The 42,855-nt window shown below is 52.3% G+C and carries 34 protein-coding genes and 4 pseudogenes; 16 read left to right on the forward strand and 22 right to left on the reverse strand.

The window, feature by feature from the left end; all coding sequences use genetic code 11:
• Positions 1-207: 207 nt before the first annotated feature.
• The 4 genes from ORL50_RS25460 to ORL50_RS25475 all read right to left on the reverse strand — a co-directional run bounded on the left by ORL50_RS25460 (position 208) and on the right by ORL50_RS25475 (position 5,481).
• The gene (locus ORL50_RS25460) at positions 208-717 is read right to left on the reverse strand and encodes a Mov34/MPN/PAD-1 family protein (protein ID WP_266019066.1); all 510 of its coding nucleotides are present in this window, start codon (positions 715-717) and stop codon (positions 208-210) included.
• Positions 705-2,321 (reverse strand): ThiF family adenylyltransferase, encoded by a 1,617-nt coding sequence (locus ORL50_RS25465; RefSeq protein ID WP_266019068.1) that lies wholly within the window; start codon positions 2,319-2,321, stop codon positions 705-707. The genes ORL50_RS25460 and ORL50_RS25465 overlap by 13 nt, the downstream gene beginning before the upstream one ends.
• A 4-nt stretch (positions 2,322-2,325) precedes the next feature.
• Positions 2,326-2,949 (reverse strand): CBASS cGAMP synthase, encoded by a 624-nt coding sequence (locus tag ORL50_RS25470; RefSeq protein WP_266019070.1) that lies wholly within the window; start codon positions 2,947-2,949, stop codon positions 2,326-2,328.
• 2,256 nt (positions 2,950-5,205) lie between these two features.
• On the reverse strand, positions 5,206-5,481 hold the full coding sequence (locus ORL50_RS25475; protein ID WP_266019072.1) for a hypothetical protein: 276 nt from the start codon (positions 5,479-5,481) through the stop codon (positions 5,206-5,208).
• A 157-nt stretch (positions 5,482-5,638) separates the two neighbouring features.
• Between ORL50_RS25475 and ORL50_RS25480 the strand changes: the two genes are divergently transcribed.
• Together ORL50_RS25480 and ORL50_RS25485 are read left to right on the forward strand one after the other, a co-directional pair.
• On the forward strand, positions 5,639-5,974 hold the full coding sequence (locus tag ORL50_RS25480) for a hypothetical protein (protein WP_266019074.1): 336 nt from the start codon (positions 5,639-5,641) through the stop codon (positions 5,972-5,974).
• A 1,305-nt stretch (positions 5,975-7,279) separates the two neighbouring features.
• Positions 7,280-7,567 (forward strand): 3'-5' exonuclease, encoded by a 288-nt coding sequence (locus tag ORL50_RS25485; protein WP_266019076.1) that lies wholly within the window; start codon positions 7,280-7,282, stop codon positions 7,565-7,567.
• A 440-nt stretch (positions 7,568-8,007) separates the two neighbouring features.
• On the opposite strand, the gene ORL50_RS25490 is transcribed toward ORL50_RS25485, so the two are convergent.
• Positions 8,008-8,619: a hypothetical protein gene (locus ORL50_RS25490; RefSeq protein ID WP_266019078.1), complete on the reverse strand. Its 612-nt coding sequence runs from the start codon at positions 8,617-8,619 to the stop codon at positions 8,008-8,010.
• Between the two features lie 601 nt (positions 8,620-9,220).
• Between ORL50_RS25490 and ORL50_RS25495 the strand changes: the two genes are divergently transcribed.
• Positions 9,221-9,862, forward strand: coding sequence for a hypothetical protein (locus tag ORL50_RS25495; protein WP_266019079.1), 642 nt, complete (start codon positions 9,221-9,223; stop codon positions 9,860-9,862).
• 32 nt (positions 9,863-9,894) lie between these two features.
• Here ORL50_RS25495 and ORL50_RS25500 read toward each other — a convergent pair whose 3' ends face one another.
• Both ORL50_RS25500 and ORL50_RS25505 read right to left on the reverse strand, forming a co-directional pair.
• The gene (locus ORL50_RS25500; protein ID WP_266019081.1) at positions 9,895-10,680 is read right to left on the reverse strand and encodes a hypothetical protein; all 786 of its coding nucleotides are present in this window, start codon (positions 10,678-10,680) and stop codon (positions 9,895-9,897) included.
• A 532-nt stretch (positions 10,681-11,212) separates the two neighbouring features.
• On the reverse strand, positions 11,213-12,157 hold the full coding sequence (locus ORL50_RS25505; RefSeq protein WP_266019083.1) for a nucleotide-binding domain-containing protein: 945 nt from the start codon (positions 12,155-12,157) through the stop codon (positions 11,213-11,215).
• A 188-nt stretch (positions 12,158-12,345) separates the two neighbouring features.
• Here ORL50_RS25505 and ORL50_RS25510 point away from each other — a divergent pair, with 188 nt between their 5' ends.
• The 4 genes from ORL50_RS25510 (at position 12,346) to ORL50_RS25525 (ending at position 17,215) form a co-directional block, all read left to right on the forward strand.
• Positions 12,346-13,482 carry a protein NO VEIN domain-containing protein gene (locus ORL50_RS25510; RefSeq protein ID WP_266019085.1) on the forward strand — a complete coding sequence of 379 codons (1,137 nt, stop codon included), beginning with the start codon at positions 12,346-12,348 and terminating at the stop codon, positions 13,480-13,482.
• Positions 13,483-14,061: 579 nt separating this feature from the next.
• Complete coding sequence (locus tag ORL50_RS25515; RefSeq protein ID WP_266019087.1) at positions 14,062-14,973, forward strand: bifunctional GNAT family N-acetyltransferase/nucleoside diphosphate kinase regulator; 912 nt, start codon at positions 14,062-14,064, stop codon at positions 14,971-14,973.
• A gap of 721 nt (positions 14,974-15,694) precedes the next feature.
• On the forward strand, positions 15,695-16,387 hold the full coding sequence (locus ORL50_RS25520) for a hypothetical protein (RefSeq protein ID WP_266019089.1): 693 nt from the start codon (positions 15,695-15,697) through the stop codon (positions 16,385-16,387).
• Positions 16,388-16,435: 48 nt separating this feature from the next.
• Positions 16,436-17,215, forward strand: a complete 780-nt coding sequence (locus ORL50_RS25525; protein ID WP_266019091.1) for a hypothetical protein — start codon at positions 16,436-16,438, stop codon at positions 17,213-17,215.
• A gap of 415 nt (positions 17,216-17,630) precedes the next feature.
• On the opposite strand, the gene ORL50_RS25530 is transcribed toward ORL50_RS25525, so the two are convergent.
• Positions 17,631-17,858: a hypothetical protein gene (locus ORL50_RS25530; protein WP_266019093.1), complete on the reverse strand. Its 228-nt coding sequence runs from the start codon at positions 17,856-17,858 to the stop codon at positions 17,631-17,633.
• Positions 17,859-18,704: 846 nt separating this feature from the next.
• Between ORL50_RS25530 and ORL50_RS29180 the strand changes: the two are divergent.
• Both ORL50_RS29180 and ORL50_RS25540 read left to right on the forward strand, forming a co-directional pair.
• Positions 18,705-19,152 (forward strand): annotated as a pseudogene (locus ORL50_RS29180) (MFS transporter); the annotation flags it as partial.
• A 417-nt stretch (positions 19,153-19,569) separates the two neighbouring features.
• Positions 19,570-20,262, forward strand: coding sequence for a DUF421 domain-containing protein (locus tag ORL50_RS25540; protein ID WP_266019096.1), 693 nt, complete (start codon positions 19,570-19,572; stop codon positions 20,260-20,262).
• An 82-nt stretch (positions 20,263-20,344) separates the two neighbouring features.
• On the opposite strand, the gene ORL50_RS25545 is transcribed toward ORL50_RS25540, so the two are convergent.
• Entirely contained in the window at positions 20,345-20,635 is a 291-nt protein-coding gene (locus ORL50_RS25545) for a hypothetical protein (RefSeq protein WP_266019098.1), read from the reverse strand.
• A 1,681-nt stretch (positions 20,636-22,316) separates the two neighbouring features.
• Here ORL50_RS25545 and ORL50_RS25550 point away from each other — a divergent pair.
• A complete protein-coding gene (locus ORL50_RS25550) occupies positions 22,317-24,623 on the forward strand; it encodes an FdhF/YdeP family oxidoreductase (RefSeq protein ID WP_266019099.1) in 2,307 nt (768 codons plus the stop codon).
• Between the two features lie 559 nt (positions 24,624-25,182).
• Here ORL50_RS25550 and ORL50_RS25555 read toward each other — a convergent pair.
• Both ORL50_RS25555 and istA read right to left on the reverse strand, forming a co-directional pair.
• Positions 25,183-26,004 (reverse strand): annotated as a pseudogene (locus ORL50_RS25555) (DUF2252 family protein); the annotation flags it as partial.
• A pseudogene (istA, locus tag ORL50_RS25560) lies at positions 26,004-27,176 on the reverse strand (IS21 family transposase); the annotation flags it as partial. The pseudogenes istA and ORL50_RS25555, both read right to left, overlap by 1 nt.
• Positions 27,177-27,565: 389 nt before the next feature.
• Here istA and ORL50_RS25565 point away from each other — a divergent pair.
• The gene (locus ORL50_RS25565; RefSeq protein ID WP_266019101.1) at positions 27,566-28,240 is read left to right on the forward strand and encodes an HAD family hydrolase; all 675 of its coding nucleotides are present in this window, start codon (positions 27,566-27,568) and stop codon (positions 28,238-28,240) included.
• Between the two features lie 231 nt (positions 28,241-28,471).
• On the opposite strand, the gene ORL50_RS25570 is transcribed toward ORL50_RS25565, so the two are convergent.
• The gene (locus ORL50_RS25570; RefSeq protein ID WP_266019125.1) at positions 28,472-29,737 is read right to left on the reverse strand and encodes an APC family permease; all 1,266 of its coding nucleotides are present in this window, start codon (positions 29,735-29,737) and stop codon (positions 28,472-28,474) included.
• Positions 29,738-30,608: 871 nt separating this feature from the next.
• Positions 30,609-31,001, reverse strand: coding sequence for a VOC family protein (locus ORL50_RS25575; protein ID WP_266019103.1), 393 nt, complete (start codon positions 30,999-31,001; stop codon positions 30,609-30,611).
• An 804-nt stretch (positions 31,002-31,805) separates the two neighbouring features.
• Between ORL50_RS25575 and ORL50_RS25580 the strand changes: the two genes are divergently transcribed.
• Both ORL50_RS25580 and ORL50_RS25585 read left to right on the forward strand, forming a co-directional pair.
• Positions 31,806-32,078 carry a hypothetical protein gene (locus tag ORL50_RS25580; RefSeq protein WP_266019104.1) on the forward strand — a complete coding sequence of 91 codons (273 nt, stop codon included), beginning with the start codon at positions 31,806-31,808 and terminating at the stop codon, positions 32,076-32,078.
• Between the two features lie 516 nt (positions 32,079-32,594).
• Positions 32,595-32,987, forward strand: coding sequence for an SH3 domain-containing protein (locus tag ORL50_RS25585; protein ID WP_266019126.1), 393 nt, complete (start codon positions 32,595-32,597; stop codon positions 32,985-32,987).
• 21 nt (positions 32,988-33,008) lie between these two features.
• Here the strand turns inward: ORL50_RS25585 and ORL50_RS25590 are convergent, their stop codons facing one another.
• The 7 genes and pseudogenes from ORL50_RS25590 to ORL50_RS25620 all read right to left on the reverse strand — a co-directional run bounded on the left by ORL50_RS25590 (position 33,009) and on the right by ORL50_RS25620 (position 39,356).
• Positions 33,009-33,251 (reverse strand): hypothetical protein, encoded by a 243-nt coding sequence (locus ORL50_RS25590; protein ID WP_266019105.1) that lies wholly within the window; start codon positions 33,249-33,251, stop codon positions 33,009-33,011.
• Positions 33,252-33,900: 649 nt separating this feature from the next.
• On the reverse strand, positions 33,901-34,125 hold the full coding sequence (locus tag ORL50_RS25595; protein ID WP_042559198.1) for a DUF2188 domain-containing protein: 225 nt from the start codon (positions 34,123-34,125) through the stop codon (positions 33,901-33,903).
• 754 nt (positions 34,126-34,879) lie between these two features.
• The gene (locus ORL50_RS25600) at positions 34,880-35,158 is read right to left on the reverse strand and encodes an alpha/beta fold hydrolase (RefSeq protein ID WP_266019106.1); all 279 of its coding nucleotides are present in this window, start codon (positions 35,156-35,158) and stop codon (positions 34,880-34,882) included.
• Between the two features lie 34 nt (positions 35,159-35,192).
• Positions 35,193-36,297 (reverse strand): annotated as a pseudogene (locus ORL50_RS25605) (catalase family protein).
• A gap of 63 nt (positions 36,298-36,360) precedes the next feature.
• Positions 36,361-37,326 carry an alpha/beta hydrolase gene (locus ORL50_RS25610; protein ID WP_266019108.1) on the reverse strand — a complete coding sequence of 322 codons (966 nt, stop codon included), beginning with the start codon at positions 37,324-37,326 and terminating at the stop codon, positions 36,361-36,363.
• Positions 37,327-37,553: 227 nt separating this feature from the next.
• A complete protein-coding gene (locus ORL50_RS25615) occupies positions 37,554-38,693 on the reverse strand; it encodes a glutathione-independent formaldehyde dehydrogenase (RefSeq protein WP_266019109.1) in 1,140 nt (379 codons plus the stop codon).
• Between the two features lie 231 nt (positions 38,694-38,924).
• On the reverse strand, positions 38,925-39,356 hold the full coding sequence (locus ORL50_RS25620; RefSeq protein ID WP_266019111.1) for an HhH-GDP family DNA glycosylase: 432 nt from the start codon (positions 39,354-39,356) through the stop codon (positions 38,925-38,927).
• Positions 39,357-39,765: 409 nt separating this feature from the next.
• Here ORL50_RS25620 and ORL50_RS25625 point away from each other — a divergent pair, with 409 nt between their 5' ends.
• The gene (locus ORL50_RS25625) at positions 39,766-39,984 is read left to right on the forward strand and encodes a hypothetical protein (protein WP_416236046.1); all 219 of its coding nucleotides are present in this window, start codon (positions 39,766-39,768) and stop codon (positions 39,982-39,984) included.
• A gap of 173 nt (positions 39,985-40,157) precedes the next feature.
• Positions 40,158-41,018, forward strand: coding sequence for an alpha/beta fold hydrolase (locus ORL50_RS25630; RefSeq protein ID WP_266019114.1), 861 nt, complete (start codon positions 40,158-40,160; stop codon positions 41,016-41,018).
• 67 nt (positions 41,019-41,085) lie between these two features.
• On the opposite strand, the gene ORL50_RS25635 is transcribed toward ORL50_RS25630, so the two are convergent.
• Together ORL50_RS25635 and ORL50_RS25640 are read right to left on the reverse strand one after the other, a co-directional pair.
• Entirely contained in the window at positions 41,086-41,301 is a 216-nt protein-coding gene (locus tag ORL50_RS25635) for a hypothetical protein (protein ID WP_371924487.1), read from the reverse strand.
• Between the two features lie 59 nt (positions 41,302-41,360).
• The gene (locus ORL50_RS25640) at positions 41,361-42,062 is read right to left on the reverse strand and encodes a glycosyltransferase family 2 protein (RefSeq protein ID WP_266019117.1); all 702 of its coding nucleotides are present in this window, start codon (positions 42,060-42,062) and stop codon (positions 41,361-41,363) included.
• Positions 42,063-42,249: 187 nt separating this feature from the next.
• Here ORL50_RS25640 and ORL50_RS25645 point away from each other — a divergent pair.
• Positions 42,250-42,855 (forward strand): alcohol dehydrogenase catalytic domain-containing protein (locus ORL50_RS25645; RefSeq protein WP_266019118.1); only part of this gene is annotated, 606 nt, incomplete at its 3' end.

The raw sequence follows: 42,855 nt of genomic DNA on the forward strand, positions 1-42,855 counted from the left end.
TGATCCTTATAAAATGATGCCCTTCGCCTTTGACAAATCGAATGCTCGCGCAATTTGAATTCTACGCCACATTGCTTTTTCGATAACCGAGCGGTGAAGCTGATACAACCCTGCTAGTCATCGGACTTGCAAATCGCGCAAGCCCATTTTGACTGGATAATCCCCTTAAGACACAATCAAATCCTAAACCAATGCAGGGGACTCGCCTCACCTAGGCAGCCCATTCTCATCAGCGTGACTAAGGTCAGCATGCTCAAGGATGCGTCGTTTACCGGTGCCGAACATGTACTCGACATGTAAATCCTGGCACCCCACGATGAGAGCCAGCAGCGGTCGACCATCGCGGCGACCAGAAGCCAGGATCTTCCACTCGTTTAGATCAATTGATGACGGCGTCGGATGATTCTGGGGGTATGTATGCCACTCCCCTATATATCTAACCAGGCCATTGCTCTCCTTCCACCGCTTCATGGCCAGCCGGTGATGAAAGTAGGGCATGCGCTCAAAGAGAAACCTGAAGCGCTTGTCCCAGAGCGAGGGCTCGGTCGCTTCGATAATCTCCAAATGCTCACCGCGAACGTGACCGAGCAATATCCCCCCTGCCTCCTTTGAGTCGAAGCCCTCTTGAATGTACCGACTGAAGACGTCTAACGGCTGCTGATGCAGATACACCAACTGCTGAGTGCCGGGCACAACCCAGGTCGTCACGAACGACATGCTGGGCATCCCGCATGAGGCAGCGGCGAGCAATCTGAGGTTGCCGGTTCGTAGCTGTGATCGGTCAGCCGAGTTGAGAGCGAGGGCCAAGTTTTGCCCGCGACCCAAGCCAGTGCGGTATCTAATGCCAAGGCCGCAGCCTGAATCGACACCGATGCAGGGAACGGCACGTACAGCCCTTCACACCCCTGCCCAGCGAAGATTGGCTGCACGCCTCCAACAATCGACAACAGGCTGCCCCGGATATTGGCCTCAGTGAGGCATCGGTAGCAACCCTGCTCAGTACGTTGCTTGATCAGCGACCGCACGGCGACGCCCGCCCCCTCAATCCAAACGTGCAAGGTTGGGCATGACGCTGCCTTGGCAAGCCAATGGCCAAACGACTCCTCACCCGTGGCATCAATGATCAAATCCAGACCGCCCAAATTCACATCCTTGGCGTCGCTAGCAAAGGCACACACCATGGCAGTTGGCATAGATGCCTTGAGCTCGTCTGCCAATGCAGCCGCCTTTTCTCGGAACAGATGGTTGAAGCCCAATCGATGTCGCCCGAGATTTTGAGGCATCAGGATATCGTTATCAATCAGCAGCAACTCTCCCCCACCAGTTCCGGCGCCGGCTTTCACGAGCATCTCGGCGAGAAAGCCGCCGATGGTGCCGCACCCGATCAATCCGATGCGCTTGCCTGATAACGTGGTCTGTCCTGGGATGTTGCGTTCGCTCAGGTATCTGTCATCCAGGCGGAGCATCTGCAGAGGCTCAACAGGACAGTCGAAGATTGGCAGGCGCTGATCAGTGGAGCGCTGGTCTTTAGGACGATTGCGCTGAAGGTCATGCACGAGAAAACCGTAGCTGTAACCCGTTTTCTCAGACTCGATAACTATGAGTATGCCGCCCGCCTCCTCGCGGTACGCCGTAATGATCTTATCGCGTATTTTGCGTTTGCAGGCGTCATCCATTTCATGTTGCCAGTCGAGGATCTGACCAACCGTTTTAGGCGGCCAGTTCTCCTGCAGTGGTCTTGGAGCTGCGCTGGAGGTGATCATCGCAACGTGCGCCGGGAACGCCTCGATTGTCCTACCCGCACGCGCAAACTTGAGTCGGCTTCGGGCGACATCATCAGTGAGCACATACATCTTGGTGTCCGATAGTTGAAGTATCTCGACCAGACCGGATGTACGCCGCTCAATGTCATGGAAGCAGTAGATGCCGTCCCAATAGACAAAGAACTCTTCCTGTAGATCTTCCTTCATTTTTCCAGCAAGAACCTGCTCAAGCACATCGGTGGCCTGAAGCAGGGACGTACGGGTTTGCCCTACGGGATCGTAGATATCGATGACCTCGGTACCGGGTGCGGCGTAACAGAGATACCCATCTGGGCTTAGGTGGGGCACGAGCCTAGGGAGCGCCTTAGGTACCCCGGTAACCCATAGTTTGAGAGGCCGCTCAAATGAGCGGTCTATCCATACTTCGCATTGGACAGTCCCCTGAGTGGCCGTCGTCAATTCTCCGGCCATCACAAGCCACCCTGCGTTCGGCTGATGATCTACCTTGGTAAATCCCCACCCGGTCATGTGGCGCAGCACTTCGGGCATGGCGTCCATGAGTTCAGCCTGCCTTCGTCCGCTTTACAGGCTCTGCGGGGCCAGCGAGAGGTGCAATTGCAGCCATGGACGCCGGCAGGCTCTCAGGATTCGACTTCATGCGATAAGGCGCATTCGGGAAACGGTCACCCAGCATGTTGTGCAGCCAGTGATAAGCCGTTTGTGCATCGGTTGCATCGATGGCGCCTTCCAAGTGATTCGCGAAGACCTGGAAAAGCTCCACGGCGTCAGCTATCGCTTCCTTGGTCATGTGAGCAGTGAGCGATGCCTCGGGATCAATGGGGCTCATGACGCCCTTGCGCAGGGCATCCGGGATTCCCTTCACTACGTTCAACAGCGCATGGTCATCGCGCTTGTCGAAGTATTCGAACAGCGGGCAGGCTGCTGCCATCAGAAGGATCGAGCTTGGCCCTTTATCTTCCCATTGCTTGTCGCGAAATGCCTTCAGGTAACGCACGACACGGATGAGTTGGTCACCCTTTTCCCGGCACTCGCGTTTGAACCAATTTTTCATCGCCATAGGGTCGGACTTACGCCAGCCTTGCTTGCGATCAGCCAGCAGAATCTTGTCCGACGGCAAGGTCTTCCAAGTGTCTCGCTCGGAATTGATCGCGCTGTCGAATACCACACAGCGCCAGAAATTATGGAGAATGCACTTAACTCGTCGAATCAGCAGTCTCCGCTGGAGACGGTACCTGAGCTGCGTCGACGTATCGTTGTAGCGCTAGCCCACCACTTTCACCTTCTCTAAACTCGACCGTTTCTCAAGACTAAAGCGGCGGCTGTCGCGACGATGATCACTCACTAGCATTTGGCTCAGCTCAGGTTGCATCCGCACTGGGTTATGTAAGCCGCTAGGAGAAGACCCTCCATTCCTGCGTTCACGCCTGAAAGTGCAGCTTGGGTGTGTAGGTCTTTCGCCGCTGCCCCAAAATGGCAACACGCCGATTACGAGCAAGAGTGAAGGAGCAAAAATAGCAATGAGGGACGCTGTAGTCCGAGCAAACCAGAAGGTTGGGCATTCATGGACGCGCCAAGAAATGCAGTGAAGGTAAAGAACGGGCCAGGGACGTCCTGTGCTCATACCCGGCAAGAAACGTCTCATTGGCTAACCATCCGTAGGTATGGTTCGCCGACTGAAGCAACGGGAGTCCAACATGCCCACCTCCGAGAATAATGACTCGGCAGGGAAAAAGGCGTTTACCACCGCTTGAGGGGGCCACACCTGAATCGGCAATGGCAGACCAGCTAATAGCCCGAAGAACACTCGACGACACCACACCGTCTTTCCCGCTCACCGGTATCGGCAAAGACTCAATAGCTTGGCATTGATCGGGTTGCAGAGCATCAGATCCTATGATGGCTCTGAAGAAGATCACGCCGATTTAACCTCACCCATGGTGCCAAACGAGTGAAGCATGCAGCAAAGACGCCGATAGTTATTCGGAGGTATCAGTGCAAAGGTTACGGCCGATCCCCCCAGACGGCCTGAGCAACGTCAGCCACCGCGACAATTTTAAGCCTGTGTAATAGACCGCTCGGCAGCGCACCTCCCCACCCGGACATGACTTGAGCAAATAATACTAAGATTGTTGCCGAAGGTAGCGTGACACCTGCCCACGCAGGGACTACTCCGGGAATTCCGGCAGGGGATAGCCCTAATCCGATGCAACCTGGCTACTGCACATTAAGCAAGGTCTAGCACGGCTTAAAATTGCATCATGAGCAGGGCTCTGCCCGAAGAAGCGGCAGCAAAGTGAGCGCTGCTTGATCCTAGATCCCTTGTCTTGACCAGTGCGTCTTGAACAGGATGTGAACAAAGCATCCATTATCTTTACCAGGCCCATCGCTCTGAACTGGGAGGCTCAGGTATTGAACAAAGTCGCAGCAGCTTAGCGTTCAAGAGCCAATATAAGGTATACGGCTGGATCAACTGCCGATGATTGCCGTCTATCTCGAAGATTGCAAGAAATTTGAAAATTTGAAACGCAATTCATATCTCAATAAGAGTGTCTGCCCACGGTAGGCAGGCTGGTCATGAGACTCCTGTTGCCCGTACTCGCGTGCGGGCTTTTTTAAGTCAGCGTTTTCATTCCGGTGACTAGATATACGGAGAACAGTAAATGAATGACGACCGAAATGAAGGGTGTTGCAGAAACACCACGAGTTCGTTTTTCCGGAAAGCGCACTATCTAGGCTCCCAATCAGACTTTTACGTGCGGGAGGTGCGGGGTACAGCGGGCCGCTACACTATGAGGCGAATTTTGAGCTTCGAAAGGCACCATCTAGTGGCTTTGCTCAACGAAGAACAGGCCTGAAAGGTACTATTTCTTCTTTCGCTTGATACGCCTCCAGTCTTGATAGGTCGCAACGCGCTGAGCATCTGCGATTTGCTTCAACTCTGAAAACCGCGCCCACGTTTCTGCCCTTTTATGCTTCCAGCGCCCGGACGCGCACATCCCTAGACTGGCGCTGCCGCAGGCGGAGCGTTGAAGGCTGCCACAACCGTCCAGCAGGTCGCTGAGAAGTCAGTAAAGGTTGGAGAACAGGCGCCCTGCCGACGTCCGCGTAACCTCGCTGACCCACACGCTCGGCCTACAGCGCGAATCTCTTAAGAAATCCGACGATGCGAACGCCAAGTCTGAACAAAGTACGGCTGGGAACACTATCGCCGATTTACGGGCTCCCGGTCGAAAGCAGTAAATCAACGGGGTGCTCGATCAAGGAGAAAATTGCGCTTCGGAGATTGCCAATGGAAGAATGGCAAGGGTCAGGCTCACGTCTGCATACCGACCTGCGCCGAAGCTCTGGCGAAATACCGGAAGATTGACAGAAGCGCGTCACCTACAGTCGAATTGGCGACTTACCCCGCCGCCCGGAAGAGTCAGTGCTCTCTGCCACGAATAGCGGAAAAGTCGGCCCCGCCGGAGTCATCGATGTCTTTCTCGACCAAGCGGAGATGGGGAGTCGCACAGCCATAAGCTTGCTCGTAACGCGCGGCCACGACGGCTGTCATTTCTTTTAGCCCGTGCGCAGCCTCTGCCAAATCCTGCAGAGCTTTCCTAAAATCCGAGACTGAGGGCGGAGGATCATTTTTGAGTTGGTCAAAGCAATTTTGCAGCAATGAATATTCGTCGGAGAGAAGATCTATATCGCGCATAAATACCTACCTGACATCCACTAAATCCAAAACCGACCATGCCTTCGGATAGGCGGGCCTCCAACGTCGAGATGTTTTTAACAATAGCAACGATTGAGATAAGTGCAAGTGTGACTTGATCAGTGGAGGCAGTTACGAGAGCATGGAGGTAATCAGAATGGGAAAGTTCACGTTTCGCGCTACTCGTCGCGGTGCCTGGATCCGACAAGCTGCTCCCGCGCGCCTGGCCCAGAAGCAGACCTACAACTTGGTGAGTGAGCGACAGGCTGCTATGACTCGCTGTACGTTAAATAAAGCATTTTTTATGATCGTATTTTTCTTCATTCAAATTAACCTCAAGCGTCACCATGGTGGTGCTCGTGATCCGCGTGGCGGTCGGCAGCATGATGGGAAGAGGCTGGTGATGGCTTGCGGTGGATGCGCGGCCTACTGCGCAGAACAACAACGATTTCGAGATAAAATATGCCCATGCCAATTAAAAGTCAGTCAATAACCACCTTCTCTCTCCGCCCCGGGAGCGCTACCAGCAACAGGCGGCGGACGCTCGCCAACCGCAGATCGCGCCTGCGGTCAGCCATGGAACGATAAGCGGCCTCATGCAACCTTGCGTGAAGAAAGGCTCGGCGCATGTCTTTTATAGCCTTTTAAAATGCGTCATGTGCGGATTGCTTCAAGCATGAAGTCAGAAGCTAGGCATCTTGGAGACCCTACTTCGTTCCATGCATCACCACAGCCTTCCTCCGCAAACGTTCCATAAGCGCCTCCATATCGCTTTTGCCAGACGTCCGTTCGTATCAAGGCTGTAGGTAAATACAATCTCTAACACTGCCCTTCAGCTAGATCCACACTCCAGCTGCATCGGGCTATCAGACCATTAAAACGTGATATCGATGAGTAGCGTAGTCATCCTAACTTAGGGGCGTTCGTGACTCCCACGAACTGATACGCACCGCTTTGCTCCTTCCACCTCTCCATTTCTCGGGTCTCGTTACGAGTCAAGGCATGGGTGACCAACAAATGGCACCGCTGCTCCAAGAAATACTGCATACCCGCTTCCGTTTTCAAGTCGTAGCCGGTGACATGTGTCTGGAAGAAAAGGTGCTTCGCGAGTATCGACTGTTGCTGAGGACAATACTAAGATTGCTCCAATTTCCTCCGTGCGTTAGCTTGAGACGAGATTGCTGTGATGGCCTGCGCTGAATAAGCCCTTGACGTTAATTTTCATTGATACTTAGCCTCAGAGTTTCCTTCGTCGATAAGACATCATAGAGACCTGGCGCCGATTGCACAGCGGTTTCGAACTCGGAAAATCCAGTGCCAAAACTCTGTTAAATCGAGTCGTGACGTCCATTCCGGCCTTACTGCCCTACTCATATCACTGTTGTGGCTGGACATCATCTTCGTATAAGAGCACCAGGTGCAGTCATGTTCGGATTGCCTTTCAACCTCGGCGCGAATAATGTTTGCGCCATGAATGTCCCGCGGTCGGGCCCAAACATCCATAAAATTAACACCTCTATCCACGGTAAGAGGTTGTCGCGCAGACGGCGAGCAATGGATATGCATGAGGGCCATCAATGCATCGTTGCCCACGGTTTGCTCATCGCTCTGTAAAATTTTTTTCTCCCGACTCCAATACTGCATCGGATACATAGCGCGGTGTAACCTAACCAGACTCGACGCAAGCTCTCCCCTGCCATGAGCATTGAAGCTAAACTCATTCAACTCCAAACCATCCAAAACCTACTCGCGCCATAGCGCTACCTCTATTGCTTATCTCGAGGCAACGTGTGATGAGGTGGACGAGTCGGAGTCATCAAGACCACTTATAGTTACCCCCGAACAGACGGAAACGATAGAGATTGGCCTGGTAGTAATCGACTTGAAATCGCTTGGGATCGTCGATGAATTCCAGCGTTTCGTTCACCCTCAGATCAATCCCATCCTCACTTACTTCTGCAAGAAGCTCACATCCATCCAACAAGCGGACGTGGACAACGCAGGAACCTTTGTGGAGGTTGGCCAAGAGCTAGGAGCATTTATTGCGCGATATCCAAACGCTGCTTTGGCGTCGGAGGGGGGGTGATTACGATTCAAGGCAGCTTGTGCGAGACGCGGGATTTGCTGCGTGCCCTTCGCTACTCGAAGGCTTTTCCCATTTTGATGTCAGGAAATGGCATGCAGCCTTATATGACAATCGACCGAAAGGACTTGAGCAAATTGTAGAGCCGTTGGGCTTAGTTTGGCTGGGTACCTATCATTGAGGTGGATAGACGATAGGAAAATGTTGATTCCATCGCTAGGGAGATTCTTGTCTGACTACATTAGCCGGGCCCAAGTGGCCCGAAGATGCGACACCAAAGGGCCCGAAGTAACCACACCGATGGACGTGCAATGAATCTCAAGTCCAACGCCAGATTTCTGGGTCTATTGGCCAAATCCAAAATTCCAAATGTCCAAATGTCCAAATGTCCAAATATCCAAATATCCAAATATCCAAATATCCAAAATCATTTGGCCAGTCAATCAATTGCCAGCATTGAACCATAAATATTTATCAAATACACGCTCCTGGAACCAGGTCGACGTAGTAACTGACACGACCTCCTCTGTACTACTCTCAAAAGCCATCGAAAAGTCCAGTACTGTCGTCAGCGCGGCACATGCTTCTTTAATTTTCTTACTATTGTCTGAAAATGCAGTGAGCCACTGCTCCCGATACCCTTCATAGTTGTTGGCCGGCACTTTGTATCCGTTCCGGCTTAACCACTTCTTGGCTCGAGAATCGAAAATCACTACCGGACTTTTGTGTCGCAGCCATAGAAATTTCGACGCAGCAGAAACCGCATTTTTCCCATATCGTCGTTCAAACTCCTTGGCAAGGTTATTTACTATTTCACACACATTATTTTCGGCTATCTTACTACTATCTGACCTAACTAAGTCCAGCGCCCCTTGCAATCGAGCCTCGGTTTTATCTATAGGAAAGTTCCGGGTAACTTTGTAATACTTAGCAGCACTATGGAACGCGCTTAAACTGTCTTCCTCGTTGGAGGCGAATATACGCTCAGAAAGAGGGCTATCCCAAAAATGCCAGTCGTTCAGATACATCAATGCAAAATATTTAAAATTATCCACTGCTTTCTCTCATCACCACATTACCTAAGTAGAAGGCCCTCGGCCCCCACCCAGTCCACATAAGGTCTTAGCAGATTTCGCTATTGTTAAATGTAAAAGCGCAATCAATTCCCCCAGAGCATCCATTTTATTCTCGATTCTGCACTTCTGGAGTCGCTGACTACGCCCCACGCGCATAGCGTTCCAATACTGGGAGGTGGCACCAAGACGCATCAAATGGCGGCCGACCGGGCTTTAGCCAAAAAGCGTGGCCCAACAACTGCCTTATGAGCACCATCAGCCCGCCTCTCATTGATCGACCGCCTCTAGGAAGGCTTATTGCAGATAAGCTAAAGGTAGCCAGGAAAAGACAAGTGCTATTTTATTTGCTTTCCAGTCCTCAAGCCAGCATTCATCTTGCCGATATACCACGCAATTCAGTGGATAAGGGTTACGTGTGAAAGCTTTTCGAAAATTAGCGCTGGTTGTCGCTAGATGGGTTGGGATAGCTTGGAGATGTTTTTCTAGCACAAGCGTGCTGGGTGTGCTTACAGTTATAGCGACAACAATGTCGGCATACGCCGCCTTTCTTTCTCTTCAAGCTACCCATAGCGCTACCAGCGTGGCCGAAGCTTCCCAAGCGTTTGCCCAGCAAATCTATAGTGATCAGATAGCGATGGGGCGCCCATCCATATCCATTCTGTCCGGAGAAACATCGGTCTCTGAAGAACTAGAGAACTCATACTCTAGTCGAACAACTAAAAAATACACTGCCTCCCTCATTTTGAAGAATTCAGGACTACGTGACACACAACGGGCTTGGGTCGCTTTGTCTAGTGCCGGCTCCAAGGTTTCAGTCGCTACCTTGCCGAAAGATACTGAATACAATGTGCCATTCGACATTAGCTGGGCATCAATCTCGGATTTAAGGCGGAGCTCGTGGTATGTCGCGATTGTGTACGAAGACAAAGTACCCGTCGAAGGCCCCGCTCCAAAATACTACTCTTCAAGTCCAGTGGTGCAGGAGCCAACACCACTTCGTGTAGTTTGCTCAGATGTAGCCGTTTTCAAGATGACATCGTGGCCCAAAGATCCAGCTCATGACCCTTCAATCAGAACCCTTTCTTCCGGATCACCTGTTGCAGTCACGCGAATGGGTACAGACAAGGAAGGTTCTAATTGGGGTTCAGAGGATGATTTAGCCAGAAAAAGTGTCGTTGCAGCTATTAAAGATGCAAGGGCGTGTTTGGATAAGGTGTTTTGAAGGCGGCAAACCGCAGCTCCTTCGTTTCTGCATCAGAGCGCTAGCGTTCTCAGCAGCAACGCAGACCATTTGATTGAGTCATAGACGAGCGCGGTGATGACCGGCTTTGTCCCGTGAACATCGCCCATATCGGATCTAAGCTTCTGCATCACATATGCAGCTTGGTTCAGCGAGCCTTCGATGTTGGCAGCAAGCGGCTTGTAGTCGGCTTCAGACCAGCCGATTTCCACTAGTTCTTGAACCAAGCGGTTCTTCACATTGAGTGCATCCACCGATCGCTTCACCCTCTCCTGGAATGAAGCTCTACCAGCATCCCCCAGGTTGTACCTGTCGTAGATGTTAGCGGTTACCGTGTCCAAGGCACCACAGGCGGCCGAAAGCGCCCCGCTTAAGTCTGCATCACGAAGTCTGCTGGATGCCTTTTGGATATCTACCCTAGCCTGTTCGGGGATTGACGCGAGCTCTGCAACGTCGAAGACCTCAACGGGAATCAAAGCTGTCCCAGAAAACTTCCATCCAACTCGGGAAAGCACGCGTCCCAGCTCTGCAACCACGTCATCCTTACGACGCATCATTTCCTCACAGCAGATTGAAACAAACGCACCACGGCGCGTTTCGTCCATCCTACCTACCTGCTTGTCGATCTCGCTCAATAGCTGAGACTTTGTCGCGCCATTTTGCTGCTTTTGCTCCAGATGCGCTAACAAGGACATGTCTATATCCCCATATCCAACGATCTGTTTGATGTCACCGAAGCTGAATTTTTCAGTGAGCGTTGAGCGAACAGGCGCCCAAGGGATCGTGCTGTTTGTTGTCATGTAAGTTCTCGACTGTTGGCTAACTTGAAGATTTCGGTGTTCAGCGATGTCGAAGTCTACGGCTATCCCTAGTAGGGCTTCGAGCGCAGACTCGAGGTCTAGGATGTCGAAGAGAGAGATTTGTCTAGCCATCTCAACTGAGGTGGTAGACAGCAGGTCGATATCGCTGGCTTCTATGTCCTCTCCCGGCAGACGGAGCCGAAAATCCTAGCGTTTACGAACCCGTAGGATGCTATGACTTTCCGGATCTCCTGTAGACGTGCTCATTGAAGCTTGGAATAGCGGACAGCCTCGTAACGCCGATGCGAAACAAAGTAGCTCCTAGACGAGCCGGGCCTTAGGCCCGAAAACGCGATAGCAACAATCCATCTCAGAAGCCGTCTGGGATGAACAGGCGAGCTCATCCATCTCGTGCCTGCGACTGCCTGCAACCTCATCTCTGTCGCATTCTTGAGCCCTGGGCCGAAGACATGAGTACTACAAAAAACATGCTCCTAGCTGTGGGTGCTCGATCATGGACGAACTCCATGACTCAGTGCTGAATCTCCACCACGAATTGGCCGCTACGGGCAGCACAGTATTCACCCTTCACGATAAAGCACTCGATGGTGTGGGTGCCCGCATAACCTGCATGCTCCTCCTTCCATAGGCTTCCCATCTCAGTTGTGGAGCGCTCAAAGCCGCCTCGAAGATCTTTCACGCTTGCAGCCTCACGCCCAGTGTTTACCACCTGCCAATACACGGTGTATGGAGGTGTCACGTCTGTGGAAGCAATGAACTCGAGAGTAGAACCTTTACGAATAGGCCGACCGCTTGACATGAGCAGGGTACGGAACCCGTTTAAGGATGACCTAGCTAAGATCGTAACCTTTCCACCGAAGATTTTCGGCCACGTGGTCGGTTTGCGGTGTGGCGCATCAGCGAGCCTTTGAATCGGGTTTTTGCGCTGGGCTATCGACCTAACCACTGCGGATCTGCTCCTGGTCTGTGCTGCGCTCTCGACCAAAGTACGACCCATGCGAGGAGCAAGAATATCCATAACCGATTCCATGTCGCTCTGTTGCACAGCCTGGGAGAAATCCGACCTTGCCATCGCTAGCCAATCATAAAATCCCTGTTTTAGTTCAGGTTCGTACGCCCAACTGTCAGCAAAGTTTTCACGAGGGTTAGATGGGTTTTCAATCCAGAACACGCCATCCTTTTCTCGAATGCACCTATCCATTGAGCTTAGGATGGATAATAGTGCTCCACTGACTGAACCTTCCTGATTGTAAGCGTGGGCAGAAAGAGTGCTGATGATGATAGAGGACGGTCGGCCTTCCTCTACTTCTGAGAAGCACATATCGCGATGGCGTTTCAGCAATTGAATGGCGGCCTGTAAAGGCGTTTTAACTCGAAATGCGGGAATGTCTTCCACATCTGCCTTCGCCTGAGCCAGCATCATCGCCCGGCGCCGTTGGTCAAAAGCCGGCTTCATCCGTGCATCGAACCAGTCAGCGTAGCCCCTTGGGTTACTAGAGGGCCAGTCAGCAGAACGGACTCGGTAGTTTTCGTGAGTGCGGTCAGTGATTGCTTTTTGCGTACAGGCTCCTAGCGCTACTAGCAAACGTAAAGGTTCAACGACATGTTGAAGCTTGGCGCGAGCTCTAACGACACTTACGCTGAATGACCGCTAACACGCTTTCAGTCGGTTTGCTAAAAGCCTTCGAAAAAAACTACGACCCAGACCGCGAGGCACGGGCCGAGCAAAGTCGTGGAGAGTTTCTTGAGTCATTCCCCATCACGCGGCTGAATCGCCTCAAGTTGGATGACTATGTGATTGGTCTCCAACGCCCAACCTTCTGTGATCGGGTCGAAGTCAAAACCCGGCCTTGGGCGGTGATTCAGGGGTCGACGGCGATCAAATTCGGTATTTATTTCGGTGCAACAAAGAGCGATACATCCAAAGAGTATCGGTTCGCTAAAAAATTCGGTGACGACTCAACCACCGCGTTCCGATCAGTCCGAGCCGCACTCGTGTCCCTCGTGCGTATGGGCAATGACCCTCAACTCGACTTCGCTGAAATCGATGCAAACCCGCTTTCACAGATGTTCAAGGCAAAAATTCTGAGCCTTTATTTTCCCGACAGATTCATCAATGCCTGCAGCGCCGAGCACCTACAGATGATAGGGGTCGCGCTCGGTTTTGACCCCGACCTTCCTGCAAGCCAATACCAACACCTCATTGTTCATGCAAAGCTAGGTAATGCCACAACCCGTCCGTGGAGCAATCCCAAGTTCACGGCCTTCCTGTATCGAACGATTGTGCGTGCTGAGTCGGTGTCAGGATCAACCATCCACAAGCCGGCGAAGAAAAACCATCGCAAGGTCAATTTCGAAGACATTCAAGATCAGCGCGATCAGATCGGTAAGGCAGCAGAAGAGTTTGCTGTGACATGGGAGCGGCAACGTCTAGAGGGCGCAGGCCTTTCAGATCTAATTGCAGCAATCGAGGATAGGCGAGATAAACCTGGCTACGGGTATGATTTCATGTCCCACACACACCATGGACGACCTCGTTACATTGAGGTGAAATCGGTGGGCAAAATCCGTGGAGACAGCTACCGATTCTTTCTTTCAGAAAATGAGCGTTCGACCTCCGAAGCAGCCGAGTACGGAGACGACTACTTCTTTTACCTGGTCTTCTTTGACGGCAAAGGAGCCCCTCAACATCTCAAATCTATTCTGGCGAGAAAGATGTATGAGCATTCCGAGATCTTGCCAGCATCCTATATCGTGCGATTTGATATCCAGCACGTCTGACAAACCAGTTACTCCATGTTCTGCCCTTTTATCAGCCTTTCTCGAATCCAAATTGATCCACCCACTAAGCACTGCGTGTCAGTTTTCCACATCCTGCAGGTGCGGTTGGCTTCGGTGTAATATCTTCTTACAGAATGCTCAACGATGATGGACAGCCACAGAGCACTGCACTCTGCTTGACTATGTGGCAACAGCCATATCGCCCATAGCCCATAGCCCATAGCCCATAGCCCATAGCCCACGAAAGAATAGTCGGCTCCATCAAGCGCACGCAATAAATTAAAGCGTTGAAGTTGCCTGCGTCGATTCCACCAAGGTCTTACCTCCTACAACTCAGCAGCAGTCATTCGCTTCGCCATTGCGGCCGGTAAATTCTGCACCGATCGGAATCCCAGCGTCTTCCGACTTGTCATGGGAGCGGTGATAGCTGGCTGTCTGAAACGTTGGCTAGACCGTTAAAGGCCAGGTAGTTGTTCGGCATTTAATCGCGTTCTGTCTTAACATGGTTGGTTGCCGAAAGAACCGTCATGGCCAAAGCCACGATGGGCTTTCATCCGTTACAAATAAATTGTGGTGAAGATGAACAAGCCTTTCATTTCGCTGTGCCCTGAAATTACTCGGGCGCACGCGCTGACGTTGATGGATTGGTTAGAGGATGAGCGCGTCACCTGCTATCTGAGCGATTCGCGTCATGTCTCGCGCTCCATCGAGCAAGCCATCGATCGGACTCAATTGCCGATCCTAACCCATCTATTCAACCAAGGCGGCCGATTCTTCATGGCCTATGACAGGCATGACGTTCCGGTAGGCTTTGTCCGTTTAATCAAAACCGGGTCAAATTGCGAGATAGTCCTAGTCATCGGAGAGAGCGACAAATGGGGCCGAAACCTTGGCGCTGGCACGATCCGCGAAGGCATGAAACTGGCGTTCCTCGACATGCGGGCCCAGAAGCTCATCGCCAAGATCCACCCGGACAACGCGCGGTCGCTGAAAGCTTTTATTCGCAGCGGCTTTCTGCTTGAGAGCGAAACGCCGTCATTGAAGTCATTTTCCATGACGGCGGGGCGCTATCTCCAGTTCTTGCGCGAAGGTGCCGTTGGCGACTCCACAAGGATCTACATCACTGAAATCGATAAGGCTAGGCTAGAAATTCTAATCGCGCTCGAGCAAGGCCCGGCCGTTGTTGAACTCGAACATGAGCTTGAGCGAGCCATTGTCGTCAATCCACATCAAGTGGCGTGCAATGTCGTCACGATGAACTCTAGGGCCCTGCTGCAGCTGGACGACGAAGAGATCGAAGTAGCCTTGGTCTACCCTGAGGACGCGGACAGCAAAGCAGGGAAACATTCCGTGTATTCCGACATCGGCGCCGCCATCCTGGGCTATCAGGAGGGAGACGCCATCGACTGGCGAATTTCTGATAAAACCCGCCGGATTGAAATCAGGAAAGTGCTTTATCAGCCGGAGGCTGCGGGCGATTTCCACCTATAACTGCGCCTTTTGCTCAGTGTTTCGTCCATCAGGCGCGAGGATCCCCCGAAGGATAGGCCTCGCTTTCCGTGCCTAATGCGAACCGTCTTCTGCAGGCCGCGCCGATCACTATCTATGGCCGGGCTAAAGCGGACGGTTAACTGCCCGTTGGATTGGCCTAAACGTTACCTGCTCAGCCCCACGCTAAGTACTAAGTGACCACTTTGAGTTTTTACCAGCGTAAGACTTACTGGATCTCAAAAGCCATTTTTTCTCCACTGCAACTGGGCGGCGAGCTACTACGCGTAGCGAGAGCCAAATCATTGATTACGAATAAGGCTCCATGAATCCGGCGCATATCAAGAGATGAGGCATGTCACAAGAATGTGCGGCCCGCAACCCTCCCCCCCGTGCGGGAGCTTTTATTCCCGAGCTTTCCGTTGATCGCGGGCTAAGTTTTTTGGGATAAGCCCGCCGCTCCTTACAGTCCCGGCCGTGCAAAATCGCACCTGGATTCATGAATTTCTGAGCACTGCCACACTTTCGGCAGCGAACAGTCATGAGATTTCAGTGTCAGCTGAATGCTTGAAACGATCGATATCGTTAGAGATTAGTTCGGGTTAAGAATGGGGAGCATCATGCAACCAAGAATTAATCATCACTGATATCATTTTTTAATCATTGACCGAATCATATTCTATCGATAGTCTGCGCTCATACCGACTGACCGAGAGCAGAAACAATGAGCACATACTGGCGTGAAAAATTCGAACACAACTTCATCCAAACTGAAAAAAAGCTCGGCCTGGACGAGATCCTTCAGGAAGCGCAGGACGCATATTGGGGATCATTAGGCGCTTCGCTGATGAAGTTTATTGGCGAAATCGAGCCGGAGAAGTTGGAGAGTCTGGATAGACTCTACGACGGCGAAATCCCTGTACGGATGGCGGCCAATGATTGCTATGACTATGCGATCAATGGGCGACTCAAGCTCGCTAAGGATGGTGCAGAGCAAACTCAGATGAATGACAACTGGGGTCGGCTAGCAACCCTGGTGCTGTCAGCCAGACCAGATATTGAAGTGTTTTCACCACGCATCGGAGGCCGCGAAATGGTTCTACCGAAAGGTCTCGAACACATCCTGTTTCATGCGTTGGTCAGAGCTCGACTCGATCTGGATACTCATCCGAAATTTGATGATAACGACGCGGTTCCCATGTTTTTGTCCGGCGAGGACAACTGCGGTTACCTCACGCTAAAAGAAATCGCTGTGTTGGGACAAATGTCAGAACGAGCCGTGCGCAATGCGGCTCAACCGACAGCAGCGGATCGACTGTACACACGCAAGGAAAAAAACCAGACCGTGGTCGACGCCGGTGAGGCGCTGCGCTGGTTGAAAGGTCGCAGGGGGTTTGTCGTCACACGGGCGGATTAACGCTCATCCTCCCAAACATACAATTGCCCATCGCCACAGGACACCATCATGAGCTTCGAACAGTTCAGCCACCTGCTTTCCTCATCCACCCACAATTTTGCCACGTTGCCAGCTGAACTTTTGCTCGCCTCAGAAGGCAACCTTCAGACCTTTTATGCCCCGTTTGATCACGTCAATTCCGGTGCCCGAATCGTATTGTGCGGCATCACGCCGGGCTTGCAGCAGGCCAGCCGTGCTTTGGATGAAGCGCGTAAACAACTGCGCCAAGGCGCCTCCATTGAGCAGGCCAAGCAAGCCGCAAAGGAAACTGCCAGTTTTGCAGGGCCCATGCGTAAAAACCTGACCAGCATGCTGGATCACATTGGGCTACATCAGCTGCTGGGCATTGAAAGCTGCGCACAACTGTTCGATACACACCGTCATCTGGTGCATTACACCTCGGCACTGAGGTACCCGGTTTTTCTTGATGGTCAGAATTACAGCGGCAGCCCCGCCATACTGAGTCGTGCCAGCCTACGCCATCAGGTAGAAACGCATCTGGCAGACGAGATCCGGGCACTAGGCCCGCAGTGCCTCTATGTCCCCTTGGGGCCAAAGGTCACTGAGGTTTTTCAGCACTTGCAAACCAAAGGCCTGTTGAAAGCCGAGCAGCTCTTGGACGGTTTGCCGCATCCCTCCGGCGCCAACGCAGAGCGGATCAGCTATTTCTTGGGCGGCAAACCTCGGGAAACGCTGTCGAGCAAAACCAATGCCTCAGTGTTGGACGCAGCCAAAGCCCGGCTCCAGGCTAAATTGACCAAGTTGCGAAGCGAAATGCGGAAGGATTGAAGATCACTAGGAGAATGTTTGCCGCTCCAGCATCGTCTCGCTAAACATCAGTTGTAGTCACCGCCTGGGGTGGGGCGGAAGTACCCCCTCTCTCGTATCGCTAGGTTCACCTAGCTTGACTGCCCGACAGTCAAAGCGGTCACTGGGATTCAGTGACCGCTTTTTTTATATAGGGCCTAATTATCTGATTTAACTTCTCGCTTGCGCGCGTGCGACTTACCCGGTGGGCTGCATTTTCCAGACGCTGCTATTAGGGTTAGTTGTTTTCCGCAGTGATCGCAGCAGATTCGGAGACGCTATGCTGCTGTAGCCGCTCAGCCCTGAGCTGATTTGCGAAACTCCTTCGGTATTCTGAGTCTCACCCAAATGCAAGATGCGAGCTTACAAATTTGCACGCCCTGAGCTCAAAAAAGTGTCAGCCCTCCTGTCCTGACAACGTGTATTGCAGTCTTTCCTGGTTAAGCTTCTGACAATCACCTTCAGCTTCAGCACGTGTCGGATAAACAGCCTTCAGACGCAGCTTTTCCTGATTGTCATAGAGATTGAAGCCTAAAGGTGCGGTCTGACAATAAAAGCGAGATCCGTTACGCATCGATCCCGTTTCGGTGGGGACTGCAGGTACCACAACAAATCTCGAAATCATCTTCGCGTCCTCTCCAAGATCCGCACACTATCAGCGGCTATTGGCCACCACGGCAAGCAGATTTCCGCAGTTTCCGATGAGAAGCACGAGCGGTCTATGGAGGTTGGACGCATCGTAAAAAGGTTAACTGATCGCTCCCGCAGCTCTACTTTCTGGACAGGCATCTATTCCTTAAAAGCCTCCTGCTACGCTGACCTCTTCCACAGCGAAATCGCGATGCCAAATTCAGACCTGCTAACGTACTTTAAGCCTCTTTGGAAAATTCGAGGTTGGGATCTTATGTCAGACCTTTTTAACGCTGCTTCCGAGATTATAGCTATACCTCCTTTTCATCAAAGGCGGGTGCCACCAAGGCTTGGCAGACTTACCAAGATGCAGCCATAAATCCCTAAAGACGAACCTTGGGACAAAGATAATCAATTTGCATTTAATATACTCTGACGTCCTGTCTACTGATTTTAAATCCGAAATCGCAGAAGGAAAGAATATTTTCTTAATAAAATTCATAAATTGCAACAACCAGTTACAAACAATAGGTTCTTTGATGCCGCCATGAATGAGATAATTATCTGTTGATTGTTCTGGAGGGTATACTATGACCACATTTCAATTCATTGCAGGCATGATATTATGTTTGATTGCGCTCGGCGTTAGAGCCTACTTACTTATTCAATATTATGGAAAAGAACAAGCGGGCCGTTCAAAAAACCAGTGAATAACGGCATGGAAGCTTGCCGTTAACAGTTGTGATTGCCTGCTTGCTACGTCACATATAAGCCCCGAAGTCGCGAGCCATCGGGGTTTTGAGTTATGGATTGGAACAAAATTAACACCGCGACTCAAACGGTAAGGCTGGCCGGTGCTGTCTTTGAAGGTCTTGGCAGTTTTCAAACCGGCTATGCTGCGGATCTGGGACTCGACTATTCGTTATTTTTCCTTTGTTTCATGGGAGTCACCATCGTCTGCCGTTTGCTGAATGCCGGGTGGGTAGTCAAATGCAATCCCTTTGGCGCTTCCAGCACTTCGAGTACTTAATGTTGTTGGCGGTGGTTCGTTTTGGCCAGTGGGTACACAATAGCCTGAGCTATGGCTTAATGGCGGCTTTGTTGGGACTCGGCTATGGCCTTAATTACTCCCGGATCAACGAACGGCCGCGCACGAAGCGCCGCCAGGGCTGACCGCACAATCGCTGTTGCTATTCAGTCTGTCCTGTTTTCTCGGGGTCTTCGGCTTTCCCTTTGTCGCCGGTAAGCTTATCGTCTATGGCGGCGTGCAAGGCAAGCTGTTCAGTGTCGGGTGATTGCGACATTGGTGTGGCTGATTGCATTGGTCGATGGCTGAGTTTGGCATTTTCAAGCGTGCGTGGGACTTAACGTATGAAGCCCCCCCCAAAAAAACTGGAACTGCACCGCAGCGAGGATAACTCCAAGAAATCTGCTGAAACATAAGGCGTGATTGATGCCATAGGAGAAGCTAACTGATCGATCGAGAGCTCTCGGCACAAAAGCTAACGTGAGTCAGCGAGCCTAATATCCCCTCTGCTCAGATCGGAAAAAGCCGTGCGGATGTAGAAAATCACAAATATACTCCCTGTCGTTACAATTTATTAGCGAAAGCTGTGGTGATGCCTGGCCCTGTACCGAACTGAGTTTTGTTGGGCGACATGGCTCAATTGATACGTTAACCAACCTTCAGATATACAGAGGTAATGATGTCGCCTTTTGATATACAGCGGATGCTAATAGACGAGTTTCCGTTTGCATTTTTGTTAGAAGTAGGTTTCCGAGCGACCTTTGCATTCCTTGCTGTATTTTTATTCCTAAAATCCAGTGGTAGGCGAGGAATCAGGCAACTTTCTCTCTTTGAACTCGTTGTTATTTTGACGCTTGGCTCCGCCGCTGGAGACGTATCCTTCTACCATGATGTCCCACTACTGCCAGTTGCCGTTGTTTTTTCCACGCTTTTGTTGCTTTACCGCGTTACAGTATTTGCCATGACAAAAAGCAAAAAATTTGAATCATGGATTGATGGCATCCCTGTTACTGTTATTAGCAATGGATTATATGAAATTAAAGCTTTCGATACGCTCAATATGTCCTATAGCGAGTTGTTGATGGAGCTTCGGCAGCAAGGTGTTGAACATTTAGGACAGGTAAGATTAGCGCTTGTAGAAACTGATGGAGACGTCAGCCTTTATTTCTATGAGGAAGAAGACTTGCGCCCAGGATTGTCAGTCCTACCTCAAGAGCATCGCTCAGAATTTAAAAAAATACCCGCGTCAGCAATTTATTGTTGCGTGAAGTGCGGTGCCGCGCAATCTATCGATAAGGAACGTGAAGCACGTTGCTTACGATGCGATCATGACGTCTGGTCGGCGGCACTGAGCACTCGACGCTGTAGATGACGATCTTGGGGACTCATTGATGTGAGCGAGGGCGCTCGGCACATTATGGCGATCACCTGCGCTAACAAGCGTGTGTACGAGTTTACGCAACATGCCTTTCGGTAGGCTTGAGAGTGATCGCGAGTCGCCTGGCACACCCAACGCCCCATGCTAAAGCGCGAGTCATCGATTCACTTGGCCTTGAATCAAACGCTTCTTCATGCAAAGCCATCCCGCTCGCTGCATAAACCCCGATGAACATTTGCGTGTTTCCTGTAGGCGACAGCCTCACTTGGACATCGATAAACCTGCCGTCTTCCAACGTCTCGTCGTGTGTCCGATGATGAAGCGTAGGATCAGCCCATTGCCAGAATACGTCTCCGCGAATTCGCATGCTCCGCCCTCCTAGACTTAGTCTCATACGCTGGAGAATTCACCATAGCGCAGTGACGCGGTGACGCAACGGGTAGGTTTAAGATAAATGCAAAATCGGATGATTGGTGCCGATTCCTGTACAAAGTTAGAAATCTGCACAGGTTCTCGAATTTTACGTCCTCGGGGTGTGAGGTTTTGATAGTTGCCAGAAGCTCCATCAGCCGTACACCACGCATACGGATTCTGATCGCCGACTGCCCGACGGCCTTGGTATCGAGCACGCGGTGGCCCATTTCTACTCGAGCAGGATTGCCAAGTCACCTAGCACCATTCTTTCGATGCCGGCTCTTGGGCAGTTACTTAATCTCTTAGATTTCCCCCTAGCTTGCGGTAGAGCGGCGTGGAAGACTGCCGATGGTGATGGCTATTCCCTTCACGAATGCATGAAATGAGTCAAATCAATTGGTTGACCAATCAAGTTGACGAAGCACCGATGCTGACATCGGATAGGGAGCCAGCATGTACCTAGTGAATCTGTGCGTGAAATGCGTCGTACGACAATAGGTTGCTTGTCCGACTTGTCCTCAATGAAGGTAAACAAACAGCCCGGGGCAACGTGCTAAATAGCGATGCTCTCCCCCGGCAGCTGGCCCCCATCTCAGTCGCGTGTCAGCCCTGTCGGGAAGTATCCGAGAGTATGACGTAATCATGCTAGCGCTCCCCAGCATCGTCGGGCAGCGCAGGCAGTTGAAGTCGGCATACGGTATTCGAAGCAGTTCAGCCTGCCCGCTCAGATGAGGCCCGATTGGGCTGACGGATACTCATAATCGGGGAGCAAACACTCACCTCACTAATGCCGCGAGTTGCGCAAATCGAATAAAGGCTACTCCGCTCTGAAAAAAGCTTCAGTAAGCAAATATTTACCAGCATATGATTTCGATCACAATGGGTAAAAGTTTCGCCCTTACTTCGGACTTTTGAAGCACTCCGCAGTACTGGAAAATAGCGTTCCAGCTTGCTGAGCGAGCTTAAGCCACTCAACGTCAGTGATGAGGCCTTCACGCTCCATGTCGTCAGCAGATTTCAACAGTCTGTGATACCTGTCCTCTGCATCGATGCGATTTTCAGGCAGAGTGAAGAGCCGTCTCCATGCTGTTATGGCCTGCTGCCTCTGCACATCTCTCATCCTGCCACCCCAGTTTGTTTGGGATAAATATCCTGGGTAATTTATCGAAAACGGAGACACTTGCAAAGCGATCTTGGGCAGATGAAGAACGGGCAAGATTCGCGTTCGCAGGGGCATGTGTAACGTTTTCCTCCAGAATTACTCGTCCCAATAAAGACGATTCGACTGGCGCAGGAAGTCAACATAAGCCATCGCATGCCGCGAAGGATGAGGATTGCAGCAAGGTAATTCTGACGCCCGATGATAATCCTACGACCCTGACAGAGAGCACTATCGACGGTGTTCTGGCTACTTAGCCGCAGTGCAGCCTGTCAAAGCTGGACGTGAGGGATTCCGAAGGCCGGCGAATACGTCCGTTTTGCGGCTCTTTGTTTGTCCGCATTGAGCCCGGGACGAATCATCCAAAACTCCAGCGTCGAATGAAGTCATCGCTTGCACATTTGCTCGAACCATTCCTTGCGCGCATCCGTCCTAGCTATATCACCTTCCTTCGATCAGCAAGTCGGAGCCGCCGATGCTCATTCATCCAAAAGTCCATTTCAAGCCCTATACAAATGCAAGTGGCGGATGGGGATCCGCGAAATCCGTGATGAAGATACTTTGGCGGGAGCAAGCGTTAGTGAAGGCTCCCAGAGCACTTTTGAAGCAGAACAAGCCGGAAGGTTTTGCTTGCGTCAGTTGTGCCTGGGCCAAACCAGGACACCCTCATGCATTGGAGTTTTGCGAGAACGGAGCCAAGGCTACTGCCTGGGAGCTGACATCGAAGAAAACCGACCCGGCATTTTTTGCCGAACAGACTCTCAGTCAACTTCGGCAATGGCCGGATTACGATCTAGAGCAACAAGGTCGGCTCACCCATCCCATGCGATACGAGCCAGTAGGTGATCGGTACCAAGAAACTACTTGGGAAGAAGCTTACCGCGATATCGGTACGAAGCTCAGAACGATGGAGCCCGACAGCGTAGTGTTTTATGCCTCTGGCCGAGCGTCACTCGAAACGTCGTTCATGTACCAGTTGTTCGCTAGGGCCTATGGCACCAATAACCTACCCGACAGCTCTAATATGTGCCACGAGAGTACATCAGTAGGCCTGCAAGAAAGCATCGGTGTGCCGGTCGGTACCGTAACGCTGGATGATTTCGAGCACACCGATTGTTTGTTTTTCTTTGGCCAGAACGTCGGGAGTAATGCTCCAAGAATGCTCCATCAGTTACAAGACGTTCGCAAACGTAACGTCCCCATAATCACCTTCAACCCCTTGCGTGAGCGTGGACTTGAACGTTTCGTCAACCCGCAGTCACCCACCGAAATGCTAACACCGGAATCGACTGTTATCAGTACCCAGTATCACCAAGTTGCAATAGGCGGTGACATCGCAGCGATGATAGGCATTGCCAAGGCTTTGCTTGAGCTTGACGATCAAGCGCAACGCATTGGCGGTGAGGCAATACTTGATAACGATTTTATTGCCAGGCACACCGAAGGCTTCGAGGCATTCGCCCTGTCGGTTCGCGCGCATCATTGGCAGCATATCGAACGCAAATCCGGTTTGACTCGTGGTGCACTCGAAGCGGTGGCCACCACCTATTCACGCAGCCAACGGGTGATGATGATTTACGGAATGGGTTTGACGCAGCACCGGCATGGCGTGGAAAACGTGCAGATGGTTGTCAACCTGCTATTAATGCGCGGAAATATCGGCAAACCTGGTGCAGGTATTTGCCCGGTAAGGGGTCACTCCAACGTCCAAGGTCAGCGCACTGTAGGCATTACTGAAGATCCGAAGAAAGTACCTACCGACCTGATTGAGCGGCATTTTGGATTCAAAGTGCCGCAGAAATTGGGTCTGTGCACTGTCGACGCCTGCGAAGGCATTTTGGACGGAAAGGTACGGGGCTTCATTGGTTTGGGTGGCAATTTTCTGCGGGCTATCCCCGACACCACCCGAATGGAACCCGCTTGGCAAACGTTGGAACTGAACGTGCAGATTGCGACCAAGCTCAATCGTACTCACTTACTGCCAGGGAAAAACACCTGGCTGCTGCCATGCCTGGGACGTATTGAAATAGACCGGCAAAACGGAACGACGCAAAACTATACCACCGAGGACAGCACCGGCTGCATCCACGGCTGGCGTGGAAACGCCGAGCCGGTTGGCCCTCACATACGGGCAGAAGCTAGCATCGTTGCCGGACTTGCCCTGGCCACCCTGCCCTCCGGTCATCCAATCGATTGGCAGGCGTGGTGCGACGACTACTCTAGGATCAGGACGGCCATCGGCACTATTTACCCAGAAATTTTCCATGATATGGAGTCTCGGATGGCTGAACCGGGTGGATTTCATCGGCCCATTGCTGCTGCCAAGCGGGAGTGGTCGACTGAAAGTGGCAAGGCTCAATTCATCACCCCGGTCACTCTCAACGAAGATGACGACACCACGCCCGAAGTCATGCCGCGCGATGTACTGCAACTGATGACGTTACGCAGCAACGACCAGTTCAACACCACCATTTACGGATACGAGGATCGCTTCCGCGGTATCAGCGGTACGCGTGAGGTGGTTTTCATGCACCTCAACGATATCGTTCGGCTGGGATTTGAAGTCGGGGAACGGGTGTTGATCACCACGGCTGTTGAACCTGAAGTGAAACGTCAAGTAGGGCCATTCGAAATCGTTGCCTATGACATTCCAGAAGGTTGTGCCGCTGCTTACTATCCAGAATGTAATTCGCTCGTACCTCTCTGGCACCATGCCGAGCGCAGCAAGGTGCCTGCGGCTAAATCAGTGCCGGTGCGAATGAGTTCAGTACAACTGAATTGAGAAATTTGCGCGCAATGGTTGCCCATACAAATGACGCTGGTCGGGTTTGTGGATACGGGCTCAAGAATCGGGGACTGAATACAGTTGGATTTGCTGAAAATCTGAGCCGCTTGCCTCTATTCGTACGTCACGCCACCCCGCCCAAGTAATTATGCATTGCCGAGCCGTTCATCATCTAGTCAGAGAAATTCCGCCGGTCGTCTGCAATGCACGAAGCGGCGAATTCAGTGCGCGGTTTTTTGTATACAGAGGCTGCATGTTCGAACGGGTAGAAAATATGGACGGCCATCGGTAGCTCTCACAGAAATTTCGAGATCCATTCCCACGACATTTGTAGTGACGACCAAGGGACGAAAGCGAGATGAACAGTAATGACCTTGTTGACGACTACAAAAAAAAGAGGTAGCGGCGTAGACGTAGTGGGAGCAACGCGCGGCGAACAGCTACCCGGGCGCAAAAAGATCTCAAGATCAGCGCTGTGAAGGTCTGTTATTAAGGCGAGCCCCTAGCCAGGTTCAGCCACATGGAGTTGACGCGGAACGTGCGATTTTGCAAAGACTTACCGCGCCCGACCTTTCAAATAATGTTCAAGGGCATAACGACGACAGTGCTCCAAGTAACCTTTCTCATGACTTCCGACCAACTGAACAACGCTCGACCACAGCCAAGAAGGTGCATCGAGCGTCTTTGATCGGCAAGCTTGCAGGTCGCCAATCCAAGAAGATCGGGTAGCCTTGTCCATCTGCCTTGCGTGAGCAATTCCAACCACTCTCGCCAGGTAACCGGCAGCAAGCATTGCATCGCGTTGGCTCAACTGATCCAGTTCTAGCTTCATGTCTTGAGGGAGCAGCTCGCGAATGAAAAATCCATGATCTAGCACACGTGCCGCCAGCATTCGATTTCCCAAGCCGGGCGAAAGAAAACGAGCGCCCTCGACGACTCGCTTACCATTATCTCTTGGCATTCCAGCTCTGGCTGCCCGAGGAGCTGCTGCAGTGATTGCCTCTTTTATATCTAGAAGGCAAAATTCTTGATCGTTTTCATCACCCACACCTAACAGCACTGCGTACCGCTTTAAGCCCAGCGAGCTGCAACCTTTTACCCAATATGCAGAGTCGAGCATTTCGACAGGGTCATCTTTTGACCGCCCTTTGAGCGAGGTAACCAGGGTATGGATTTCAGAGGTGGCGCAAAGTGCTTTTAGAGCGTCACGCTCAGCTCGGGAAAGAGACCAAAAATGCTTACCCAAGGGAATGGTGGGACGAGTGTCCTCAATGCGCTCTTTTGCTAAGTGCTTCCACGTCCTTTGCACCGCGTTACGCATACCAGCTTTAACCTGAGCAGGTCTAGGTGGCTCTGTATCTACGTCGTCTACGAACGCTTGGGCATGTGCTCGGTTTGGGTGGTGTGGCGGCCTTTGTGCGGTGAGCGCAGATGGCTGGCCACGCGCTGGTTGGCGTGGAAGCACTCGACGGTCTGCGCAGTCAGTCGTACTTCGAGTTGGTGCTTCACCAACTGGTACGGCACTGAGTAGTAATGGCCGTCGACCTCGACGTGGTAGTCGATGTGCACTCGCACCTTTTTCCATTCGGCGTAGACGTAAGGGTGTTCCGGCAGCGGTTGCAGCGCGGGTTGGTCGATGCTCTCGAAGGCTGCCCGGCGTGAGCCGGGCAGCTTCTTGAAGGGCTTCTGATTGAGGCGATCCAGCAGCAGCGCGATGGCTGTGTTGAGTTCGCCCAAAGAGAAGAACTGGCGGTTGCGCAGCACCGCCAGGATCCACCGCTCGACGATCTGTACGCCGACTTCGACCTTGGCTTTGTCCTTGGGTTTACGCGACCGCGCGGGCAGTACGGCTACGCCGTAATGCTCGGCGAGGTCGCGGTAACTGGGGTTGATGTCCGGCTCGTAGCGATGCGCCTTGGTGACGCCGCTGCGCAGATTGTCCGGTACCAGGATCTGCGATGTACCGCCGAGAAAGGCGAAGCAGCGTACGTGCGAGCCCAGCCAGTCGGGCAGTTTCTGCGACCAGGTGGCCTCGGCGAAGGTGTAGCTGGACGCGCCGAGGACGGCAACGAAGATCTGCGTCTGGCGGATCTCGCCGGTTCGCCGATCAATGACCGGCACGGTCTGGCCGGCGTAATCAACGAACAGTTTCTCACCCGCACGGTGTTCCTGGCGCATGACCACGTCGACCTTGGCGGCCCAGAGGCGGTAGTGCTCGCAGAACCAGCTGTACTGGAAGCCTTGCGGATGGGCGAGTCGATACTCTTGCCAAAGCAGGGCCAGGGTTACGCCGGGGCGGCGCAACTCGGCGTGAACCCATACCCAGTCGGGCATCGGACGCTGATCGCTGGGAACGGCGGGCGGCGGTGGAAAAAGCCGCCGTTGCAACTCGGCGTCCGTTAGCGCAGACGGCCAAGTCAGGCCGCTGGCAGCAAAGCGATTGAGGTACTCACCGACGCTGGCTCGACCCACTTGCAAGCTGACAGCGACCTGCCGGGCAGATAGGCCAACCTCGAATTTGAGACGTAACACTTCTCGAATCTTACGCATGGATAACCGCTCCACGACGACCTCTCTGCTTCGATAAAAGAGGTCGATGGTAGTGAATTAATCCTGCGTTGCTGCCTGCTTTAAGGGTGGCCGGATGAGCGTGGAACGGGTGGCCGGATCACCGTGGAATCAGTGGCCGGATGTTCATGGAATAGGTGGCCGGATGGCCGTGGAATCCGCAACCTGTTGACTACCGCGCAGCCTCAAATGTTTCAAAATATTACAGCACGTCAAAATGATTTATTTGGGCTATCCCAGTCGCGGTTGTCCGCATCGGGCACGCATAAATGCGCTGTAAATATCCTGAACTGTTGCGAACTCAGGGCTTCTATCGATAGACCGCGTTGGTCAGCGAACGCTTGAACTTTTACTCTAAGGAGGTGCCACGCATGCGCCAGCAAACCTCATTCATTTTTGATCTGGATGGGACGTTGACTGACAGCGTTTACCAGAATGTGTTTGCGTGGAAAATTGCCCTGGATTCAGAAGGCATCCCGTTGGCTATGTGGCGAATTCATAGAAAGATCGGTATGAGCGGTGGGCTGATGCTGAAGATGTTAGCCCGTGAAACCGGACTAGAGATCAATCCAGATCAGGCTAAAAGGCTTAGTGATAAACATGCCTCAGCTTACAAGGGATTGCAGGATCAGATCAGCGCCCTCCCTGGGGCCATTGAGCTTCTTGATACCCTGAACCACGACAAGTTCAAGTGGTGCATTGCTACAAGCGGAGGGATGGATACCGCAACAATAAACCTCAAGGCACTAGGTCTCGACATCGGGGACGTCAGTCTCATCAGTCGCGATGACGTTCAATATGGGAAACCTGATCCAGACCTGTTCCTCGCCGGGGCCCGCAAACTCGCTGTGCCCATAGAAGACTGCCTAGTGATTGGCGATGCCATCTGGGACATGCTCGCAGCAAGACGCTGTAAGGCAACAGGCATAGGATTACTTTCCGGTGGCTACGACACAGGCGAGCTTGAACGTGCAGGTGCGCTGCGGGTCTACGAAGATCCACTGGCACTGCTGCAACACCTGGATGAGGTTGCTTCCCATCCCTGATCTTTTCGGTGCAAGAAGCTTGATTTAAGGAACCCACTACCAGATGGCGGCAAACGAGTTCACCGCTTGATAGCATGATTCACGATCGATTAGAACGTATTGGTGTATTGCTCACAGTTGACGAGCTGTACGCAGTAACGGTTGCACCAGAGTAAAACTGGCGCTCCACTTCTGTGCGGACTAGATGACCGAGTTTTACGAGGCCATCGACGCGGTAAAGTGCGTACCAAATTAGATTAACTCGGCCGGCGCAGGTTGACCGACTCGAGTGCAGGCGAAAAGCAGAATTCCAACTACGATCATCGCGCCTCCGCGCATCCATGTTTCCAGACTTTGCTGACTGAGCAGTACCAGGCAAGAGACGATCGCGAGTACCGGAACCCACGTCGGCACCCGAAAGTGATTTTCCGCAACATCGTCACGGCGCAGGATTAACACGGACAAATTGGTGCTTAGAAATACAAACAGCAGGAGTAGGACGACGGTTTCGGCCAATGTAGCTAGCGTTCCCGTCAGCGTGAGTGCGATTGCTACAAGGGTGGTAGCGATGATCGCGATCCAAGGGGTGCGTCGCTGAGGCAGCACCTTGCTTAAGACGTCCGGTAAAAGTCCAAGACAAGCCATGCCATAAGTGAGGCGACTCGCCATTATCATCGTTAGAAGTGCGCCGTTGGCTACCGCGATCAACGCAATGAAGGCGAAGACGCGAGGTGGAATGTTTAAACCTGACGCCCTAACCACTTCAAGAAGAGGAGCTGAGGTTGCAAGCAGTTTTTCCATGGGCAGTACGGAAGATGCAGCGACTCCAACGGCCATGTAGACGACCCCAGCGGTTAGCAATGCGGCAAATAACGCGCGAGGGTAAACCCTTCGAACGTCTCGAATTTCTTCTGCGAGATTGGCGGATGTTTCGAATCCTACAAAGGAATAAAACGCGAGCAATGCCGCCCCTAAGACCGCCAACATCGGGCTCACCCCGGGCTTGAATTCCAGGCTACGACCCAAATCTGCTTCGCCCGTTCGGAAATACCAAGTAGCTGCAACAACCACTAGAATAAGACCTAACAGCTCAATAACCGTCATTACCAAATTTGCTCCCAAGGACTCTTTGATTCCCCTTGCATTCAGGAGCGCGATCACCAAAAGAAACAGCGAGGCAGCAATGTGGGGTGGAACGTGGATGAACGCCGCTAGGTAGTCTCCGGCAAATGCCAGCGATAAGCCCGCCGCGCTAGTTACAGCCGCAGAGAGCATGCAAAAGCCTACAAGAAAAGAGATTAGCGGTGACCGGAATGCTTTCTCAGCGAAGACCGAAGCGGCGCCCGCATGGGGATATTTTGTCACCAACTCCGCGTAGGAACCGGCAGTTAGCATCGCGAAAAACAAAGCGATGAGCAGCGGCACCCAGATCGCTCCGCCTACCTCTCCCGCAATCGTCCCGGCGAGAGCATAAACCCCCGCCCCGAGAACATCGCCAAGAATAAAAAGAAAAAGCATCGGGCCGGTGACGGCGCGACGCAAAGAAGTTTTGGGTGTAGTGCTCTTCACATTCAACGTCCTGTCTTTAGGTTGCGATAGCCAGTTATCGGATAGCTAAGGTGGCTTCACTCTTGAGTAATGGAAATTCGCGCATGATTAAAGTTCATATATCTTGCCAGCGGGGGGGCAAGAAGAATCGATTCAAATACAAATGAGCTGGAGCAGGTACGTGCAAACTGAGGCTCGATACGTACGCCTACACATAAAGTCGTCTGGCAGCTGCCAACATGGCTGCAGCTCCCAACATGACCACCCCAGTTATGCTGTTGTAAATCGCTAGTTGCCTAGCCGCAGCGTTGGGGGTTCGAATCATGCTGCCCGCGAGCGCCCAACCAGTGGCAGCGATTAGCTCTACAGATATGTAGATCGCACTAAGAATAAGCAATTGGTTGATCATCGACACGCTCGAGTCCTCCGCCACAAATTGGGCCCCGGCTTCGATGATCACCTCACTCAATTTTTGCCGTTTTTCACTTTCGGATGGAATATCGGGGGCTTGTTTTCCGGAAGCTTTGTTCTGCGGTCTGCCGAGCTCAGGGGAATTGTTCCCTTATAGTTGAAACCAGCATTTCGCTCTGCTGCCGTGCCAACTCAGCTGCTTGCCTCTGCTTCCACTATCCCCGCTCCAAGTGGTGAAGACCCTTACTTCGGCGAAAACGAGCACCCATTTTCTTTAATTACAAACGACATTAGTGCCATCTGGCTGCAGCCCGGCGGGCGTCGCGGTGATACATCTTACAAAGATTGGTATCGCCCCTAGGCAATCTTGTTAGGCCTTCCACGCATGCGTTACAAAAGCTAAGTCAGTTCTCATGTTCATGAGTCCCACTCAACCTTTGAAGAATACTGCGATTTTGTTCCCGACAGGATCGCGAAGGTAAGCAACATAGAAGTCATTGGTATATGCCTCTCGGATACCAGGCTCGCCTTCATCTGCCCCGCCATGCGCGAGTCCAGCGGCGTGAATTTCATCTACCGTCGCCCTGGAATCTGCCCGTAGCGCCGGCATGATGCCATTCCCCGCCGTAGCGAGTTCGCCGTTGTAGGGTCGAGCAATATGAATGCTTCCTGGCCCATTGGATTTGTCCACGGTCTCGGGAAGCGAGAAACAAAAATGCCCCTCGGATAGCTCTTTCTCATATTTGAGTGGTGAAAGGATAGCGTCGTAAAACCGAGCAGAAACTTCTACATCGTTAGCACCTATGAACAGATAGCTGAGCATGGATTCCTCTCCCATGGGTCGTCATTGAATCAATGGAAATCAAATTTCCCCTTTATTAATCGGACATCGAGAAGAACACCAAATGCAATTTTTATGCACCGAGGCTGAGGAACTATTCCTCACCAACAGTATGACTGAGCCACAATTTCCAATAATGCAGCTTTTAAACCTTGGACATCATGCCCTGACCAGGAATTGACCCTGTCACCTTAAGTAGACAGTCGAAAGCTGATCAATCCGAGTGGTGAATTTCTGGCTCTACTCGGCGCATCCGCCACCCAGGATGGGCGGGAACGCTCGCCATACGCAGTGTTCCGTGCCCCATCGCTCGTTGATAGAGTCCTTTTTGTCACCGTATGGCGTACGTTTTGTAAGCATCCTGTCCTAAATCTTCAATCTCGCGACCACGCCTGCACCGGTGCGTCCCACCTACCAATGCTCGGTTCACCAGAAAACTAGGTGTCACCTGTTCAGTTTGTCTGCCTGTATCCACCACTCAACGAAAATACCCATACAAAATACCTCTAAAGCAAATGACGGTGCAGCGGAAGCTCTCACCCTACTGCTGCAAACCTGCATGCTACATGGGCGGCTATAGAAGAGGAGATTGCCTTTTTGAAAACGAAGCGGTTATCCCCGCAGCCAACGTAAATGCAGCGTTTAAAAACTGGAAAAAATGCGCCAGGAATCACGGACGCGATCCTGCGAATAAGTCAATCATAGGCTCCCGACCTTGTTGGCCTTGTTTCTCGCTTTCCCGGGAGACATTATGATCGAACCAACGTCGCCAGATAAGGATTTGCAATGTCGGCCTACAAGGCGGTTGCCGTGCTCAGAGTTGCAGTGGTGATCTCCACCGCAGCTTATTCCGCCTATTTTGTAGGAGAGCAAATCGAATACCTGCATCAAAAGATTTCGCCCGCTACTACAGATCTAGATCTCTCAACCGAATGGCCCAACACGGAAATGGCTCTCCCAAAATTGGAAGACCACTTTTCCGGCCGCTTACAGACGACATCTCAATTGACGCTAATCGATTTTTCTACCGAAAAAGAGGTGATCCTCCTATCACGATAATTTCACATTTGCAGATGTACAGTCGCATCAGCTCCTTCAGTAATTCCTGGCCCGCCCCCATCGCGGGCTTTTTTTTGTTCCGAAAATAGGACTTTATTACGAACCGTCCTTCCAGCGCTTGTACAGGTGAGTGAAGCGGACGTGGTCGTGAAGTGTCTACTCAGCAAGTCCAGACACTGCAACGTCGAGATAGCCAAATGACTTCCCCTCCAAAGCGAGAAAGATAGCGATTACTTGAAACGCTTATTTAGGAAAACCCAAGCTTTTAAAGCTAGGTAGGTTGCCGAAAATGCAAGCTTGGCTAAGCTCGCAATAGGTTTATGAAGCCAGGCTGGTCAGGAAGACAGGCTGGGTAGTGCTTGCTAATCGAGAGCAACGGAAATGCGCAAGAAATCTCAGTCATGGTTTGTACCACTCCTGATTCTTTTCGCTGTCCTATGGGCGATAGGCAAGAAAGACATACCTCCAAATCAGGATCAACCCACCGCCACCAGCACTCCGAATACATTGGCCTCTATGCCGCCGGCTTCTTCGCCCTCACCGGCTTCCTCGGTTGATCAATACGTAAGCGCAGACAAGCTCAATATCCGAGATCAACCAGGCGGAAACATTATCTCCACGTTGAGCCGTGGAGACAAAATTCAGGTCTTCGAAAAACGGGATGATTGGGTGCGTATCAGCATCGATGGCCAACCTGCGAAATGGCTTTCTTCGAAAAGCGTTTGTAGCGGATCGAACTGCTACATCGCCTCTAAACCGAAACCCTCGCCTTCGCCAGTACAACCAACCCGGAGGCAGATTCCAGCATACGGATCTTCCTGCCCTTGTTCATCTGGAAACATTTGCATCGGGCCAAGAGGTGGTAGGTACTGCATTACTTCTGGCGGGAACAAGCGTTATGGCATGTGATTTTGCCTCAATGAAGATCCGCTAAAACTTCGGTGCATCGCCTGTGGCTTCCGCAATGGTGGCCAAAGCCTCCTCCATAATGGCGATGTTGTCTTGAAGCTTCTGAAAAACCAATAGGAAAGCTCCGTCCACATCCACAGTTTGGTGGCCACGAAGCGTACCTACTCCTTCATTCTCCATCTGCTGGAGACGGTTAATGCTCTCTCGCAGAGACAACAGCTGATCAAAGATGGCGCCAATTTGAGCTTGGCTCTGTGCACTCATTGATGCCACCCAAGCCTTGAACTGATCTCCCTTCGATAGGACGTATCGATTTGAGCCGGCACCTGCCTAATGTAGCCTCGCGCGCGCTCCTGCGCGTCTGCACTTAAACCAGCTAGATATGAAACAGCGTCATCAACAGTTGGGATCAAACCTTCAATGTCTTCGAATCTGGGCGGCAGTGCAGTCCAGATAACTGCGTCCAATTGGTGAAGGAGTGCCCATTCGGCGATTACTCCCACCGGAGAGCTACTGGTGGTAAAAACACCGATTCCATCTTCCCTATCCTCTGGAATTTGCTCTCGGACACGCAAGGCCTCGCATGCCTCTTCGAGGTTTTTACATTCAACACTGCCCAGAGAACGGTGCATGGATGCGCATTCGCGCAGATCGCCGTTGCGAGTTCTCCACCATCACCGACTCGCGCAAACTCGATGGGCAAATCGGGCCCATCCAAAAACCATTTGCTTGCGAGCGGTAATGCTCCCGGTTTCCAAATTAGGGATCCCCATCCTAGACATGCAATTACCATTGAAGAGTTCCTGTGGTTAGACATGCGCAGGCGGAACGGAAAGCGAACTGCTGGTGAACCTGACTTTCTTGATAAGGATCGAAAGTCATCTTTGCAGCCGCCCATTATTTTGGAATCGACTCAGCCTTTTGTTTTCCTAGGGTCGGCGGCGCGAGGAAAGGTACGTTCCTCTTGAATCGTCCCATCCTCTTTGTGGATTTTCAGAGAGGCTGTTTTACCTTGCAGAAATTCGCTGGCTATTTCAGTGATTTCCGCTTTCGTAGAGGCCGTTTTGGAAGCACGTTGCGCGCCCTCTTTGACAAGCTCCCAAGCGTTTTCTTTTTTTGTGATGTGATAGTTATCCATGGGTCACCTCGACATGATTAATCAACAACAGCTACAAGGTCGACCATTGTCGATCTGGAGAGTTTGGAAGAATTTGCGATGGCATTGATGCTTCCTACCAACGCTTGTGAAATCTCTTTACAACATATTAGGGCTCTTTTACCAAACCCGGCCACGTTCTCAGCTTCCTTCCAGCGGACATTGCCTGGTAGCGAATCGACTGACATTCGTAAGCTGGAGGCTGTCTATGTGACGTTGTTTGCAATCCTATGTGCAGTCTCTCCATCGTGGTGATGCCGGCTAAGGAACTCGCGCACCAATACGGCGGTTCGCCTTGCGCTAGTGACAACGAAAAAATGCCTCTCTCCCCCTAACACTTGTAGTTCCGCACGGCAGATGGTGCTGCGCAGTATGTGCGCGTTGTACATCCGCACCAGTGTGTCTCGGTCTCCGGCGAGAATCAGGGTGGGTTGGTGCAGACGGAATAGCCGCAGCAGGCTCGTCCATCCGACCAAAGCAGCGAGCTGGTACCAGTAGGTTCGCGGATTTGCGGACAGCATCCCTTTCACTACTCCTAAGCGCAGTAGCGTCTGGATTGAATTACGGGATCCTTGTTGCGTGCGCGGTTTGATACTTTTGCTTCTACCAAAAAATTCCACGATGTCGGCGAGCTTCACTAGCATAACCGGGCCAGCGGAGGTTGCCGCGAGGTTCAGTCTACGCACCATGCTCGGATAACGCAGGGCAAACTCTTGCGCCAACGCACCTCCCCAACTCACGCCGAACACATCGACCGGTCAACTCCCAACTGTTTTAGCATCTCGGCGATCATGCAAGCATGGCGCGGCAGACGCATTGGCCACCGGGGCACTTGCGATTTGCCGACTCCTGGCACGTCCAAGGTAATAGTCGTGTAGTCCGCCAACTCATAGCGCAGGGCATCGAATGTACGAACCAAGCCGCCTAGGCCGTTGAGCAGAAGAATCGTTGGGCCTTGACCAAAGACAGAAACATTTATCTGAATATCTAAGATTGTTAACCTGTGTGTCGTCATGATCCCGTCCTTGTCCTCGCGATGCCGATCGACATTAACGGGGTTCGTGAATCGGGCACCCGTTATGCTTACTGCGAAAGCGTGCTGACATTTCATAGGAAGGTTTTCTTACTCGCATCACCCCGCCCAACGGGCGATGAGCCGCGAGTCCATGCCAAGGACTAAACGACATCCGTCATCAATTTTTTCAACGTTTCCGCTGGCCCAAGCGTCCTGCGCATCGACTTCTATTCGAGCCACGGTGATGTAAGGGCTGAGCTTTTCCGGCCATTCAATGGAGGCGTCCTCAATCGGCATTTTCTCCAGGTCAGTGGCCAATTGCACATGCACCTCCCAGATTCCCATGTTCCGCGCAAAATACGTTTTGACCGCTTCGCGAAGGCCGTTTGGATTATAGGCAAAATCAACGTGCTGACCGGTCAAAGCAGTCAGCGAAAAGGAGAGATCGGCACTACCGCTAGCTTGGCATAGTAAACGCCGTAAAGTATCGGCGCGACAGTGCTGAAGCTTTCTCCGAGAATATGCGTTGGAGGGTGGCCGCCGAGACTCTTCAGAGTTCCACTTTCGCCGCCGACAGATTCGATGGTCGCTTCTAAGCCTCGCAGTAATGCAGAAAATGCGCTCTTCAGCCCCGGCGCTTTGTCAGTTGTTTTCGCCAGCAACTTCAGTGATTTTAGAAATGACTTGGGCGTGGCAGACGTAAAGGCTTTGGCATTGATCATAACAAAGTCCTGAGTGACCGCACCTTCACTACCCGGCAGGCGGGAAGCCTCGACACCGATGATTTTCAGCGCCAAGCCGCGCGGGGTCGACACCTTGTCATCGAGAATGTCGCCGGGATTAGTGGAAAAATGCAAAACCACCGGTAATGTTCCGGGCACCGCAAAAGCGCCTTGTGCGAGCTCCGCCGGCAGATTGTCGAGTACCGTGATCCGCCCTCGCAGCAAGCCATGGGCTTTGGCGTGAACGCCGCGAGTGGCGTGCCCATTATCCTTGAAGGTGGTTTCCATAATTGAATGCAGCGCTTTGCCTAGCTCCTCACTGGTTTGCGCCTCGTCATCGGGAATCTCTTCAAAAATGGGCTCAAAAGGTAATGGCCTGAATGCAACGCTGCTACTGGTAGGTCGCTCATGAAGGATATCCGCTGGGCAATGGATCACGAGTAAGCGATTTTTTGTTCGTAACGCCCGCGCGAAGGCAGGTTACTTCAAGTCTGCCTTCAACCGCGCACCGGCATACTCTTGTGCATCCTGAGCTTTTTCAACGACTGCAGCCGTGCCAAAAAACTCGTGCGTCACGCCTGTATAAAGCTTGCGTTCGACGCTAACACCGGCGCTGCGCAGCGCTTGTTCGAGCTGAGCGCCATCATCACGCAGCGGATCGATCTCAGCGTTAATCAGCGTGACGGGAGGCAGGCCTTGTAGGTTAGCGTGTACGAGATTGATGCGTGGATCCTTGGTGTCTGCTGCACGAGAGGTAGCCTGTGAGATGAACCAAAGCATCATCGGGCGGTTGAGCGGAATCGAATCGGCATACTTCAAGTACGACTCGGTGTCAGTGTTCGATTGCGCAACGGGATAAACCGACAACACATGCCTCGGTGCAGTCAGCCCAACCTTGTGAGCCGCAATCGCCGTTGCCACCGCAAGATTGCCACCTGCACTCTCACCAGCGAGCGCGAGACGTTTCGGGTCACCATTTACTGTCGACGCTTTCATTGTTAGCCAGCGATAAGCAGCCAGGGCGTCTTCGTGCGCAGCTGGAAACTTATGTTCGGGCGCAAGTCGATAGTCCACAGAAACCACCACAGCATTGGCCTGCTTCGCCAGTCCCCGTGCGCCCCCGTCATAGACTTTTCGGTCAGCAAATACCCAACCTCCGCCGTGGAAATACAACACTACAGGAAACGGCCCGCTGCCCTCTGGTGAATAGACCGTCGCCGGTATAGAGCCTGCGCCACCTGGCACTTGAATCTCGCGGGAGGTCACACCAGGAACAAGCGCGGTGGGCGAAGCGTCGCGTTTCTGGTCGGCGAGCACACCTTTGACGGCGTCTGCGATCGTCGGTTGCTGGCGCGCTTCCGCAGGGGTGATTTTTTCAATGGCCTTGCCATCGAAGCTGGCGAATTTATTAAGAACTTTCTGCATATCTGCATCAGTGCGCAACATACTTTTTGTGCCGCTTACGGCGAGTTGTGTGACTGATGGTTTTTCCGGGTCTCTGGCACAGCCATTCAGCAGTGTTATGGCCGCAATTGCGGATAGTGCTATGGCGAGTTGCGCTGGCTTTTAATCATTATTGTCCCCTCACATCGACGGGCAGGTTCGGTATTCAAACGTCGGCGGTTATGAAAACGCGCCGGCTGATCCGCAGCCGGCGCCGGCGTCAGAACGACTCAAGCTGCTGGTTTCAGCACTACTTTTGTCCAGCCGTTATCGCGTGCATCGAAGTGCTTGTACGCGTCAGGGCCTTCGGACAGCTTCAAGCGATGCGAGATGATCTGTGCCGGGTTGGCACGACCGTGATGGATAAGCTCAGCCAAGCGACGGTTGTATACTTTCACGTTGGCCTGACCGGTTCGGATCTGCTGTCCCTTAAACCAGAAAGCGCCAAAATCGAAAGCCATCTTGCCTTGCTTTGCGAGTTCGTTTTTGGCGCCGGGATCTTCGGGAACAAAAACGCCGACGACACCGATTCCGCCGGTAGCTTTTGTCGAAGCGACGAGGTTGTTCATGGTCAAGTGATTGGCTTCATGGCCATGGCGGTCGCAGCATTGATAGCCCACACATTCACAGCCGCGATCAGTCCCTTTCCCGTGAGTCAGATTGAGGATTTGATCTACCGCTTCTTTCTCAAGTGAATTGATTGGAGTGGCACCCATTTGGGCAGCCAGCTTCAAACGGTCGGGATGATTGTCGACCACGAATACTTGGGAGGCGCCCTTGATCATCGCTGAATGGGCAGCCATTAGACCGACCGGGCCGGCACCATAAATTGCGATGCTTTCTCCCGGTAACAGGCCGGCCAACTCCGTGGCGTGCCAGCCCGTTGGAAAGATGTCTGAAAGCATTACGTAATCGTCTTCACGCTCCTGAGCGTCCTCGGGTAGCACCAGACAGTTGAAGTCAGCGTAAGGCACGCGAAGCAGCTCAGCCTGCCCTCCCTGGTATGGCCCCATTTCGGCGAAACCATAAGCAGCGCCCGCGCTACCCGGGTTCGCGGTCAGGCAAAAACCGGTTAAGCCTTTTTCGCAGTTCTCGCAGAACCCGCAACCGATGTTGAACGGCAGGCAAACCCGGTCACCGACTTTTACGCGATCAACGCCCTCGCCGACTTCAATCACTTCCCCTAGATTCTCGTGGCCGAATACCCGCCCGGTCTCCATCGATGTACGTCCTTCGTACATGTGAAGATCCGATCCGCAGATATTGGTTGTGGTAATTCGAACTAGGACATCAGTGGGTCTCTCAATCTTGGCATCCGCGACGTTCTGCACACTGACATCACGCGGGCCGTTATAAACGATTGCTTTCATGGTGTTCTCCCGTTAGCTAAACGAAAGGGAAATTTCGTCAGCTCAGACTTATCTGTCAGGAGGGCAAGAATGTATGTTCAATCGAGTAGAGAGCGCGTCTGACGGACGGTCTGACGGAGCGCTGCACGTCCAAAAAAATGAATTAAATGAATGCGCTGCTATCTACTGCCGAGCCTCACGCACTGATGAAGAGTATTGTGCCTCGGTTCGGAGGGCCGTTAATTCTGGCCCTCAATACAACGCGGAGGATGCTTCCCTCATAAAAATCTCGACGGTCTTTGGGCCTATCCCTTCGAATTCGGATAAGCGTTTTTCGAACTCCTGACGATCTGAGCTTGCCGCGACGATGTTTCTGATCTTGCCGTTGTATTCAGCATTCATTTTGTTAGCCAATGCCAATAATCGCGACGCTGTGGTCTCGTCGTAACGGACGTAGTGGGCCTCACCAAGCATCACGACCAGTTGCCGGTGAGTGCAGGCCGCCAGTCTCTGCGGCGTATCGCGTTGATGTTGTTCGACGATAACGTCATACGCCTTGGCAGCAATCGGCCCCTGAATTCTTTTGCCCATAAGAAAACTGGCGAGCAGCCATTTGAACAGTCCGGCTTCGTTAGCCCCTTGAAGGTCGATATGTAAGTCATGTGCTGTGATGATTTTGCTCATTAGATCATTCCTTCAAGCCTTGGTCTCAATCTAGACCTAGCTCTATTGCGAACGATCCACATCAGTGTTGCACGGATAAATGAACCCCTGCTCATGCGCGGCGCCTAAAGGGTGACAACTCGAATTGAGAAAGACGAAATGCATTTACCCGAGACAATCCAAGTAATGGAAGCAATATCGGCTAACGAAGCAAACCTGAAGCTTCAGGAAGGCTGGTCATTGATATCTGTGGTGGTCACAACCCATCCAAACGGTCAGCTTCACCCTTGCTACATTCTCGGTAAAGCGAAAACCGAAAGCACCGATCAGAAGCCCGATTGAATAGCGTGGCATCAACACAGCGATTCACCGTGCTGAACTGCATCAGGGGGATAATTTGGGTTATCTAGATTGGGTTCAATGGCCAGCGATGGTTGTTACCGTTCTCGCTGCATGGTTAATCGGATCGCAGCGGCCAGGACGACGGATGTTCGGGTTTGTATGCTTCAGTGTGAGCAACGTGTTGTGGGTGATTTGGGGATTCTATGCAGGCGCGTATGCCTTGATCGTCTTGCAGGTTTGTCTTTTCCTGATGAACCTTCGAGGGCTTAAGAAAAACTCGAAGGGAAAGGAGAGCGCGAAATCTTAGGCATGATGGAGCCCAGCGAAACCCTATTTTGTGTCCATACTCAGCGACAATCTCTCAAAAAGTTTTGGTGTGGAGCAGCGCTGAAATCTAGACACACAAAACCCCCCAGGGCCCATGATCAGTTTATCGGGGCATTAATCGACGAGCCGTAGGAACCCACCAAGGACATTGAAATGTTCGATGACTTTTCGCTCGATACCGTAGAACTTCCAGAAGCAACCCTCAGAGTCAGGCATGGCGGGAGCGGCTCTCCTGTCTTATTACTCCATGGGCATCCCAGGACTCATACGACTTGGCATCGCGTTGCTCCACTCTTGGCAAAAAATCATTATGTTGTCTGTCCTGACCTTAGAGGCTTTGGCCAGTCATCAAAGCCTGAAGATACATCCGATCATGCAGGCTCCTCCAAGCGCGCCAAGGCCCGGGATTGCATCGCCCTCATGCGACATCTGGGTTATGAGCGGTTCGCCGTGATTGGCCATGATCGAGGTAGTTACACCGCCTTTCGCACGGCTATGGATCATCCCGAAGCCGTCACACATCTCGGCATATTGGACGGTGTGCCGATACTTGAAGCTCTCGAGCGCTGTAACGCCCAGTTCGCGACGAAGTGGTGGCACTGGTTCTTCTTCGGACAACTCGAAAAACCGGAGCAGGCAATCCTGGCTGACCCTGATCGATGGTACGGCGGCACCGCCGAGGCGATGGGTGCAGACGCCTACAGAGACTATCAAGCAGCTATCCATGATCCAGCAACCGTTCATGGCATGGTCGAAGATTATCGAGCAGGCCTTGGAATCGACCGTATTCACGATGAAGTCGACCGCCGCGAGAGCCGCAGGATCGAGTGCCCGACAATGATTTTATGGTCGCTACGTGATGATCTTGAGCTTCTGTACGGCGATGTTTTAGGCGTGTGGGAACCGTGGACAACACGACAACGTGGTCGTGGGCTCGACTGTGGGCATCACATGGCGGAGCAAGTGCCCGACGAGCTCGCGAGAGAAATAATCGAGTTCCTGCGTGAACAATGATCTCTCAGTACACTAATCCGTAATCGCTTCGGGCTACGTAGGGTCAAAGTCATTCGAGCTACGTGTCTTAGGTTGATGACTCGGAAGCATTGAGGTTCTTCCTGAAGCCTCGGGCATTCATACCCAAAAGTATGCATTCGAGCAGGATCAGCGCGTAAGCGTCGGCGTGAAACCCCCAGATCACCCAAAGCGCATTACTGGTGATAAATCCCCAAAAGGCGATCATGCGCCTATACGCTCGTTGCGAACCGATAAACCACGCTGAGGCTACCGTCACTACCATGGCTGGCCATTGCAGGTAATCGATGTACTCCAACTAGCTACCTCCTTCCGACAGCACTTTCAAAGAGAGACGCCGGCGCTAACTTGTGGATCAAGCGCAGGCAATCCCAGTGAGGCACCCAGATTGACCAGATACTCTCCAAACCCTCCGCGACATTTGTAATCCTTGCGGGCGCTGGTTATTACCGGATTCGTGGCTGTCCAAACGATATGAGCACCAACCCGCTTCAGGTCAGCAACCAAATGGACGTCTTCGTGTGCAGTAAGATGCTGGAACCCGCCAGCGTTCCGGTAGGCCTCGGCACTCAGTCCAAGATTGGCGCCGTGGATGTGCCGGTGATTCTCGATATACTGGTAAAGCTCCATGTACTTTGACCGAACCAAATCTCCATGGATATTCCAGCTATCCACCTCGACTGTCCCACAAACTGCATCAGCCTTGAGCTCAATCTGACGCGCCAGCCAATCATGTGGCACTACGGTGTCAGCATCGGTAAAGGAAAGCCACTCCGCGCCAGCGGCTAGAAGATGATCTGCACCGGTTGCTCTCGCCTTGCCCACGTTCTGAAAGGAAACCTCGATCCCGTTAACATCGTGTGCTGCAACGATCTGTCCGGTCTGATCAGCACAGTCGTCTAAAACGACGACTACGCAGACTCGCTGGCCCGCCAATGCAGGATGTGCAGCGGCGGACAGAACAGATGTTAGACACGCAGAGATGTGATGTTCTTCATTGTGGGCAGGTATGACAACACCGATCATTAACGTCACCTCCGACTATCTGAGTTACAGACTCCAGCAGTCGACCTAATTTCGCTCCATTAGGTTTAAAAAATTACAAGCGAGCGTGTATAGGCGACCGCTAGTCATTTGCGTCTGTATCGCTCTGAACTTACTTTCCCCGATCCTCCTCTCCCACTTACCATCCAGCTGAAGTAGGTAAGACGTCATGAGAGCACTCACCTATCACGGCGCGCACAGCGTCAAAGTCGACACGGTTCCCGATCCGGTTATTGAGGAAAGTGATGACATCATTCTCCGGGTTACCGCAACGGCGATATGCGGATCCGACCTCCACCTCTATCGGGGAAAGATTCCAACTGTCGAGCATGGCGATATCTTCGGCCATGAGTTTATGGGAATCGTTGAAGAGGCAGGCTCAGAAGTGACCGCCGTGCAACCCGGCGACCGTGTGGTAATTCCCTTTGTAATCGCCTGCGGTAGCTGTTTCTTCTGCGCAATGGATCTGTTCGCGGCCTGCGAAACAACAAATACAGGGCGCGGGGCGATCATCAATAAAAAGGCAATACCACCAGGAGCCGCGCTGTTCGGCTTCAGTCACATGTACGGCGGTGTGCCTGGCGGGCAAGCCGAATACGTGCGCGTACCAAAAGCCAACACCGGGCCGTTTAAAGTGCCGGGGACGCTGTCGGATGAAAAGGTTCTTTTCCTGTCAGACATCCTTCCAACTGCTTATCAGGCCGTAACGAATGCGGGGATTGGTAATGGCTCCAGCATCGCCATCTATGGTGCAGGCCCCGTAGGGTTGTTGAGT

Origin of the sequence: Pseudomonas sp. RIT-562 (genome assembly GCF_026241895.1) — a bacterium.
GTDB lineage: Bacteria > Pseudomonadota > Gammaproteobacteria > Pseudomonadales > Pseudomonadaceae > Aquipseudomonas > Aquipseudomonas mandelii_F.

What these genes read in the sequence shown, in the direction of transcription:
- ORL50_RS25460 (WP_266019066.1), bottom strand. Translation starts at nt 717, where the DNA reads ATGTCGTTCGTGACGACCTGGGTTGTGCCCGGCACTCAGCAGTTGGTG.
- ORL50_RS25465 (WP_266019068.1), bottom strand. Translation starts at nt 2,321, where the DNA reads ATGGACGCCATGCCCGAAGTGCTGCGCCACATGACCGGGTGGGGATTT.
- ORL50_RS25475 (WP_266019072.1), bottom strand. Translation starts at nt 5,481, where the DNA reads ATGCGCGATATAGATCTTCTCTCCGACGAATATTCATTGCTGCAAAAT.
- ORL50_RS25480 (WP_266019074.1), top strand. Translation starts at nt 5,639, where the DNA reads ATGGGAAAGTTCACGTTTCGCGCTACTCGTCGCGGTGCCTGGATCCGA.
- ORL50_RS25500 (WP_266019081.1), bottom strand. Translation starts at nt 10,680, where the DNA reads ATGACAACAAACAGCACGATCCCTTGGGCGCCTGTTCGCTCAACGCTC.
- ORL50_RS25505 (WP_266019083.1), bottom strand. Translation starts at nt 12,157, where the DNA reads ATGAAGCCGGCTTTTGACCAACGGCGCCGGGCGATGATGCTGGCTCAG.
- ORL50_RS25510 (WP_266019085.1), top strand. Translation starts at nt 12,346, where the DNA reads ATGACCGCTAACACGCTTTCAGTCGGTTTGCTAAAAGCCTTCGAAAAA.
- ORL50_RS25515 (WP_266019087.1), top strand. Translation starts at nt 14,062, where the DNA reads ATGAACAAGCCTTTCATTTCGCTGTGCCCTGAAATTACTCGGGCGCAC.
- ORL50_RS25520 (WP_266019089.1), top strand. Translation starts at nt 15,695, where the DNA reads ATGAGCACATACTGGCGTGAAAAATTCGAACACAACTTCATCCAAACT.
- ORL50_RS25525 (WP_266019091.1), top strand. Translation starts at nt 16,436, where the DNA reads ATGAGCTTCGAACAGTTCAGCCACCTGCTTTCCTCATCCACCCACAAT.
- ORL50_RS25530 (WP_266019093.1), bottom strand. Translation starts at nt 17,858, where the DNA reads ATGATTTCGAGATTTGTTGTGGTACCTGCAGTCCCCACCGAAACGGGA.
- ORL50_RS25540 (WP_266019096.1), top strand. Translation starts at nt 19,570, where the DNA reads ATGTCGCCTTTTGATATACAGCGGATGCTAATAGACGAGTTTCCGTTT.
- ORL50_RS25545 (WP_266019098.1), bottom strand. Translation starts at nt 20,635, where the DNA reads ATGCGAATTCGCGGAGACGTATTCTGGCAATGGGCTGATCCTACGCTT.
- ORL50_RS25550 (WP_266019099.1), top strand. Translation starts at nt 22,317, where the DNA reads ATGCTCATTCATCCAAAAGTCCATTTCAAGCCCTATACAAATGCAAGT.
- ORL50_RS25565 (WP_266019101.1), top strand. Translation starts at nt 27,566, where the DNA reads ATGCGCCAGCAAACCTCATTCATTTTTGATCTGGATGGGACGTTGACT.
- ORL50_RS25570 (WP_266019125.1), bottom strand. Translation starts at nt 29,737, where the DNA reads ATGCTTTTTCTTTTTATTCTTGGCGATGTTCTCGGGGCGGGGGTTTAT.
- ORL50_RS25575 (WP_266019103.1), bottom strand. Translation starts at nt 31,001, where the DNA reads ATGCTCAGCTATCTGTTCATAGGTGCTAACGATGTAGAAGTTTCTGCT.
- ORL50_RS25580 (WP_266019104.1), top strand. Translation starts at nt 31,806, where the DNA reads ATGTCGGCCTACAAGGCGGTTGCCGTGCTCAGAGTTGCAGTGGTGATC.
- ORL50_RS25585 (WP_266019126.1), top strand. Translation starts at nt 32,595, where the DNA reads ATGCCGCCGGCTTCTTCGCCCTCACCGGCTTCCTCGGTTGATCAATAC.
- ORL50_RS25590 (WP_266019105.1), bottom strand. Translation starts at nt 33,251, where the DNA reads ATGAGTGCACAGAGCCAAGCTCAAATTGGCGCCATCTTTGATCAGCTG.
- ORL50_RS25595 (WP_042559198.1), bottom strand. Translation starts at nt 34,125, where the DNA reads ATGGATAACTATCACATCACAAAAAAAGAAAACGCTTGGGAGCTTGTC.
- ORL50_RS25600 (WP_266019106.1), bottom strand. Translation starts at nt 35,158, where the DNA reads ATGACGACACACAGGTTAACAATCTTAGATATTCAGATAAATGTTTCT.
- ORL50_RS25610 (WP_266019108.1), bottom strand. Translation starts at nt 37,326, where the DNA reads ATGTTGCGCACTGATGCAGATATGCAGAAAGTTCTTAATAAATTCGCC.
- ORL50_RS25615 (WP_266019109.1), bottom strand. Translation starts at nt 38,693, where the DNA reads ATGAAAGCAATCGTTTATAACGGCCCGCGTGATGTCAGTGTGCAGAAC.
- ORL50_RS25620 (WP_266019111.1), bottom strand. Translation starts at nt 39,356, where the DNA reads ATGAGCAAAATCATCACAGCACATGACTTACATATCGACCTTCAAGGG.
- ORL50_RS25625 (WP_416236046.1), top strand. Translation starts at nt 39,766, where the DNA reads ATGGTTGTTACCGTTCTCGCTGCATGGTTAATCGGATCGCAGCGGCCA.
- ORL50_RS25630 (WP_266019114.1), top strand. Translation starts at nt 40,158, where the DNA reads ATGTTCGATGACTTTTCGCTCGATACCGTAGAACTTCCAGAAGCAACC.
- ORL50_RS25635 (WP_371924487.1), bottom strand. Translation starts at nt 41,301, where the DNA reads ATGGTAGTGACGGTAGCCTCAGCGTGGTTTATCGGTTCGCAACGAGCG.
- ORL50_RS25640 (WP_266019117.1), bottom strand. Translation starts at nt 42,062, where the DNA reads ATGATCGGTGTTGTCATACCTGCCCACAATGAAGAACATCACATCTCT.